The sequence below is a fragment of the Lentzea sp. NPDC102401 genome (genome assembly GCF_044765805.1).
GTDB lineage: Bacteria > Actinomycetota > Actinomycetes > Mycobacteriales > Pseudonocardiaceae > Lentzea > Lentzea sokolovensis.
The window spans coordinates 229451-285763 of sequence record NZ_JBIWKS010000009.1 but is presented as its reverse complement, the minus strand read 5'-3'; the positions used below and the strand labels follow the sequence as shown (position 1 = coordinate 285763).

Below are 56313 nucleotides of genomic sequence, written 5' to 3'. Positions count from 1 at the left end.
GTGCCGGTCGGCTTCGTGATGCTCGACGTGTCGTGGGCGTGGTCGGGAATCCCCGGCGCACTGCTGGTGATCGTTCTCGGATGTCTCGCCGGTGGCAGCGTCGGCCTCGTCATCGGCACGTCGGTGCCCGCGCGCCGGATCAACGTGATGTTCGCGGTGATCCTCACCCCGATCCTGTTCACGGGGTCCGCCCAGTTCCCGTGGCGGTCGCTGAGCGACGATCTGCTGTGGTTCAAGGTGGTCTGCGCGCTCAACCCGCTGACGTACGTGAGCGAGGGCATGCGCGCGGAACTGGTGCCGGCCGTGCCGCACATCCCGTTGCCGATCGTGCTGGCCGTGCTCGTCCTCGCGATCGCCGGCTTCGGCGGACTCGGCCTGCGCGGCTTCATGAAGCGCGCTCTCGACTAGAACCCGGAAGTGAAGAACGGCCCCGCGCAACGAATGCGCGGGGCCGTTCTCGTTCACGGCACTACGAGGCGTAGTCCTCCAGCATCTCGGTGACGAGGGCCGCGATCGGCGAACGCTCCGAGCGGGTCAGCGTGACGTGAGCGAAGAGCGGGTGGCCCTTCAGCTTCTCGATCACCGCCGCCACGCCGTCGTGCCGGCCGACCCGCAGGTTGTCGCGCTGCGCCACGTCGTGCGTCAGCACCACCCGCGAGTTGCTGCCCAGACGCGACAGCACGGTCAGCAACACGTTGCGCTCCAACGACTGCGCCTCGTCCACGATCACGAAGGAGTCGTGCAGCGAGCGGCCGCGGATGTGGGTGAGGGGCAGGACCTCGAGCATTCCGCGGTCCATCACCTCTTCCACCACCGCCTGGCTCACCAGCGCGCCGAGGGTGTCGAACACCGCCTGCGCCCACGGCCCCATCTTCTCGCTCTCGCTACCCGGCAGGTAGCCGAGTTCCTGGCCACCGACCGCGTACAGCGGCCGGAACACCACGACCTTGCGGTGCTGCCTTCGTTCCATCACGGCTTCGAGACCGGCGCACAGCGCCAGTGCCGACTTGCCGGTGCCCGCACGCCCGCCCAGCGAGACGATGCCGACTTCGGAGTCCAGCAGGAGATCCAGTGCGATCCGCTGTTCGGCGGACCTTCCGTGCAGTCCGAACGCCTCCCGATCTCCGCGCACCAGCTTGATCTGCTTGTCCGCGGTCACCCGGCCCAGAGCGCTCGAGGTGCCCGCCAGCAACCGGATTCCGGTGTGGCAGGGCAGTTCCGCGATGTGCTCCAAGTCCTCGAACTGGGTGGGGTCGACGACGTTCTCCTTGAACAGGCTGTCCACCAGGGACTGTGGAACGTCCAGATCGGACATTCCCGTCCAGCCTGACAGGGTGACGTCGTGCGCCCGGTACTCCTCCGCCTGCAGGCCGACCGATCCGGCCTTGACCCGCAGCGGCATGTCCTTCGTCACCAGGGTGACGTTGCGCCCCTCAGCAGCGAGGTTGAGGGAGCACGCGAGGATTCGGGCGTCGTTGGAGTCCGTTCGGAAACCTGATGGCAACACCTCCGGGTCGGAGTGGTTGAGCTCGACGTGCAAGGTGCCTCCCAGATCCCCGATGGGGATCGGCGAATCGAGGCGACCATGCCGCAAGCGCAGGTCGTCGAGGAGGCGCAGGGCTTCCCTCGCGAACCAGCCCAGTTCGGGGTGGTGGCGCTTGCCCTCCAGCTCGCTGATCACCACGAGCGGGAGCACGACCTCGTGCTCCGCGAAACGGGTGGCGGCGAGAGGATCGGACAGCAGTACCGACGTGTCCAGCACATATGTCGTGATGGCTGGGGCGGCGGACTTGCGCCGGGAGGAAGAACTGCGCGATGAGCCTGAGGAACGGCTCGCGGGACGTCGTGCGTTCACGGCAACTCCCTCACGAACGCGGCACCCGCGTCCGCTCCTCGCTGGGCCAGGCACCACCCTGATCGATCGTCTTGCCCTCCGCCGGTGTGGCGTCAGGCAGGTCGACCACGAGGGCCGGGTGCCGGCCCCCTCGCGACGTTGTCTGCCACGATCAGAGCCTCCCTGCGCGGTCCGCAGTGGTCGCGTCCCGCCACATTCGAAGTTACCTGCGAAAGTGCCTCATCTGCACGAAGCCACACAGGTGATTCCTGATTCGTCATCTGCCCGAAAACAACCCGAAACGTGACCGCAGCCGTGTTCTTGCTGGTCAGATGCTGTTTTCGTGGTTGTTGCGCGCCAACCACGACAGACCGTCCCTGACCTGGGATTCGAGTGATTTCGGCACGAGAGGCTCGTCGAGAAGTCTCAGATAGCGGGAGTCGAGCGACTCGCCGGGCGCGCGGACGTCGAGCCAGGCCCGCACGAGACGCACCCCTTCGACGTACGTCGTGGTGTACGCGCGCCACAGCGGATCGGCCAGAAAACGGACCATCTGCCGTGCGCGACGGTCGGGGACTAGCAGCCACCTGCGCAGATGCGCAACCACGTCATCCTGATCCGCACCACGATCGTGTAGCAGCAGAGCCGCGTCCTGCCGCACCGTGAGCAGGCCCGATGCCGCCGCCTCGACCTTTTCGGACAGTTCGCCGTCCATTCGCAACCCGAGGTCGCCGAGGATCCGCTCCGTCCACATTCCCCAGCCCGGCCCGACCGCGGCGTGCAGGCCGAGGTCCGCCATGCCCTCGGCCATCAGGCACTGCGGCGTGTTGATCAGGAAGATCGATTGTTCCGCGTGGCCGCGCTTGGCCACCAGGCCCGCCTCCTTGCGGCAGTGCTCGGTGTGGTGGCCCGGATAGGACTCGTGTGCGACCAGGTGCGGCAGGTTCGACATGCGGTGGCCCATGTCGGCGTTGATCGCGACCCTGCTGCGGTAGCCGCCGAGGTAGTAGTTGAAGCCGCTCCACGGCTTGTTCGTGACGACCTGGTACTCCACGATCTCCTGCTCGGGCAGCGCGTACTTCTGGCGCACCCGGTCCCGCAGAGCGCTCGACAGGGCCTGTACGACGCCCTGGAGCCTGCGTGCGGGCACCTCGTCGGTCTCGCGGAAGTCGGCGAGGCGGTCGGCGAGCGAGCCCGGTCCTTCGAGCACCGCGCTGAGGTTGCGGTGGGCCTGCGCGTACGCGTCCTCGTCGCCGGGGCGGATGCGGACCTGGAAGTACTGCTGGACCTCGTCGACGAACGAGATGTGCTCGCCGTCGAGCTTGCGCGCGGTGCACTCCAGCGCCCTCAGGTGCGCGTCGAGGAACTGTTTGCGCTGGTCGGCGAGGTCGCTGCCGGGAATCTCCCTGCGCAGCAGCCGCGCGTGGTCTCCCAGCGCCCTGGGGTGCAGGCGCGGTTCGTTGTCGACGGCGCGGCTCAGTGCCGGGTCGCCGGTGAACGAGTCGACGAACCCGGACACCAGGCGCCCGAGGCGCAGCCCCAGCACCAGGTAGCCGCGCACCAGCTCGTTGGCGTCCATGAGTCGGAGAGCGTAGAGCGTCTACCACAGCGTCTTACTCGCGACCGAATCGTGAATCGACGACCACCTGATCGGGGAATGTTGTTGATCTTGACGTCACACAATGGGGTCACGCGGGCCGCCATTCGAGATCAATACCTATAGCGTTTCCGCCCGGAGACCCCACCGCTCCGGAGATCCCCGAAGACTCCGGAAATGACGGGGATAACCCGACATGAAGGAGATTGACGTGAAGAAGACTTGTGCCGCGGTCATCGCCGCAGCCGCGCTGTCGCTCGCGTTCGCCCCGGCCGCCATGGCCGGCGAGGGCCACGACCACGGCCACGGCTACGGCCACCACTGGAGCAACGGCCCGCTGCTGGTCCTGCTGAACGGCAACAACCTCAACGGCACCATCGGCGCCTGCGGCAACAACGTCGGTGTCCTGGGTGGCGCCGTGCCGATCAACTCGCCGTCGATCACCGAGACCTGCGCCGCCGGCGGCATCGTCGACGAGGGCTGATCTCCCTTTTAGCTCTACGTCTGGGGGCGTCATTTCTGGCGCCCCCAGACGCGTTTTACTCGTTTAAACCTTCATGAGGAGAAAAATCGTGCTGAAGAAGGCTGCTGCCGCTCTCGGTGTCGCTGCTGCGTTCGTTGCCGTCGGTTCCCCCGCGATGGCCGCTCCCGGCCACCACTGGGTCAACGAGCCGCTGCTGGTCGTCGGTAACGCCAACAACCTCAACCTCACCGGTGGCGTGTGCGGCAACAACGTCGGCGTGCTCGGCGCGGCGGTTCCGGTGAACTCGCCCTCCATCACGGAGACCTGCGCGGCCGGCGGCATCGAGGACGGCTCGGAGTGGGGCCACGACGGCGAGTGATCTCGTCGCCAACGCTCGAAGGGGCGCTCACCTCGCGGTGGGCGCCCCTTCTACGTGTCGTCTCAGCCGCCGTACCTGCGGTGGCGCTTGGCGTACTCGCGCATGGCCCGCAGGAAGTCGGTGCGCCGGAAACCGGGCCAGTAGGCCTCGCAGAACCAGAACTCCGAGTGCGCCGACTGCCAGAGCATGAAACCGGAGAGCCGCTGCTCACCGGACGTGCGGATGATCAGGTCGGGGTCGGGCTGCCCGGACGTGTAGAGGTGCTCCGCGATGTGGTCGACGTCGAGGACCTCTGCCAGTTCCTCGATGGTGCCGCCGCGCTCGGCGTGGGACTGCAGGAGCTTCCGGACGGCGTCCGCGATCTCCTGCCGCCCGCCGTACGCGACGGCGACGTTGACCTGGATGCCCGTGCGGTTCTTGGTCTTGTTCGCGGCGTTGGTGAGACGCTCGGCGTGCTCCCTGGGCAGCATGTCGATCGCGCCGACGTGCCGGACCCGCCACGGCTTGCCGTCCTCGGCCAGCTCGTCGGTGATGTCCGCGATGATGTCGAGCAACGGCGCCAGCTCGTCGATGTCGCGGTTGAGGTTGTCGGTGCTCAGCATCCAGAGGGTGACGACCTCCACTTTGGCGTCACCACACCAGTCGAGCAGCTCGAGGATCTTGCGCGCGCCGGCCCTGTGCCCGTGCGCGACATCGGTGAAGCCGGCTTCCCTGGCCCACCTGCGGTTGCCGTCGAGAACCACGCCGACGTGCTTGGGCACCTGCGTGGTCGCGCTGAGCTCGCGGCGGAGAATCCACTCGTAGAAGTGGATAGCGACGTCTTTCACACGGGTGCGGAGTGCCACGTCCGAACAGCGTACGCCGTGCAACGTTCATCACTGAGACGCGGTAGGAAACCTACGGTCGCGTAACCTAGGACCCTGTGACCACTGCTACCACTCCTCAGCCCGGACTGCGGCCGCGCCTGCGTGGATGGCTGCACCTCTGGTCGTTCGTCGCCTCGGTGGCGACAGGCGCGACGCTGATCGCTCTGGCGGCGTCCACAGTGTCCGCGCGCGCTGCCCTCGCCACGTCCGTCTACGGCCTGACAGTCCTGGGCCTCTTCGGCGTCTCGGCGCTGTACCACCGCGTGACGTGGCAGTCCGAGCGCGTGCGCACGTGGATGAAGCGCCTGGACCACTCGATGATCTTCGTGTTCATCGCGGGCACCTACACGCCGTTCGCGCTGCTGGCGATGAATCCCGACACCGGGCGCATCGTGCTGACCGTGGTGTGGATCGGCGCGATCCTCGGTGTCACGTTGAAGCTGGCCTGGCCACACGCGCCGCGGTGGCTCGGGGTGCCCATCTACATCGCGCTCGGATGGGTCGCGGTGTTCGTGCTGCCCGAGCTGCTGCACCACGCCGGGGTTGCCGCTCTGGTGCTGCTGCTGGTGGGTGGGGCGCTCTACACGGTCGGTGCGGTGTTCTACGCGACCCGGTGGCCCAATCCCTGGCCGCAGGTGTTCGGGTATCACGAGTTCTTCCACGCGGCGACCGTGGTGGCGGCGATCTGCCACTACATCGCGATCTGGCTCGCGATGTACTCCTGACCTGCGATTTCCGTTCTATCTGATCTTGTCAGGCCGTCAGCCCGCTGAAGAGCGCGTTGGCGGCCTTCCTGTTTCTCGGCGCCGCTGGACGGCGTCACGTGGGTGCCGGAACGGGAAGCCGAGGACGTGGCGGCTCCGGCCGCCGAGGCTTGGCCCCCGGCGACCGGAACCGGGGCGTCAGCGGCCGCCGCGGGCCATGTGCAGCACGTCGAGCGCCGCGTCCAGCTGTTCCTCGGTGAGCTTGCCCGGGACGTGGCCGCGCTCCAGCACCACCTCGCGGATGGTCTTGCGCTCCTTCAACGACTGCTTGGCGATCGACGCCGCCTCCTCGTAGCCGATGTAGCGGTTCAGCGGCGTGACGATGGACGGGGACGACTCGGCGTACTCGCGCATCTGCTCGGCCTGCGCTTCGGTGCCGGTCAGGACCTTGTCCGCCAAGAGCCGGGCTACGGCGGCGAGCAGGCGGGACGACTCCAGGACGTTGCGGGCGATGACCGGCAGCATCACGTTCAGCTGGAAGTTGCCCTGCGAGCCGGCGAACGCGACGGTGGCGTCGTTGCCGATGACCTGGGCCACGACCATCATCGTGGCTTCGGAGATCACCGGGTTGACCTTGCCCGGCATGATCGAGCTGCCCGGCTGGAGGTCGGGGAGGGCGAGTTCGCCGAGGCCGGTGCGGGGGCCGGAGCCCAGCCAGCGGAGGTCGTTGGCGATCTTGAACAGGGCCACGGCGGTGGCGCGGAGCTGGCCGGAGATCTCGACCACGCCGTCCTGGGTGGCCTGGGCCTCGAAGTGGTCGCGGGCCTCCACCAGCGGCAGGTCGGTGGCCTTGGCCAGTTCGGTGGCGACGAGAGCGCCGAACTCCGCGGGGGCGTTCAGGCCGCTGCCGACCGCGGTGCCGCCGATCGGCAGTTCCGCCAGGCGCGGGATCGAGGCCTGCAGACGTTCGACGGAGTAGCGGACCTGGGCGGCCCAGGCTCCGGCCTCCTGGCCCAGCGTGATCGGGACGGCGTCCATGAGGTGCGTGCGGCCGGATTTGACGAGGTCGGACCACTCGGCGGCGCGTGACTCCAGCACGCCCCGCAGGTGTTCCAGGGACGGGATCACGTCGGTCACCACGGCCTCGGTGGCGGCCACGCGCAGGGTCGTCGGGAACGTGTCGTTGGACGACTGCGAGGCGTTGACGTGGTCGTTCGGGTGGACGTCGCGACCGAGGGCGCGGGTGGCCAGGGTGGCGATGACCTCGTTGGCGTTCATGTTCGAGGACGTGCCGGAACCTGTCTGGAAGACGTCGACCGGGAAGTGGTCGTCCCACTGACCGGCGGCGACCTCGTCGGCCGCCGTGACGATCGCGGCGGCCAGGTCCTCGTCGAGCACGCCGAGCCTGGCGTTCACTCGGGCCGCCGCCGCCTTGAGCAGGCCCAGCGCTCTGATCTGGGCTCGTTCGAGGCCTCGACCGGAAATCGGGAAGTTCTCGACCGCGCGTTGTGTTTGGGCGCGCCACAATGCGTCGACCGGCACGCGGACCTCACCCATCGTGTCGTGCTCGACGCGGTACTCCTGTTCAGACATACCTCCGAGTCTCTATCGTCGATCACAGCACTGCCACCCACCACTGGCAGAAGGGCACCACTCATGGAGCGTGACGTCGACCTCCTCATCGTGGGAGCTGGTCCCACGGGGTTGTTCGCCGCTTATTACGCCGGCTTCCGGGAAATGAACGTCGCCGTGGTCGATGCGCTGCCCGAACCGGGCGGCCAGGTCACCGCGATGTATCCGGAGAAGATGATTTTCGACGTGGCCGGGTTCCCCGCTGTCAGGGGACGCGACCTCGTCAACGGACTGGTGGAGCAGGCGGCGCAGTTCAAGCCGAACTACCTGCTCGGCCGCCAGGCGCGCACCTGTGAGTCCACTGAGGACGGTCTGCGGGTCGGGCTCGCGGACGGCACCTCGATCAACACCAGGGCCGTGCTGATCACGGCGGGCATGGGCGAGTTCAACCCGCGTCCGCTGCCCGCGGGCGACGGCTGGCTGGGGCGCGGCATGGTCCACTTCGTGCCGGTGCTGGCCGAACACACCGGGCAGCACGTGGTGATCGTGGGTGGTGGCGACTCGGCGTTCGACTGGGCGCTGGCGCTGCACCCGATCGCCGCGAGCGTGAAGATCGTGCACCGCAGGGCCAACTTCCGTGCGCACGCCGCCACCGTGCGGCAGGTGCGGGAACTCGGGGTCGAGATCATCACCGACGCCGAGGTGCTGGCTTTGCGCGGCGAACCACTGTCCGAAGTGGACATCAAGGTCAAGGGCGGTGACGCGCGGACGTTGCCCGCGCAGACCGTCGTCGCGGCGCTCGGGTTCACCGCCGACCTCGGGCCGATCGAGTCGTGGGGTCTCGAACTCGACCATCGCGCCGTGCTCGTCGACTCCACGATGAAGACCAAGCTGGACAGGATCTACGCGGCCGGCGACGTCGCGCAGTACCCCGGCAAGGTCAAGCTCATCGCGACGGGGTTCGGCGAGGCGGCGACCGCGGTCAACAACATCGCGGTGGTGCTCAACCCGTCGGCGCACCTGTTCCCAGGGCACTCCAGCGACGGCAGCTGACACCGGCGCGGAGGCCTGACCGGCAGCGGTCAGGCCTCCGGCAACGGTGCCGGGTCGTGCTTCGCCAGGTGCTGGAAGATGATCGACGTGCGGAAGCCGACGATCTCCTTGCGCTGACTCAGCCTGTCGACCAGGAACGCGTGCAGGTGCTCGTTGTCCTGAGCGCCCACGTGGATCACGAAGTCGTCGCTGCCCGCCATCACGAACACCGCCGTCACCTCGGGCAGGCCGGCGGTGAACGCCTTGAAGGCGTCGATCACGGCCCGGCTCAACGGGCGCACCTGCACCGACACCAGCGCCTGCACGCCCCGGTTCAGCGCGGACGGGGCGATGTCGGCGTGGTAGCCGCGGATCACGCCGCGTTCGCGCAGCAGGCGGGTGCGCTCCAGGCACGTCGACGGCGCCACGCCCACCTTGCGGGCGATGTCGCGGTTCGACTGCCGGGCATCGCGCTGCAGTTCCCGCACGATCGCCGAATCAAGTTCATCCATCACGTTCCTCACGCCACCGTGCCGAATAATGTTCGGTGAAGTGCGTCGCGCACTGGTGTTCACCCTAACTTCGAGGTCATAGCTTGACCGAAGTTCGGGAGGGAACGCAGATGTGGGAGCACGAACAGCTCGTCGTCCGCACGGGGAAGCGGTCGGGGATGACCACCATGGTCGCCCTGCACTCGACCGAGGCGGGACCGGCGGTCGGCGGGTGCCGGATGAAGCCGTACGAACGGATCACCGACGCCGTCACGGACGTGCTGCGGTTGTCCAGGGCCATGACGCTGAAGTGCGCGGCGGCCGGGATTCCCCACGGTGGAGCCAAGAGCGTGATCGTGGTCGACCGGGAGCTCACCCCGGAACTCCGGCGCGCGGTGCTGCTCGACCACGCCGACCTGATCAACGAGTTCGGCGGCGCCTACCGGGCCGGTCCGGACGTCGGAACCGGGCCGGACGACATGCTGGTGCTCCGGGAAGTGACGCCGCACGCCTACTGCCTGCCTGAGGAGCACGGCGGCACGGGCTCGTCCAGCGGGCCCACGGCGCGAGGTGTGCTGGCGGCGTTGAAAGCGGCCTCGCGGCACGTCTTCGGGACGCCGGACCTCACCGGCAGGAAGGTGGTGATCAGCGGGTTCGGTTCGGTGGGGGAGTTGATCGCGAAGGGGCTCGGTGGCGCGGACATCACGGTGTCCGATGTGGACGAAAGCAGGCGCACCGGCGAGTTCGGCTGGGTGCACCCCGATGAGGCGTACGAGGTCAAGGCCGACGTGCTGATCCCCGCGGCGGTGGGCGGGGTGCTGAGCCCGGAAACCGTGCGGCACCTCGACGTCAAGCTGATCGTGGGGCCTGCCAACAACCAGCTCACCGACGACGACGTGACCGATCTGCTGGACGAGCGCGGCATCGTCTGGGTTCCCGACCACGTCGCCAGTGCCGGCGGGGTGATCTACACGCTGGCCAGGGAGGACGACGGGGCCGACCACGAGACCGCGCTGAAGAGGGTCGACGGGATCGAGGCGACGGTCGAGAGGATGCTCCGGGCGCAGGGGTGAAGGCCTGACCGGTGGGCGGCCAGGCCTTCGAAGTGTCATCGCCGGCTAGGGCAGCACCTGCACCTGCTCGCCGACCATCAGGTTGTCGTAGAACACGAGTGACGCATCCATGGGCATCCGGATGCAACCGTGCGACTGGACCGCGGTGTCACCCTGGTGGAACGCGATACCGGTCGTGGTGAAGTACACCGCGTTCGGCATCGGGCCGTTGTAGGGGACGCTCCAGTCGTTCTTCACCTTGCGCAGCACCGAGAACATGCCCACCGGGGTCTCGTACCCCGGCTTGCCGTGGCTGATCGTCACCGGCCCGTAGCTCGTTTTGCCGTTGAAGACCAGCCACGCCTGGTTGGAGTGCTTCTCCAGGCATGCTCCGTTGTGGACGGTGCATCCCGCCTGGGCTTGCGCGGGAATGGCGAAACCGAGGATCAGGAGCACCGTCGCGATCAGAACTCGCATCTCTCATCACCCCTCAGTAGTGGAGTAACCACCACGGGGTGATCTCAATCATCTTCTTATGCACCGGCACAGTTGGTGATCATGAGACCACCTGGACGGTGTCGCCGATCGAAAGGTTGGTGAAGTAGTACTGGGCTGACGGCGGGTCGAGGTGGATGCAACCGTGCGACGGCACGGTCAGCGATCCTTCGTGGAACGCGATGCCGCTCTCGGTGAAATACGTCGACCACGGCATCGGCGCGTTGTACGGCCTGCTCCACTCGTTCTTCACCTTGCGCAGCACCGGGAAGTTGCCCAGCGGCGTCTCGAAACCCTTGCGCCCGTGGGTGATCGGCGTCGGGCCGTAGACGATCTTGTCTCCCCGCACGACCCACGACTGGTTCGTGGAGAGCTGGATGCACGCGCCGTCGCTGATGGTGCACGGCGTCGGCTTCACGACGGGCGGGGGAGGCGGTGGCGGGGGAGGAGCCTCCGACGACGTCGAAGGAGGCGTGGAAGGCGGCGCCTCCGAGGACGGCGCTGAAGATGACGCCGAAGACGACGAAGATGGTGGCGTAGTTGGAGTCTCGGCGTGCACGGCCCCCTGCGCGCACCCCGCGACCGACATCAACGCGACCGCCACGAGCAGCATCCTCATCGCGCACCCCCTGGTTGGACCATCCCTTGCCGAAGTAGACGACCGGAGGAGTGCTCAGGTTGCAACGGCGAGGGCCCGCCTCCCATAACGAATGGGAGACGGGCCCTCGGAATGCGTTTACCGGGTTACAGGCCGCCCACGTTCGAGCTGACCCAGGAGCGGTAGTACGCGACGTCCACGTAGATGGACGGAGCCTGGGCGCAGTTCGCGCCGCCACCGGAGCGGCTGGTCGCGCCGATGAGCTCCCAGCGGCCGCTGACCGACTTCACCTGCGGGCCGCCCGAGTCGCCGTAGCAGGCGCCCTTGTTGCCGTCGGTGTTGTTGGTGCAGATCTCCGACGCGGCACTGATGCCGGAGCACCGGCTGTCCGAGACGATCGACGTGTTGAGCTCCTGCAGGGTCACGGGAGCACCACAGGCGCCGCGGACCGGGCAGGTCTGGCCCCAGCCGATGATGCGGGTCGCGGTGCCGACCGGGCCGGACGCCGTCGAGATGGCGATCGGGGCCTGGCTGACCGAGGTGTTGAGCTGCACCAGCGCCAGGTCGGCGGACGGGTGCGTGATGATCCGCGAGGCGCCGGTCGTGGTGCCGCCGCTGGTGCGGTTCGTGGTGCCGATCCGGGTGCGGATCGACGCCGCGGACGAGCCCTGGACGCAGTGCTTGGCCGTCACGACCCAGTTGGCCTTGACCAGCGACGCGCCGCAGAAGTGGCTACCCGAGGTGCTCTGCAGGGAGACCATGAACGGGTAGACCTGCGAGGCGTTGGTGCCACCGACGATCATCGGCGAGACGTCGCCGTCGGCGGTGGGAGCCGGAGCCGCGGTAGCCGCAGCGGCCGAGGCGAGCAGAGCGCCCGCGGCCACGACGAATGCGGAGAACAACGAACGTGCCCTCATCGTTGAGTTCCTTTCCTGAACCCGGCGCAGGGTTGCCGGGGTCAGGTCGGAAACTAAGGACGAAAGTGACTTGGTCACTAGGGTCACTCGGAGGGTGACCCTCCGTTAACGGTTCACAGATTCACAGTGAACTACGGCAGCGGCTGCTGCGCGGCTTCGGGCAGATCGAAGTCCACCGAGGCGTATTCGCGCAGCTTGTGCAGGCTGTGGAAGCCGTCGATCATGCGCACGGTGCCGGACTTGGAGCGCATGACGATCGACTGGGTCGTGCAGCCGCCCGCCCGGTAGTGAACGCCGCGCAGAAGGTCGCCGTCGGTCACGCCGGTGGCGCAGAAGAAGACGTTGTCGCCCGAGACGAGATCGTTCGTCGTGAGCACGCGGGACAGGTCGTGGCCCGCGCCGATCGCCTTCTCGCGCTCCTCGTCGTCCTTGGGCCACAACCGGCCCTGAATGGCTCCACCGACGCACTTGAGGGCCGCCGCGGCGATGATGCCCTCCGGGGTGCCGCCGATGCCCACGAGCATGTCCACGCCCGACGTGGGGCGTGCGGCGGCGATCGCACCGGCCACGTCGCCGTCGGAGATGAAGTGGATGCGCGCGCCGGCCTGGCGGACCTCCTGCACGATCTGCTCGTGCCGTGGCCGGTCGAGGATGCACACGTTCACGTCGGACACGTCGCTGTGCTTGGCCTTCGCGACGCGGCGGATGTTCTCCGCGAGCGGCGCGGTGATGTCGATGACGTCGGCCGCCTCGGGACCCACGGCGAGCTTTTCCATGTAGAACACGGCGGACGGGTCGAACATCGCCCCGCGCTCGGCCACCGCCAGCACGGCCAGCGCGTTCGGCATGCCCTTGGCCATCAGCGTGGTGCCGTCGATCGGGTCGACCGCGACGTCGCAGTCCGGGCCCTCGCCGTTGCCCACTTCCTCGCCGTTGAACAGCATGGGCGCCTCGTCCTTCTCGCCCTCGCCGATCACCACGACGCCTCGCATCGAGACGGTGTGGATGAGCTTGCGCATCGCGTCGACGGCCGCGCCGTCACCGCCGTTCTTGTCGCCGCGTCCCACCCACCGGCCCGCGGCCATCGCCGCTGCCTCGGTGACGCGCACGAGCTCCAATGCCAGGTTCCGGTCGGGGGCTTCGCGACGTCGTTCCGCGGGGGTGTTCACCATTGCGCGCCTCCATGCGACTACTCAGCGTGCCGGATTTTGTGATCGGCAACTGAATCCTTGCACGGGATCACGCCTGCGAAACGTCCTCCTCGACCACAGCGAGAGCTGCATCGATTCGCTCGCGCGCACCGGCGAGATGCTGCTCACACGTCTTGGCGAGCGCCTCACCGCGTTCCCACAACGCGAGCGAGTCCTCAAGGGACAGCCCGCCGGCCTCCAGCTTGCGAACCACCTCGACCAGTTCGTCGCGGGCGGCCTCGTAACCCGGTGAAGTCTCCTGGCTGGTTTCCGAACTCACGCGGATTGACTCCTCAGACGGCTCAGCACGGTCGCGACGGCCAGGTCGTACCCGACCAGCGCCTCCGCGAACTCCTCGCCGTCACCCTCTCGCACCGCCTCGTCGATGAGCGCCTCGGCCTCCGCGACGCGCCGGTACTGCACCGTGCCGGCGGTGGCCTCGCTCAGGTCGTGCAACGTGAGGATCAGCGTGCGGCGGCTCGTGGTGTCGCAGTCGCCCACCATCTCCGTCCAGCAGTCGGCCGCGGCGCGGTTCGCCGCCTCCGCCTTCGTTCGCAGTCCCGTCGCGCACTCGCCGGCCGCCTCCATGGTCAGGGGCAGGAACACGGCATCACGCATCATCGGTACCTCCCCCTTCCGAGTCGACCTCCGAGCCGGAGACAACCGCTCGCACTGCCCCGTCAACGACGCGTACCCGCAGCTGTGTTCCGCTCGGCGCGTCCGTCACAGAACGCAACACGCCGTCGGGCCCGTCAGGTGTGACGAGTTGCACAACGGCATATCCGCGCGCCAGCGTGGCGGCTGGTCCGAGGGTCGTCAAGCGGGCTTTCGTCCCCGAGAGGTGGACGTCCTCCCGATCGAGTCGTTGCGTCACGGCCCTGCGTCCCTGGTCGCGAAAACGCTTCACTTCCTCGGAACGCCGCTCCAGCGGCCCATAAGGGTCCGAAAGTACTGGTCGGGAGCGCAGGGCGTCGAGCAGTTTGCGCTCTCGATCAACCCAGCCGTGCAACGCGCGCCGACCGCGATCGCGCATCTGGCGGACGCGTTCACTCTCTTCAGCGACATCGGGAACCACCCGTTTGCCTGCGTCGGTCGGCGTCGAACAACGCACGTCAGCGACGTGGTCCAGCAGCGGGGTGTCCGGTTCGTGGCCGATCGCCGACAGCACCGGCGTGCGGCACGAGGAGACCGCGCGGCACAACGCCTCGTCGGAGAACGGCAGCAGGTCCTCCACGCTGCCGCCGCCGCGGGCGATGATGATCACGTCGCACTCGGGGTCTCGCTCCAAAGTGGACAGTGCGGTCATCACCTGGGTGACGGCGGTCGGGCCCTGCACGGCGACGTTGATGACGCGGAAGTGCGCGCCGGGCCAACGGTTTCGCGCGTTCGTGAGCACGTCGCGTTCCGCGGCCGACGCGCGGCCGGTGATCAGGCCGATCTTGTTCGGCAGGAACGGCGGCCTGCGCTTGCGGCGCGGATCGAACAGGCCTTCGGCGTGCAGCAGCTTGCGCAGTCTTTCCATGCGCGCCAGCAACTCGCCGATGCCGACCGCGCGGATGTCGTCCGCCCGCAACGACAGCGTGCCCCGGTTCGGGTAGAAGCTGATCTTCCCGTGCGCGATCACCCTGCTGCCCTCGGTGAGCTGCAGCTCGCGGATCATCGAGGCGTTGCAGGTGATCGACATCGACATGTCCACGCTCGGGTCGCGCAGCGTCAGGAACGCCGTCGAGCTGCGCGCGTTGAGCTGCGTGACCTGACCTTCGACCCACACGTCGCCGAGCCGGTTGATCCAGTCGAGCAGCTTGCGGGCGACCGTCCGGACGGGCCAGGGGTTCTCCAGCGTGGATTTGGCTTCACTCACGATTGGGCTTTGACCGTCGCGATCCGGCGGTTGAGCATCCCCACGAACTCGGGCCGCGACTCGTGCGCCTTCTCATAGCGCAGCAGTTCTTCGAGCTGCTCGACGTCGAGGTTGCGCAGGCGGGCGCGCAGCTGGGCGATCGACAGCTCGTCGTAGGCCGGGAGGAACTCGGGAACCTCGGCGATCGCGCGTTCCTCCTCCTCCCAGGGGTCGTCGACGGGAGTTTCCTGAGAAGTCGTGACGGGCGTCTCGTCCTCGTCGAACGTCGCCCACTCCGGTTCTTCCTCGGCCGGGCGCAGTCCAGAGAGGACGTCGTCGCCCTTGATGGCGAGTTCGGTCACATGCTGCTGCACCCGCATGGACAACTGCATTGCCTCGCTGACCACCGTCAACGGGAGTCCGGCGAGCTGCTGCGGCAGCTTGCGGGCCTGTTCGAGGGCGGTCACCGCCAGCCCAGCGGCGATGCGGACACCCAGTGGCAGTGGCTTCATGCGTACTAGCCTGCCGCAACCGCGTCTGAAATGCCTAGGACCGGGCCTGGGTACCCTGGGGTCATGCCCAAGCGAGTCCTGTTGGCGAAGCCGCGTGGTTACTGCGCGGGCGTTGATCGTGCCGTCGAGACGGTCGAGCTCGCCCTCGAGAAGTACGGCGCGCCCGTGTACGTGCGCAAGGAGATCGTCCACAACAAGTACGTCGTGGAGACGCTGTCCGACCGCGGCGCCATCTTCGTCAACGAGACCGACGAGGTTCCTGAGGGCGCACTCGTGGTGTTCTCAGCGCACGGCGTGTCGCCCGCCGTCCACGAGGAGGCGGCGCAGCGGTCGTTGCGCACCATCGACGCCACCTGCCCGCTCGTGACGAAGGTCCACAAAGAAGCGGTGCGGTTCGCCAAGGAGGACTACGACATCCTCCTGATCGGCCACGAGGGTCACGAGGAGGTCGAGGGCACCGCCGGTGAGGCGCCGGACCACGTCAAGCTCGTCGACACGGCCGAGGACGCGGCCAAGGTCGAGGTCCGCGACCCCAGCAAGGTGATCTGGCTGTCGCAGACCACGCTCTCGGTCGACGAGACCATGGTGCGGGTCCGGCAGCTCAAGGACCGCTTCCCCGATCTGCAGGACCCGCCCTCGGACGACATCTGCTACGCCACCTCGAACCGCCAGACCGCGGTGAAGACGATGGCGCCGTCGTGCGACCTGGTGCTCGTCGTGGGCTCGAAGAACTCCTCCAACTCGGTCCGGCTGGTCGAGGTCGCGCTGCAGCACGGCGCCAAGGCCTCCTACCTGATCGACTACGCCAAGGAGGTCGACCCGGCGTGGCTCGAAGGCGTCGAGACCGTCGGCGTCACGTCGGGCGCGTCGGTGCCGGACCTGCTGGTGATGGAACTGCTGAAGTACCTGGAGACGCAGGGCTACGGCGAGGTCGAGGAGATCACCACGGCGAACGAGCGCATCACGTTCTCGTTGCCGCGTGAGCTCCGCAAGGACCTCGTCCGCTAGCGGTGTGACCCGCTAGTTCTCGACCACGCGGAGGGCGTGAGCGAGGTCCAGGCCCCACACCTGGATCGCGTCCGCGCCCGCGGACACCAGTTGCGAGCCGTCGGGGCGCCACGCCACGTGCGTGACGCCCCGACTGTGCCCGCGCAGGGTCGCCCACGCGGTTCGTTCGCGCACGTCCCACACGATCACCGAACGGTCGGAGCTCCCGCTCGCCAGCCGGCTGCCGTCCGGGCTGAACTCCAGGGCCTTGACCGCGTCGGCGTGCCCGCGCAGCTCGCCGATCTTCTGCCAGCTGGTGGTGTCCCACAACGCGATCAGGCCGTCGTCGCCACCCGTCGCGAGGATCCCGCGGTCGGGGGAGAGCGCGAGCGTCCGCACCGCCGCGGAGTGGGTGTGGGGTAGAGCCATGTTCTGGAACTGCAGGCCGAAGTCGCGGATCAGCACCTCGCCGTCCTCGCGGGCGAAGACGAGCTGTCCGTCGTTCCTGCCGAACGAGATGGCGCTGCGCGGGCCGCTGGAGTCACCGCCGATGAAGTTCGGCTTGCTCTCCTTGTCCAGCGGCCACAACGCGTCGGGTTCCGCGGAGTTCACGACGGCGATCTGCTTCTCGCCGAACGCGATGCCCGTGATCGAGCTTCCGGCGCGCACCGCCGGTGCGCTGACCTTCTCCCCGGTCCTGGCGTCGAGCACCTGGAGGTCGTCGTTCAGGACGACCAGGTCGTGGTTCGGGCTGAAGCGGCCGGAACGGCTTTGCGGCACACCGGTTTCGATGCGTTTGAGCGTGCGCAGCGTGCTGTCTCTGCGTTCGATCACGCCGGCCTCGTCGAGGGTGACGATCGTGCCGTCGTCGTCGACCGTGAGCGCGCGGACGGTGTAGCCGGCGGTCCGCGGGACGCTGCCGGGAGGCCAGAACCGCAGGGCCCGCGGGGTGAGCACGGCCAGTCCACCGTCCGGTGAGAACTGGGCGCTCCTGGCCGGTTCGTTGATCACGATCGTCGTGATGGCGTTGCCGTGCGCGACGTCCCAGATGTGCACCCGGCCGTCCTCGCCTCCGGAGACCAGCATGCTGCCGTCGGTGCTGAGCGTCAGGCTGTTGACGACGCCGGTGTGCGCCGGGGGCGTGGCGACCACGGCGCCGGTCGCGAGGTCCCGGATCTGCACCTGCCCCTCGGTGGTGGCGAGCGCGGCCAGCCTGCCGCCGGGCAGCAACCGCACCCTGGTGATCTCGCCGGACTGCACCTGCAGGCCCCCGGTTCGTTGCTTCGTCTGCAGGTCCCACAACGAGATGGAGCCGGCGGTCACCAGAGCCAGCACCCGGTCGTCCGCGATGTCGAACGGGCCGTTGACCGGCCCGACCGGCAGCGAGAACCGCATCTTGCGGGTGGCGAGGTCCCAGACGTCGCCACCGACGACGAGGGAGCGGCCGTCCGCGGTGAAGGCGACGCCACCGCGCGTGCCCACGCGCTGGAGCACGACCTGGTCGTCCTCCGGGCCTGTCCACAGCACGATCCGGCCGTCGTGCAGGCACACCGCGATCGTGCGCCCGTCCGGCGCGACGGCCCAGGAGTAGACGACTCCGGTCATGCTCGGGCGCCAGCGGGCCTTCAGCGACAGGGTGGCCGTGTCGTGCACGACCAGTCCCTCCGGTCCCATCAGACCGACGAAGTCCTTGCCGAACGCGAAGCTCCACCCGCCCAGGTGGTCGAGCTTGCGCCCGCGGGCCGACGCCGACGCGCTCAGGACGCGACTGCGCGCCTCGGGCGTGGGATAGGCGCGGTAGGCCTCGCCTGCCTTGCGGGCGGACTGCTGGGGATCGCTGACGGCGAGTGCCTCCGACGCGGACGCCAGCCGCTGGGACTGCGAGATCAGGCCGAGCCGTTCGACCTCGCGGCGCTGCTGGACGGCCACGGCGGCGCTCGCGGCGGTGGCCACCAGCATCACCGCCAGTCCGGCCGCGGTCCAGCGCAGACGGCGGGTGCGGCGCCGTTCCCGTGCCTTCGAGGCGCCGATGAACTCGCGTTCGGTACCGGTCAGCTCCGGCCTGGCGCGGGTGACCCACTCGGTCGTCTCGGCGAGCCTGGTGCTGCGGTAGAGCGAGTCGTCGTCCTGGCCCAGCTCCTGCCACGTCCTGGCGGCGTCGGTGAGCCTGCGGTGCGTCCTGAGGCCCTCGTGGTCCTCGTCCAGCCACGCCCGGAGCCTCGGCCAGGCCTGGAACAGCGCCTCGTGGGTCACCTCGACGGTGTGCTCGTCCACGGTGATGAGCCGGGTGTCGGCAAGCACGTCGAGCACTTCCTCGCCCACGACCTCATGCCGTGGCACGGGCCGCTTGGTGCCGTCGGCGCTCAGCCGGAGCAGCAGTTGCTTGGCCAGGTGCTGCTCGGACTCGTCCAGCGTGGCGAACGCGGCCTCGGCGCTCTGCGCGAGCGCTCCCTGGATGCCGCCGGCGGACTGGTAGCCGCCGAGCGTGAGGGTGTTGCCGCGCTTGCGGTGCCACGTTTCGAGCAACGCGTGCGACACGAGGGGGAGCACGCCGCTGCGTCCCGCCGCCTCGGCGACGAGGGTGGTCAGCAGGGCTGTTTCGACGGTGCAGCCGACGGTCGCGGCGGGCTGGGTGATGGCGCGGCGCAGCTCGTCCGGTGTCATGGTGCCGAGGAGCACCTGGGCGTCCGTGAGCGCTTCCGCGAGCTTCGGGTACTGGGCGCAGTGCGGGTAGAAGTCGGATCGGACGGCGATGACGCGGCGGCACTCCGCGGCCAGCAGTGCGTCCAGGAACGCCTGGCGCTGCACCTCGTCCTCGCAGAGCGTGAAGAGCTCCTCGAACTGGTCGACGACCAGCAGGTCCGGGTGGAGCGCGAGCGCGTCGGCGAGGGCCGCGTCCGGATCCGGGCCGGGCGTGCACACCACCACGTGCGGGAACTTCGCCGCGATGCCCGCCCTGAGCAGCGACGACTTCCCCTCGCCGGACGCGCCGAACACGGCGAGGAACGGCTGGCGGTCGAGTCTGTCGAGCAATGTGTGCGTGAGCGCCTCACGGCCGAAGAAGCGGTCGGCGTCTTCTCGCGTGAACGGGTTCAGGCCCACGTACGGCGACGGTCCGTCGTTCGTCCTGCTCTGCGCCATCGCGACGGCGAGGTCGTGCCAGCGCCGTTCCCACGCGGACTCGTCGCCGTGGCACGCGCGGACGTACGCGAGCGCGACGTCGAGGCCCGGCAGCTTCCGGCCGCCCGCCGCGTCGGACAGCGTGCTCGCCGAGAAGTGCGCGCGCCGGGACAGTTCCCGATAGCTCGGCGTCCCCGCGTCGGCACGCAACTGGCGCAGGTCCGCGGCGAACGGCAACAGCGGGCTGTCGCCCTCGTCCAGTGGACGTTCTCCCCTAGGCATCGAACTCATGCTCGCAGAGTGCGTGCTGGTCAGGGGGTTGTTGTCCGTGATCCGTTGTACGACGTTCTACGGGGCGATCGCGAACAACGAGCTAGCGGTCCTCGCGCGGCGGGCGGGGCCTGCGCTGGCCTGCGGGGCGTTCGCCACGGGCGGCGCCTTCCGGGCGGGGACGGCGGGCGGGAGTGCCCTCGGGACGCGGGCGGCGGGCCGGGGTGCCCTCGGCGCGTTCCGCACGGGGGCGGCGCGGACGCTCTTCCTCCTCGGGCTCCTCGCGGGGCCTGCGGACGGGCTTGGAGCGTTCCTTGATCTCCGCCTTGGCCTCGCGCACCTCGTCCTTGGACGGGCGGTTCGGGTCCTTCTGCAGCACGATCCGCAGGATGCCCAGCCCGACCGTGACGGCGGTGGTGACGGCCATGACCGGGAAGCTGTCGATCAGCGGCCTGCCGAGGCCCAGGGCCATGGAGGTCAGGCCGCCCTTCGCGATGCCGCCGGTGAACAGCACGAGCAAGGGCACCGTGATGGCGAGGATCAACGGCGGCTGCACCATCGGCCCGAACAGGCTGCGGCGCTGCACCAGCAGGATCGCGGCCAGCGCGCCCAGGAAGAACACCGCGTTGAACGTCCAGCCGACGGTCTTGCTGGAGTTGATGTCGATGAACGCGCCGATGAACGCCGGGACCAGGGCAGCGAGAATCGCCGCCCACCACGGGATGCCCTTGAACTCGCCGAAGATCGCTCGGTAGTTCCACGGGACCGCGTCGTAGTCTTCGACATCGTCATCATCGAAAGCTGCTGAACGCTCGCGCAACGCACTCACGACGCACACGGTAGCCGTTCGGCCATTCGGTGTTCGTCAGTCCGCGGCTTTCTCACCCAGAAGCAACCCGCGGGCACACTGCGTGCGTTTTAAGCGGACTGTTCGTCCGCCCTTCGGACCAGTGGGAGGGGCGTAGGAGTGGCGGAGGCGTCCGTCAGCGGCTCCACGCTCGCCCGGAAGCCCTCCAGGGCGTCGAGCTCCCTGCGCCTCGCCGAGAGGAAGCGCTGCAGGTGGGTGGTGGAGAGGTTGACGGCGTCGATGGCGCTGTCCGCGGCCCGGTTGGCCCGGCCCGCCTGCAGCCTGACCTGCTCGACGTCGTCGGCCAGCGCGCGTTCGGTGACCGCGAACATGGCGCTCGACGCGATCACGGCGAACCCGGTCGGGCCGCACAGGAAGACGCGGCGGTCGAGCAGCCAGCGCAGCAGTTCGGGGTCGGTGTCCAGGGCCGCGACGACCGCGCCGTCGTTGGGGACGAACATGATCGTGCCGTAGATGGCGTCGGCCCAGCGCTGGTAGCCCTTGCCGGCCAGTTCGGCGGCGCGCGAGCGGATGTTGCGGACGTGCACCCGCAGCGCGTCCTGGCGTTCCTGCGGATCGTCCGTCTCGACGGCCTCGGCCCACGTCGCCATGGACATCTTCGAGTCGACCGGGACCGCGCGGCCGCCGCCGACGTTCAGCACCATGTCGGGCCGGACCGCGCCGCCGCCCGCCACGTCCGTCTGGAGCGTGTAGTGGAGGTTCTCCCTCAGGCCGAGTGCGCGCGCTGTCTCGACGAGCACCTGTTCGCCCAGCTCACCGCGTCCGCTGACGCTGGAGAACGCCACTTCGTAGCGTTGCAGGGCAACCTGTTGCGCGTCGTAGCGCGCGCGTTCGCTGCCGATGGCCTGGAGCGCTTCGTCCGTGCGCCGGACGCTGTCCTGGTAGAGCCGGTAGACGAACACCAGCGCCCCGGCGCAGACGAGCGCCAGGACGAGAGAGGCGGTGATGATCACTGCGGTCACGGCACGATGATGCTCCCTCAAAGATGTTGAACTCGATTGGGTGACACGCCGGGAACCCTCCCGGAGATTTGTCAGACCCCGTCTCTACGGTTGGGGCCATGCGGATCCTGCACACCTCCGACTGGCACGTGGGGCGCACCTTCCACGGCCGCGATCTGCTCGTGGAGCAGGAGTCGGTGCTGAGCGGCCTCGCTGACCTGGTGTCTTCCGAGAAGGTCGACGTCGTGGTCATCTCGGGCGACCTGTACGACCGGGCGGTGCCCTCGGCCGACGCGGTGGCGTTGTGCGCGCGGGTGCTGATGCGGATCCGTGCGGCCGGGGCGCGGATCGTGATCACGCCCGGCAACCACGACTCGGCGGCGCGGATCGGGGTGTTCGGCGAGTTCGCGGCGGCGGGCGGGCTGTACCTGCGCACGCAGATCTCGTTGCTGGACAAGCCCGTCGAACTGGAGGACGAGCACGGGCCCGTCGCGGTGTACGGGATCCCGTTCCTGGAGCCGGAGCCCGCGCGGCACGTGCTCGGGGTGGCGGACAAGGGGCACGCGCCCGTGCTCGGTGAGGCGATGCGGCGGATTCGCGCCGACCTGGCATCACGCGAGGCGCGCTCGGTGGTGCTGGCGCACGCTTTCGTGACCGGTGGGGCGCCGTCGGAGTCCGAGCGCACCATCGCGGTGGGCGGTGTGCAGGACGTGTCGATGCAGGTGTTCGCGGGCGTCGACTACGTGGCTCTCGGGCACCTGCACGGGCCGCAGACGCTCGCGGAGAATTTGCGGTACTCGGGCAGTCCGCTCGCGTACTCGTTCTCCGAGGCGCGGCACCGCAAGTCGGTGTGGCTGGTCGAGCTGGACGCGGGCGGGCTCGTCGGGGTGGAACGGCGGGATCTGCCGGTGCCGCGACAGCTGGCCGTGGTGAGCGGCACCCTGGCGGAGGTGCTGGAGGATCCGGCGCACAAGCCGCTGGAAGACCACTTCCTGTCGGTCGTGCTCACGGACCAGGTGCGGCCGATGGACGCGTTGCGGCAGCTGCAGAAGCGGTTCGAGCACGCGGTGCACGTGGAGTGGCGGCCGGAACAGGGCCAGCAGCACACCATGACCTACGCGGACCGGGTGCGCGGCCGTTCCGACGAGGAAGTGGCCTGCTGCTTCGTGTCGGACGCGCGTGGCTCCGAGCCCTCCACGGCCGAGATGGCGTTGTTGCGCGAGGCGTTCGCGTCGGTGGCGAGAGAGCAGGAGCAATGAGACTGCACCGCCTGGAGCTCACCGCGTTCGGTCCCTACCCGAAGCCCGAGGTCGTCGACTTCGACGAACTGGGCGCGGACGGGCTGTTCCTGCTGCACGGCGACACGGGCGCCGGCAAGACGACGTTGCTCGACGCGGTGGCGTTCGCGCTGTTCGGCCGGGTGCCGGGCGCACGTGGCGATGTGAAGAAGCTGCGCTGCGAGTACGCCGATCCCGAGGTGCCGACGGAGGTGTCGCTGGAGCTCACCGTGCAGTCGCGGCGGTTCCGGATCGTGCGCTCGCCGGAGTTCGACCGGCCGAAGAAGCGCGGCGGCGGCTTCACCACCCAGCCCGCGAAGTGCTCGCTGACCTGGCTCGAAGGCTGGGACGGCGAGGGCATCACCCGCATCGACGACGTGGCGCGCGCGGTCGAGGACATGCTGGGCATGTCGTACGAGCAGTTCTTCCAGGTCGTGCTGCTGCCGCAGGGCGAGTTCGCGCGGTTCCTGAGGTCGGACACGGCCGAACGCGAGGTGTTGCTGGAGAAGCTCTTCGGCACCGAGCGGTTCCTCGACGTGGAGAAGTGGTTCCGGGACAAGCGAGTCGTCGCCGGCCGCGTGCTGGAGGACCGCCGCCAGGGCGCCACCGAACTGATGCACCGGGTGGCCGAGGCCGCGGGCGAGGAGCCGTCGTTCGAGCCGGGCTGGCTGGAATCCGTGCTGGAGCGGCTGACCTCCGCCGTCTCCGCGGCCGGGGCGCTGGCGGAGGAGACGGCGGGCCTGGCCGACGGGGCGGACGCGTTGCTGGCCCAGGCCCGTGTGCAGGCCGACCAGATCCGTCGCGTGCGTGAAGCCCGCGAGTTGCTGGCCCGCGTGGAGGCAGCGGACTCCGCGGCGTGGTTCGCCGAACGGGACGCGGCTCGCCGTGCCATTCCGGTCGTACCGGCGTTCGGGGAGATCGCGAAGCTTCAGCAGTCCTACGAGTTCGCCGTCCGCGACGAGGCCCGCGCTCTCGAATCGTTGGAGCGCTTGGGTTACAAGGGCTCGGAGTTGCGAGAGGACGCGGAGCGCTACCGCGAGGAGGCAGGTGGCCTGGGCGAGCTGGCCGCCGAGGCCGAACGCCAGCAGGCCGACGTGCGCCGGTTGTCGGTGCTGAAGAACTCCTCGTACCAGGTCGAACGCCGGCTGCTGGCCCTGAACGCCGAGCTGGAGGTGCTGCCGGAACGGGTGGCGCAGTGCCGCCTCCAGCTGGACGCGGCCGCGGAGGCTTCGGCACGCCTGGACTCCCTGAAGTCCCGAGCCGACGCCGCCCTGGCGCTGCCGGACGCCGGGAAAGCGTTGGAGCGCACCAAGAAGGAGCTGCACGAGGCGATCGACGTCCACCAGAAGGCCAAGGACGTCCTCCAGCAGGTCCGCCACCAGCGCCTGGAGAACATGGCCATCGAACTGGCCGCGGCGTTGAAGCGCGGCAAGCCCTGCGCCGTCTGCGGCTCGCCGTCGCACCCCGCGCCCGCGCAACCGATGCTCGGCGGCGTCGACGCGACCGCCGAGGAGGACGCGGCCGCCGAAGAACAGCTCGCCCTGGACCGCCGCAACGAGGCCGAGCGCGCCGCCCACGCCGCCGAACTGCGCATCCAGGCCTGCTGGGAGGCCCTGGGCTCCGCCGAGCCCGCTGCCGCGATCGCCGAGTACCGCAAGGCCCACGACCTGGCCCGCACCCGTTCGCAGCGGCAGAACGAGTTCGTCGGCCTCGAAGCCAAGACCCGCGAGCTCGGCGCGGAGAAGGCCCAGGTGGAACAGGACCTGGTGGGCCTGCACACCGAACACAAATCCCTGGTGGGGGTGGTGGAGGAACGCGGTGCCCGCCTGGACAAGGCCCGCGGCGAGCACGACGACGTCCTGACCCGCCGCGACCACCTGCTCCGGCTCTCGAAGGCGTTGGTGGAACTGGCCGACCGCCGCGCGGCCCGTGACGCCGCCTTCGCCCGCGTGGAAGAACAGCAGGCCCTGGTGGCGGCCATGGCCGCCGACGCGGGCTTCCCCGACGTCGACGCGGTCCTGGCCGCGGCCCGTCCGGCGATCAAACTGCAGGCCCTGGACGACCGGATCGCAGCCTGGGAACGCGCCCGTGCCTCGGCCTCGGCGACGGTGGAGGAGCTGGCCGAGATCGACCCGGCCCACGAGGTGGACCTCGGCCAGGTGACGGCCGCGGCGTCGTCGGCCCGTGCCGCCGCGTCCTCCGCCGCCACCGGTCTCGCGCGTGCTCAGGCGGCGTTGGAGCGAGTCGGTGAGCTGGCCGCGCGGTTGCGTGCCGAGTGGAAGTCGCTGGAGCCGCTGGAGGCCACGTACGCCGAGCTGGACGCGTTGACCGACGTGATCAACGGCCGCGGGCAGAACTCCAAGAAGATGACCTTGCGGTCGTACGTGCTCGCCGCGCGCCTGGAGGAGGTCGCGGTCGCCGCGTCCGCCCGGCTGCACCGGATGAGCCAGGGCCGGTACAGCTTCGTGCACTCCGACTCGGCCGGTGCGCGCGGCACCCGAGGCGGGCTGAACCTCGACGTGCTGGACGACTACTCGGGACGGGCCCGGCCGGCCAAGACGCTGTCCGGCGGGGAGTCGTTCCTGGCCTCGCTGTCGCTCGCGCTCGGGCTGGCCGACGTGGTCGCCAACGAGACCGGCGGCGCGCTGCTCGACACCCTCTTCGTCGACGAGGGGTTCGGGACCCTGGACTCGGACACGCTGGACATCGTCATGAACACGCTGGACGAACTGCGGGCCGGTGGGCGGGTCGTGGGGCTGGTGTCGCACGTGGAGGAGCTGCGGCAGCGGATTCCCACGCGGCTGCGGGTGCGGAAGGCCAGGACCGGGTCGACGCTGGAGATGTCGCTGGCGTGAGTTGGCTCTAATCTCGGCCCGTGCTGTCCCATGTGGAAGTCACCGCGCGTGTCACCGTGACCCCGGCCGCCCACTTCGTCTGGTCGAACCGGCTCGACTTCACCCACGACTGCCTCGTCTGCCTGCGCGTCGGACGTGTCGTGCAGCTGCAGCACGGCATGCCACACGGGCTCTGCACCGGCAACGAGCACCCGGCCCCGATGCGCGTCAGCGCGTTCGACGCCACCGACCAGGGGGAGGAACGCAGGCTGCGGTGCCGGATCACGTCGTGGTGGGCACCGTTCAACGACCTGATGGAGCCCGAAGTCCGGGCCTCGGAACTGACGGCGGAACCGTGGGTGCGGCTGAACTACCGCGTCGGTTGCCACACCTGCCGGGACAACGGCGTCGGCGAGTGGCTGGGCATCGAGGGGCAGCTGATCTCCGGCGCGGCGCCGGTGACTAGCTCGTGCCCAGGGTGCGGCACCGAACTGATCACCGGTGCCGCTCCGGAGATCACTCTCGTGGGTTAGTTCTCGTGGGCCAGCAGCCAGCGCTTGACGTCCAGGCCCCAGCGGAAGCCGCCGAGGTTGCCGCCGATCCGGATCACCCGGTGGCAGGGCACGAACAGCGCCGCCGAGTTGCGGGCGCAGGCCGAGGCCGCCGCCCGGATCGCGGCCGGGCGGCCGGAGAGCTCGGCGTACTCGGAGTAGGTGACGGGCTCGCCCGCCTTGACCGTGCGCAGGACGTCCCACGCGTGCTGCAGGAACGGGCCGGACCTCTGGCGCACCTCGATGGTGTCGATCGAGGTCAGGTCGCCCTCGTGGTAGGCGACGACGGCCTTGGTGACGTCGCCCAGATCGGGCCGCGAGGTGATCTCGGACGGCATCAGGGAGGCGTGGATCTGGGGCGTCAGCAGGGCGAGGTCGGCGGTCCAGCCGCTGGCCAGCACTGCCCCGTCCGGCGCGACGATCGCGGTGAACGGCCCCGCCGGGGTGTCCACGGTGGACGTGTGCGCGACGCTCATGATGTTGCTGCCTTCCTCGTCAGGTGTGCTCCGGCGTAGGAGCGCCACGGCCGCCAGTTCGGGCCGTGGGAAGCCAGGTGTCGCGAGGCCTCGGGGAGCACCAGCACGTCCGGTGCGCCCAGCACTCGCATGGCCACCTCGTCGGCCACGGAGGCGCCGACCAGGGGAGTGAGTTCTTCGGTCAGGTCCTCGATCGAGCGGCCCACGTCGACGACGAGTCTGCCGTTCGCCAGCGCCTCGGTGACGGGGTGGTCCCCGGCCGCGTAGAGGTGGGTCAGGGCGCCGTCCGGGATCTGCAGCGGGACGCAGGTGTTCGGGGCCACCAGACGCAGCAGGGTCTCGGCGCCGTCGACGCTGCCCGCCACGCGGATGCCGGGCACCTCGCGGACCAGCGGGCCGATCAGCGGGTCGGCCCCCAGGAACGAGTCGACGGCCGTCGGATCGGCGTCGAGGTCCAGGAGACGGCGGACGCGGGCCACGGCCGCACCCAGGTCCCGCACGTCGGCGAGGCGCAGCGAGCACAGGACGTGGTCGGTGGGAAACGTCAGGCGGACCGTCGCCTCGCCGTGCGGCAAGGAGAGGGTGCGTGCGTAGGAGTCGGCGGTCACCTCCTCGACGCCGGGCAACGCGTGCGCCCGGAAGTGGGCCAGCAGGCCCGTGGCGTCGAACGGCGGGCGGTACGGCAGGCGCAGGACGATGCGGCCCGGCGTGCCCACCGGTGCCTTGCCCCGGCCGCGCATGTCGGACGGGGTCGAGGCGAACACCATGCGGATCGTGTCGTTGAACTGGCGGACCGACGCGAAGCCCGCGGCGAACGCGATGTCGGCGAACGGCAGTTCGGTCGTCTCGATCAGCAGACGGGCCGCGTGGGCGCGGTGGGCGCGGGCCAGGGCCAGCGGACCGGCGCCGAGCTCGGCGGTCAGCACGCGGGTGAGGTGGCGTTCCGAGTAGCCGAGCCGGGAGGCCAGGCCCGTCACGCCGTCGCGTTCCACGATGCCGTCGCTGATCAGCCGCATCGCCCGGCCAGCCAGATCCGCGCGGAGGTTCCACTCGGGGGAGCCCGGCACGGCGTCCGGCAGGCAGCGGCGGCAGGCCCGGAAGCCCGCGGACTGCGCGGCGGCGGCCGTCAGGAAGAACTGGCTGTTGCGGCGCTTCGGGGTCACCGCGGGGCACGACGGCCGGCAGTAGATGCCGGTCGTGCGGACCGCGTGGATGAAGCACCCGTCGAAACGGGCGTCACGTGCGGAGCACACCCGGTACGCGTGTTCTTCGTCAATGACCATGCCATCGATCCTGCCAGCGGGAACGCCCAATGGCTCGCGGGAATCGGACACGACCGTCGGCTGCCGTAGACTCGCTCACCGTGAGTTTGACCCTCGGTATCGTCGGCCTGCCCAACGTTGGCAAGTCCACCCTGTTCAACGCGCTCACGCGCAACGACGTGCTCGCCGCGAACTACCCGTTCGCGACCATCGAGCCGAACGTGGGCGTGGTGCCGCTGCCGGACGCCCGCCTCACGACCCTCGCCAAGATCTTCGGCTCCGAGCGCGAGGTGCCCGCCGTCGTGTCGTTCGTCGACATCGCGGGCATCGTCAAGGGCGCGTCGGAGGGTGAGGGACTCGGCAACAAGTTCCTCGCGAACATCCGTGAGGCGAACGCGATCTGCCAGGTCATCCGCGTGTTCGACGACCCGGACGTCGTGCACGTCGACGGCCGCGTCGATCCGTCGAGCGACATCGAGACGATCAACACCGAGCTGATCCTCGCCGACCTGCAGACCCTCGAGAAGGCCATCCCGAGGATCGAGAAGGAGGCGCGGATGCAGAAGGACCGCCGCGCCGTCCTCGAGAACGCGAAGAAGGCCAAGGACATCCTCGACGCGGGCCGCACGCTGTTCGCAGCGCAGTCCGAAGTGGACGGTGAGCTGCTGCGTGAGCTCTCCCTGCTCACCACCAAGCCGTTCCTCTACGTCTTCAACGCCGACGAGGGCGTGCTGACCGACGAGGCCCGCGTGAAGGAACTGCGCGAGCTCGTCGCCCCGGCCGACGCCGTCTTCCTCGACGCCAAGGTCGAGTCGGAGCTGATCGAACTCGACGACGAGTCGGCCCTCGAACTGCTGGAGTCGATCGGCCAGACCGAGCCGGGCCTGCACGCCCTGGCCCGCGCCGGCTTCCACACCCTCGGCCTGCAGACCTACCTCACGGCCGGCCCGAAGGAATCGCGCGCCTGGACGATCCCGAAGGGCGCCACGGCCCCGCAGGCGGCCGGCGTGATCCACACGGACTTCGAGCGCGGCTTCATCAAGGCCGAGGTCGTGTCGTTCGACGACCTGGTGGCCTCCGGTTCGAAGGCCGACGCGAAGGCGGCGGGCAAGGTCCGCATGGAGGGCAAGGACTACGTCATGGCCGACGGCGACGTGGTGGAGTTCCGCTTCAACGTCTGATCAGCTCAGAGCGATGGCCTCTTCCCCCAGCGGGAAGAGGCCATCGTCGTGTTCAGCGGCTGACGCGGAAGAGGCTTTCGAGGTCGATGGTGATCGGGAACGGCACCGATGACGTGAGCTGTCCGCGGAAGATTCCGGTCGAGACGTAGGCCTTGGTCGGCTCGTCCAGTTCGTAGACGTGGGCGACGGGCTGGTTGGCGTCGTCCTCGACCAGCCAGTAGTGCATGATCCCCGCCTCCGCGTATTTGCGCAGCTTGACGGTGGTGTTGCGGTGCTCAGACTCAGGCGAGAGCACCTCGACGACGAGCAGGACGTCCTCGGGGGCGAACCAGGTGCGGTCGGGATCGACCGACGCGGTGGTCACCAGAAGATCGGGCTCTGGGCGGTTGCGCCGGTCGAGCCGGATGGTCATTTCTCGCTCGACTTCGATGCCATCCGGAACGGAACCTGGCCCATGAGTTGGACGGTGAGGCCGGTGACGACGCGACCCTGCCACGACCGCTGCGGTGACATCCTGAAAACGAGAGCTCCGTCGATCAACTCGGTGTGCCGAGGCGCCTCGGGGAGGCGGTCCAGATCCTCCGCGAACCACCCTTCCGCGCGGGGAGGGCGCATCCAGTCAGGCAGAGCGGTCATGAAACAAAGATAGCGGCTGCTCAGCGTGCCGGGCCAGACGAGCTCGGGACGGCCGTTCGACGTCGAGCGCGCGTCTCGGTGACGCACCTAGACTTCCGCGGTGTGAGAGCTGAGTACCGGTTGCTGGGACCGCTGGAGGTAGTGCTCGACGGTGAGCCCGTGCCGGTTCCCGCCGGCCGCGGCCGGGTGCTGCTCGCCACGCTGTTGTTGCGCGCCAATCGGTTCACGTCCGTGGACGAGCTGGTCGAACGGTTGTGGGAGGGCGCGCCGCCGGACCTGGACCGGGCGCACAAGACGTTGCAGACCGTCGTGATGCGGCTGCGGCAGGCGCTCGGCGAGGCGAACTGCGTGCGGCACGAGCCCGGTGGGTACCTGGCCGAGATCGAGCCGGAGCAGCTCGACCTGCTGAGGTTCCGCGCGCTGGTCGCCCGGCAGCAGTTCGGGCCCGCCCTCGCCCTGTGGCGGGGACCGGTACTGGGCAACGTCGCGTCGGAGTCGCTGCACCGCGACGAGGTGCCGTCGCTGGTGGAGGAACAGCTCGCCGCGCTGGAGCAGCGGATCGAGGCGGACCTCACGGCCGGGCGGTCGGTGGACCTGGTGCCGGAACTGCAGGACCTCACCCGCAGGCATCCGTTGCGCGACCGCTTCTGGGGCCACCTGATGCTCGCCCTGTACCGGTCGGGGCAGCAGGCCGGTGCGCTCGCGACGTATCGGCAGGTCAGCGAGATGCTCGCGGAAGAACTGGGGATCGACCCGGCGCCCGCGCTGCGCGAGTTGCACGAGCAGATCCTGCGTGGAGAGGTCGCGCCACCGAAGGAGAAGCGCGTCACGCCCAAGCAGTTGCCGCCGGATCTCGCCACCTTCGCCGGGCGTGAGCACGATGTGGCACGGCTCGCGGCCAGCGACGCGAAGGTGCTGGCCATCGCGGGCACAGGTGGGGTCGGCAAGACCTCCCTGGCCGTGCACTGGGCCCATCGGATCAGCGAGCGGTTCACGGACGGGCAGATCTTCGTGCACCTGCGCGGTCAGGATCCTGTGCGGGCCATGCCGCCGCAGGAAGCGCTGACCCTCGTTCTCAAGGCGCTGGGCGCCGACCACGTGCCTGCTGGACTGGACGAACAGGTGGCGCTCTACCGGTCGCTCGTCGCGGACCGGAAGTTGCTGCTGGTGCTGGACAACGCCGCGAACGCCGAGCAGGTGCGGCCGCTGCTGCCCGCGTCCGCCGGCGCCCTGACGATCGTCACGAGCCGAGGCGACCTGCGCGGACTCGCCCTGCACGACGCCGACCTGCTTCGGCTCCCGGTGCTGAGCGATGACGGCGGAACGCGTGTGCTGGAGCGGGCGCTCGGCGCGGACCGGGTGCGGGCCGAGGCGGAGGCCGCCGCCGCGCTGGTGCGGTTGTGCGGCGGGCTGCCGCTCGCGTTGCGCATCGCGGCCGCGGACCTGTCCTCCCAGGACGCGATGACCATCGCGGACAAGGTCGCGCAACTCGGCGACGACCGCCTCGGCGAGCTCGCGGTGCCCGGTGATCCCGCCGCAGCCGTCAGCGTCGTCCTGGACGAGAGCTACTCCTCGTTGCCGGAGGAGACACGAATGGTGTTGCGCAGGCTGGGATTGTTGCCCGGCGCGGACTTCACCGCGAACGACGCCGCCGTGATCGCCGGCCTGCCCAACGTCCGCCGCCACCTCAACCACCTGGTCGGTGTGCACCTCGTCGAACAGCGCGGCACCCGCTTCGCCCTGCACGACCTGCTGCGCGTGTACGCGAGGGAGAGGTGCACGAGCGAGGAGACCAACGAGGCCGTCGGGTGGCTGTACGACTTCTACCGCCGCATGGCTGACGACGCGGCCGAGTTGCTGTTCCCGGACCAGCGGAGGCACCCGCTCGCGACGACCACGACCCAACTGCCCGACGTGGTGCTGAAGAGCACGGACGAGGCGTTCGCGTGGCTGAACGCCGAGCACGTGAACCTGATCGCGACGATGCTCGTCGCGACCGGGCGGGGCGATCACCGGCTGGTGGCCGAGCTCGGAGCCGTGCTCAACGGCTTCTACTACGACGTTCGTGAAGACGCGAACTGGTCGGTGCTGTGCGAGATCCGGGATCGCTCCAGCCGTGCGTCCGGCGAGGACCTGCTCGTCGCCAGCTCGAACCTGGGCGCCTCCATCTACCGCTTCTGCCAGGGAGACTTCGCGGGGGCGACGCAACTCGGGCTGGAAGCTCTCGACATCGGTGTCAGGGAGAGCGACCTGCCGGTCCAGGCGAGTGCACACAACACCGTGGGGGTGGTGGCCCGGATCGCGGGCGACTTGGGCACCGCCGTCGAACACCTGCAACGGGCGCTCGCGATCAGGGAGCGGATGGGTTCGACCGAGGGACAGGCGTCGATCCTGCAAAACCTCGCCGGCGTCTGGTTCGAGATGTCGGACTACCCGGCCACCGAGCAGGCGCTGCTGCGAGTGCGGGACCTGGCCGGCTCACCTGGTACTCGCGCGGCCGCCCACAACGGCCTGATCACCGTCTGCCTGGAACTGGGCAGGCTCGCGGATGTCAGAGCGCACTACGAGAAGTACCTCGAGTTGCTGGACGCGCTTGGCAACCCCCTTCGCATCTCCATCGGCACCGCCTCCGTCGTCAGTGCCGATCTGGCGCTCGGAAAGGTCGACGTGGCCTTCGACCTCATGCTCGACATTCTCGAAGAGGCGCGGCACAGGGTCGGCATGGAAGAGGAGTTCCACGTCTGGCAGGCGTTGGAGGAGGTGATGAACCATTGCGGTGCGCACGAGGACGCGCTGGCCGCCGCCCTGGTGCGCCTGCGGCTCGTGGGTGACGACTCCACGGTCCTCTCATACCGCCTCACCGCGCATTGGGCGGCGGCGCGGGCCTACCGGAAACTCGGTGAACTCGAGCTGGCGGGGGATCATCTGAGCGAGGCTCGCGCAATCCGGACCGATGCCGGCTACGCGGTCGAAGGAGAAGGGGCGCTGTTCAGGGAGAGCGCGTTGCTTCATCTCGCGACGGGCGAGATGGACGAAGCCCTGCGGTGTGCGGAGGAGGCAGTCGCCACGCACCGGCGCTATCACCAGCGGTACCAGGAGGGGCAGTCGCTCCAAGCGCTCGCCGCCGTGCATCGCGCCACAGGTGATGCGGAAGGCGCGAAGGCCGCGGAAGCGTTGGCCGCCAATGCCTATCGGGACTGCGGCGTGCCGGTAGGTTCGTCCGGGTGACTGCCGAGTACCGCGTTCTGGGGCCGTTGGAAGTGCTGCTCGACGGCGAGCCTGTCGCTGTTCCCGCAGGTCGCGGGCGCGTGCTGCTGGCCACGCTGTTGTTGCGCGCCAACGAGTTCGTGTCGGTGGACGAACTGGTGGAACGTGTGTGGGACGGCGAGCCGCCCGCCCCCGACCGCGCGCACAAGACGTTGCAGACCGTCGTGCTGCGGTTGCGGCAGTCGCTCGGCGCGGCCAACTGCGTCCGCACGTCGTCGCGCGGCTACTCGGCCGAGGTCGGCCCCGGCCAGCTCGACCTGGCCCAGTTCCGCCGCCTCGCCGCGGAGGGTGAGTACCGCGCGGCGCTGGAGCTGTGGCGCGGCCCGGTGCTCGGCAACGTCACGTCGGAGTCGCTGCACCGCGAGGACGTGCCGCCGCTGGTGGAGGAGCAGGTCGTCGCGCTGGAACGCCGGATCGACGTCGACCTCGCCGGTGCCACCGACGTGCTGGTGCCGGAACTGCGGTCGCTGGTGCGGCAGCACCCGTGGCGCGAGACCTTCTGGGCCCAGCTGATGCTCGCCCTGCACCGCGCCGGTCAGCAGGCGGAGGCGCTCGCGGTCTACCAGGAGGTCCGCGGGCACCTGGCCGACGAGCTCGGCGTGGATCCCGGGCAACGGCTGTGCGAGGCGCACGAGCAGGTGCTCAGCGGTGACGTGCCCGTCTCGTCGGCGGTGCCCCGGCAACTCCCGGCCGTCCCCCCGCACTTCGTCGGTCGCGAGGACGAGCTGGCGCTGCTGACCGAGATGGCGGAGTCCCGGCCCGGCAAGCCCGTGCTGATCTCGGTCATCAGCGGCATTGGCGGCGTCGGCAAGACGGCGCTCGCGGTGCAGTGGGCGCATCAGGTGGCCGACCGCTTCCCGGACGGCCAGCTCCACGTCAACCTGCGCGGGTTCGACCTCCACGCCGAGCCGCTCGACCCGGTCGCGGTGGTCCGCGACTTCCTCGTGTCGCTCGGTCTGCCCTCGTCGACGCTGCGCAACTGGTCCGACGACGCGGTGATCGCCGAGTACAGGTCGATGCTGGCGGGGCGGCGGGTGCTGCTGGTGCTGGACAACGCCAGGGACGTGGACCAGGTGCGGCCGTTGCTGCCCGGCGGAGCCGGCAACCTGGTGCTGGTCACCAGCCGCAACCGCCTGAGCGGGCTTGTCGTGCGGGAAGGTGCTCAGCCCATCGCGCTGGACGTCATGGACGAGCAGGCCGCGACCGATCTGCTGATCGAACGGATCGGCGCGAGGCGGGTCGAGGCCGAGCCGGACGCGGTGTCGCGGCTGGTCGAGCGGTGTGCGGGCTTGCCGCTGGCACTGGGCATCGTGGCCGCCCGCGCGGCCTACGGTGACCCGCTCGGCGTGCTCGCGGACGAGTTGGAGCGGGAACGACTCGATGCGCTCGACATCGATGACCCCGCCACCGGTGTCCGCCCTGTCTTCTCCTGGTCGCTGAGGTTCCTCAGCGATCCGGCGGCCGAACTGTTCGTGCTGCTGGGGCTGCATCCGGGCCCGGACTTCGCGGTGGAGGCCGCCGCGAGCCTCACCGCGCTACCGGTGGACCAGGCGCGGCAGGCCGTGCTCGAACTGGTTGCGGGCAGCCTCGTCACCGCGACGGACGCCGGGCGGTTCTTGCTGCACGACCTGTTGCGGGACTACGCCGCCGAACGCGTGGGTGAGCTGCCGGACGAACGGAGGGGCGCGGCAGTGCGCCGGATGCTCGACCACTACCTGCACACCGCACACGCGTGTTGGCAGCAACTGCAGTTCAACTCCCCGCCGATCGTCACGGAACCGCCCGCGAGAGGTGTGGTCCTCGACCCGATCCCGGACGTGGACACGGCGTGGACCACGTTCGCCGCCGAGCACCGGGTGATGCTCGCCGCCGCCGAACGAGCGGGAGAACTGGGGGCGGACGACTTCACCTGGAAGGTGATGTTCGTGATGCACGGGTACCTCTCCAGAGAGGGGTACCTCAACGACATCGCGGCTGGGCACCGCCTCGGGCTGGCGGCGGCGGAGCGGCTCGGCGACTTCCACGGGCAGAGCCTCATGCACCGCAGGCTCGCCGCCACGCTGATCAGCTTCAACGACTTCGACGCCGGTGAGTTCCACCTGCGGGAGGCGATCCGGTGCGCACAGCCCGCTGGCGACGTCCTCGCGGAGGCGCACCTGCGGCGCGGCCTCGCGTTCACCTACGAGAAGCAGGGTCGCCTCGCGGAGGCGCTCGACGTGCTGGCGGAGGTCCACCCGCGGATGGAGGGCCACAGCGACAGCTACGAGGTGGGGCGTCACCTCGCCGCACTCGGCAGAGCCCACCACAACATGGGTGAGGGCGCCCGTGCGGTCGAGCTCTGCCTGGGCGCGGCCGGGAAGTTCGCTGAAACCGAGTACAACGGCCAGGACGAGGGGCCGGCCGGGAACCTCGAGACGCTGGGTGACATCTACCTCGGTCTCGGCCGTCATGCCGAGGCCGTCGACAGTTACGAGCGAGCGTTGGAGGTGTGGCGCTCGATGCGTGGAGGGACCAACGTCGCCGACTGCCTCATCAGGCTCGGGAAGGCTCTCATCGCCGCAGGGGATCACGGCCGCGCGCGGGACGTCCTCACCGAGGCGCTGGAGGTCGTCGACGCCACCCGGGACGCGGAGCATTTCAGCAGCGAGGGAGTGCAGCAGGCACGGGAGCTGATTGCATCGGTGACGAATGTATGAAGCGAGGTTTGTACCGACCCCCGCGGGGTAATCCAGAAAAGGATTCCCCACCTGGAGGTGTCATGATCGTCCTCGGTCTTATTCTGCTCGTCGTCGGGTGGCTGATGGGTATCAGCATCCTGACGACTCTGGGAGTGGTGCTCCTGGTGATCGGCGCGATCCTCGCCGTGTTGGGCGCGGTCGGCAAGCCGATCGGCGGACGGGCGCACTACTTCTAAACGCGCACCAGATCACCGTTCCTCCCCTCGGAAACGGTGAAGGGGGAGCCTCCTTTGTGGAGGCTCCCCCTTCTGCTTGTCTTACAAGCTCTTACACGTTGTTCTTAGCGCGTGCGGCAGCGGCGAACACTCCGAACGCGACCCCCAGCATGGCCAGAGCGGCGACAGCGGCAACTACAAGATCAACAGACATGATCAGAAAACTCCCTCTTGCGATCTCTCCCGTCCTATTGACGCCGGGGTACCCCGTTTCGTTGCCTCGGGTAACGTTTTCGGGGTGAAACTCCGTGCTGTGGAAGCGCGTGTGCTCTCCGTAGCACCGTGGCTGCTCGCGTTGTCGGTCGCCGGGCACCTGTTCATGGTCGCGTTCCAGGCGAAGATGACCATGATCGACCTGCTGGTGTACCGCAACGGGTCGCCGCACCTGTTCTCCGGCGACCTCTACGAGTGGCGGCTCGACCAGTACGCGGACGTGTTCCCGCTGCCGTTCACCTACCCGCCCTTCGCGGCCGCGATCTTCACGCCGATGAGCTGGGTGCCGTGGGAGGCCTCGCGCTGGATCTGGCAGCTGCTCTGCCTGGCCTGCCTCTACTACATCGTGCGCACCAGCCTGAAGTTGCTGAAGCTGCAGGACCCGCGCCGCGCCATGATGTGGACCGCGCTGACGCTGTGGATCGAGCCGGTCCGCACCACGCTCAACTACGGCCAGATCAACCTGGTGCTCGTCGCGATCCTGATCGGCACGCTCGCCAGCGCGCGCAACTGGGTCGGCGGCGCCGGGGTCGGTTTCGCCGCGGGCATCAAGCTCACGCCCGCGATTTCCGGGCTGTACTTCCTCATTCAGCGCCGGTGGATGGCCGCTGTGTGGTCGTTCGTCGCTTTTGTCGTGGTGTACGGCATCGGCTGGGCCATCTCACCGTCCCAGTCGGACAAGTTCTGGTTCCAGCTGCTCGGTGACGCGAGTCGCGTCGGGCCGGTCGGCAGCGCGATCAACCAGTCGCTGCGCGGCGCCCTGAGTCGCACGGTCGGTTACGACGTGAAGACCGGGCCGATCTACATCGTCGCCGTGCTCGTCGCGGCCGCGCTCACGTGGTTCGCGGTCAGCAGGACCAAGGACGCGCTGGCGTTGATCGTCAGCGTCCAGATGCTCGGCCTGCTGGTCTCGCCGATCTCGTGGAGCCACCACTGGGTGTGGATGGTGCCCGCCCTGCTGTGGCTGATCTACACCGGCGGGCACCTCCTGTGCAAGATCACCGCCGGCCTGTGGGTGCTGCTGACCGGCGGCTACCTGATCTCGTTCCTGCTGCTCGCCCAGCCGAACATCTGGGACTTCCCGCGGCCCTGGGTCTTCGTGGCGCTCGGCTGGGGCTATCCGGCCGCGGGCCTGCTCACGCTCGTCGCGATCGGCCTAGCAACCCGGCGTGAGAGGGACGAGCTGCTGCCCCGCGATGAGGAAGCTGCCCACGGCGAACCCACCGGTGTCACCGGCTGACGCGGGCTTCCACGAGTTGCGGGCCGCGACCCAGCCCAGCGTTCCGTCGGCGTCCAGCGCGGTCAGGAGGGCCTGCCAGCCCTTCTGGACGTGCGGCAGGTAGGTCTCCCGGTCGAGCACGCCCGCGTTGATGCCGGCGGCGATCGCATAAGTGATCATCGCGGTGGCCGCGGAGTCCTTGCCGGTGCTGCCCCAGAAGCCGTCGTGGCGCTGCAGGAACTTGAGCGTCTGCACGCTCTTGCGCAACGTCTTGGCGTACTCGGCGCGGTACGGGTGGTCGGCCGGCAGCGCGAGCATCGCCTTGGCCAGACCCTGCACGGCCCAGCCGTTCGTCTGCACGTTCAGGCTCCACAGGCCCGTGAACTCGTTGAACGTCCGGGCCTTGAGGCTGCGGTACGACCTGAACGAGTAGTCGAGCATGGCCTGGTCGTCGTCGGCCACGGCGACGCGGGTGAACGACGGCAGCGCCATGTTCAGCGCGTCCGGCGACTTCCAGTAGTGCGTCTTCCCGTCCTTCACCTGGGCGCGCAGGTTGTTGCGCAACGGCTGCAGCACCTCGGGCTCCGGGTGGAAGTACGCCACGTCGAGGTACGGCTCACCGGTCGACTGGGCATCCGGGGCGAAGGGGTTCGCCGGGTCCAGCGGCAGCAGGTAGGAGTTCGCCTGCACCCAGGGCCACGTCTTGTGGTTGCTGATCCCGGTGGTTCGCACCTGGGCGAGGTTGCCGACGTGGAAGTTCGCGTTGGACCAGTTGTTCGCCGCGAGATCGGAACCCTTGGTGACCCAGGTGGCGCTGGCCTTGATCATCGTGTCCGTCACGGCACACGGCACGGCGTTCGCACCGGCCGGAAACGCGGTCAATGTCCCGGTGAGAACCAGGCAGAAAAATGATGTGCGCAACCGCATGAGGGTGTTCCCTCTCCTGTCCGCGGGCGGCGGCAGCGCACATCTTGACCGAATCAGCTCATCGCGTCCAGGACTCCGTCGATTTCCTCGGCGAGGGACACGTCGAGCGCGGTGATTCCTCCCTTGTAGTGGGTGCTCAGGCGGAATGTCAGCGTCTTGTAGCGGATGTCGATGTCCGGGTGGTGGTTGTCGTTCTCGGCGATCTCCGCGATCCGGTTCACGACCATGATCGCTTGGGAGAAGCTCGCCAGCTCCACGGTCCGGACCAGCGCCGCGTCCTGGGCGCCCCAGTCGGGCAGCTTGGGCAGCACGTCGTTCAACTGATCGTCGCTCAACAGCTCGGCCATGTCCTGATCGTCCCACCACGTCACGTAGGCTGCGCGTTGCCACGGGAGTCCGGTGAAGCGCCGGGCTGAGAGGAGGGCTCGCAAGCCCTCGACCGTCCACCTGATCCGGGTCATACCGGCGTAGGGAGAGATTTGACGTGAGAAAGATTTTTGCTGTTTGCGCTGCTCTGGTGCTGACCGGTTGTTCGGCCGGTACTTCGACCGCGCCACAGACGCACGAGGTCACATTGGTGACGCACGACTCGTTCGTCGTGAAGCCCGAGGTTCTGGACGAGTTCCAGAAGTCCTCGGGAATCACCGTGAAGCAGATCGCGAGCGGTGACGCGGGCGAACTGACGAACAAGCTGGTGCTCACCAAGGCGAACCCGATCGGCGACGTCGCGTTCGGCGTCGACTCGACGTTCGCCTCGCGGGCTTTGAACGAGGGCGTGTTCGCCGAGTACGCATCGCCGGAGGCCTCGAAGGGCGCTCAGCGGTACAAGGCGGACGAGTCGAACCGCCTGCAGGCCGTCGACGTCGGTGACGTGTGCCTGAACATCGACCCGGCCAAGCTCGGCGGCGTCGAGCCGAAGTCGTACGACGACCTGGCCGACCCGAAGTTCAAGGACAAGCTGGTCGTCGAGAACCCGGCCACGTCCTCGCCCGGTCTCGCGTTCCTGCTCGGCACGATCGCCAAGTACGGCGAGAACGGCTGGCAGGACTACTGGACGAAGCTCAAGGCCAACGGCGTCAAGGTCGTGAGTGGCTGGGAAGAGGCCTACAACCAGGAGTTCTCCGCCACCAAGGGCGACCGGCCGATCGTCGTGTCCTACGCGTCGTCGCCGTCGGCTGAAGGCGGCAAGACCAAGGCCGTGCTGGACACCTGCTACCGCCAGGTCGAGTACGCGGGTGTGCTGTCCGGGGCCAAGAACACCGAGGACGCCAAGAAGGTCCTCGACTTCCTGCTGGGCGAGAAGTTCCAGGCCCAGGTGGCCGAGCAGATGTACGTCTACCCGTCGCGTGAGGGTGTCGCGCTGCCCGAGTCGTGGGCCAAGGACGCGCCGTTGCCGTCCTCACCGCAGTCGCTTCCCGCGGACAAGGTGAAGGACAACCGCGAAGCGTGGGTCGAGCAGTGGCGCAAGCTCGTGCAGGGCTGAGTTCCCGCACGGGGTGGTCGGCGGCGGCGCTGCTGCCGCTGGCCTTCCTGGGTTTGTTCTTCGCGTGGCCCGTGCTGGCGATCGTGTCGCTCGGGCTGAGCGAAGGCGGCGTGACCGCGGCGCTCGTCGACGGCGACACCTGGGAACTCGTCGGGTTCACGCTGGGACAGGCCCTGGCGTCGACGGTAGTGGCAGTCGTCGCCGGGATGCCGCTGGCGTTCGTGCTGGCACGCTGCCGGATCCGCGGTCTCGGCGTGATCCGGGCCGCGGTGATGGTGCCGTTCGTGCTGCCGACCGTGGTGGTGGGTCTGGCTTTCCGGACGTTCTGGCCGGACGGCGGTGTGTTGCCGATCGTGCTGGCGAACGCGTTCTTCAACGTGGCCGTGGTCGCGCGGACAGTGGGCGGGCTGTGGGCGCACACGGATCGACGAGCTGAGGACGCGGCGCGGGCGCTTGGGGCTTCCCGTCCGCGAGCGTTCGTGTCGGTCGTGCTGCCGGCGTTGGCGCCGGCGATCGGGTCGGCTGCGGCGGTCGTGTTCCTCTTCTGTGCCACGAGTTTCGGCGTCGTGCTGGTGCTGGGCGGGTCGCGGTACCGGACGCTGGAGACCGAGATCTACCTGCGGACGGTCGAACTGTTCGACCTGTCCGGGGCGGCGGCTCTGTCGTTGTTGCAGTTCCTCGCCGTGCTCGCGGTGCTGGTGCTGGGCGCTCTGGCGCGGCGGCGCCGGGAGACCGCGCTGGCGTTGCGGGGCAGGGAAGAGCTGGCGCGACGGCCGTCCGGCGGCGAGTGGTACGTGGTCTTTGCTGCCTTTGCCGTGGTGGTGGCGTTGCTGACGCCCGTGGTCGGGCTGGTGACGCGGTCACTGTCCACTCGGGACGGCTGGAGCTTCGCCGGCTACGTGGCGCTGAACTCCCGTGGCGACCGCGGGACGCTGGCGGTGACGGGGATCGACGCCGCGGTGAACTCGCTGCGGACGGCCTTCGACGCGACGCTCGTGGCGTTGGTGGTCGGGGTGTTCTCGGCGGTGGTGCTGGTCGGGTTGCGGCGGTCGGGGAGTCGCGTCTCCGAGGTGCTCGACACCGCGCTGATGCTGCCGCTCGGGGTGTCCGCGGTGACGGTCGGTTTCGGCTACCTGATCACGATGGACGCGTTGCCCGGCGACTTCCGCACGTCGCCGATGCTGGTGCCGCTGGCGCAGGCGCTGGTGGTCACGCCGTTGATCGTGCGGATGGTGCTGCCGGTCCTGCGGGCGGTCGACGAACGGCTGCGGCAGGCGGCGGCGACGCTGGGTGCCTCACCGCTGCGGGTGTGGCGTGAGGTGGACCTGCCGCTGGTCGGGCGGTCGTTGGTGGCGGCGGCCGGGTTCGGGTTCGTGGTGGCGCTGGGGGAGTTCGGCGCGACGAGCTTCCTGGCCCGCCCGGACGCGCCGACGCTGCCGGTGGTGATCGCGCGGCTGATGTCGCGGCCGGGGGAGTTGAACAGCCAGATGGCCTATGCGGCGTGCGCGTTGCTGATGGTCGTGACGGTCGGGTGCGTGCTGCTGATCGAGCGGTTGCGCGTGCCGAGCAGCGGGGAGTTCTGATGGCGCTGGAACTGGACTCGATCACCGTCCGTTATGGACAGACGGCCGCGGTGTCGGACGTGTCGCTGTCGGTGGCGGACGGCGAGGTCGTGGCGTTGCTCGGGCCGTCGGGGTGCGGGAAGTCGACGTTGCTGCGCACCGTGGCGGGGCTGGAGAAGCCGTCTGCCGGCGCGGTGCGGTGGGATTCCTCGGACCTGGCCAGCGTTCCGGTGCACCGGCGCGAGTTCGGGCTGGTCTTCCAGGACGGGCAGCTGTTCCCGCACCGGACGGTCGCCGGGAACGTGGCCTTCGGCCTGCGGATGAAGAAGGTCGAGCGCGAGACGCGGGACAAGCGCGTGCTGTCGCTGCTGGAACTCGTCGGGCTCGAAGGCTATGCCGACCGCCGGGTGACGCAGCTGTCCGGCGGCGAGCAGCAGCGGGTCGCGCTGGCACGGGCGTTGGCGCCGTCACCGCGGTTGTTGCTGCTGGACGAGCCCTTGTCGGCGCTGGACCGGGCGTTGCGCGAACAGCTCGCGGTCGACCTGGCGCGACTGCTGCGGGAGGCCGCGACGACGGCCCTCGTCGTGACGCACGACCACGACGAGGCGTTCACGCTGGCCGACCGAGTGGCGATCATGTCGCGTGGCCGGATCGTCCAGGTCGGGCCGCCTGCCGAGGTGTGGTCGTCGCCGGTGGACGTGGAGACCGCGAAGTTCCTGGGCTGCAACAAGTTCGTGCCCGGATCGTTCGTCGGGCTGGACGTGGAACGGGTCGGGCTGCGGGCCACGGCGCTGCGGGTCGACTCCGACGGCCTGCTGGAGGGCACCGTGCTGGAACGGGTGCACCGGCGCGATCACGTACGGCTGCTCGTGGAGATCGGCGGCGAGGAGTACGAGGCCGTGGGGCCGGTGTCCGTGGGGGACCGCGTGCGGCTCGCAATTGACTTGGACGGCGTCGCGCGCGTCGGGTAGTAGAGCCCTATGGGACTTCATGGGGGACGCGTCGCGCTCGTCACGGGCGTGAGCAGGCGGCAGGGAATCGGCTACGCGATCGCAGCGCGGCTTCGCGGGCTGGGTTTCGATCTGTTCGTGCAGCACCACGTCGCGCACGACGCCTCACAGCCGTGGGGCGCGGACTCGGTGGATGAGGTGCTGGCGGACCTCGGTGCTCAAGGGCTGGGAGCGGACCTGGCCCGGCCGGACGCGCCGGACGAGCTGATGGCCGCGGCTGTCGAGGCTTGCGGACGCGTCGACGTGCTGGTGTGCAACCACGCGCGGTCCGGCGGCGACGGGCCGTTGGGTTCGCTGGACGCCACGATGCTGGACGAGCACTACGCGGTGAACACGCGGTCGTCGATCCTGTTGGCGCAAGCGTTTGCCCGCCAGTGGAGCAGCACCGACGGTGGCCGGATCGTGTTCCTGACGTCCGGGCAGAACCTCGGCCCGATGCCCGGTGAGGTGGCCTATGCGGCGTCGAAGGGGGCCTTGGTCGCGATCGTCGCCACGTTGTCGCGCGAGCTGGCGGACCGGGGCATCACGGTCAACGTGGTGAACCCCGGCCCGACCGACACCGGCTGGGCCGGTCCGGAGCTGATCGACTTCGTGAACGAGCGGATGCCGGCGAAGCGCTGGGGCCGGCCGGACGACGCCGCCCGGCTGATCTCCTGGCTGTGCACCGACGACGCCGCGTGGATCACCGGACAGGTGATCAACAGCGAGGGCGGGTTCCGGCGATGATCAGCCACGCGCCGGACGGGTACGAGTGCCCGTTCTGCTTCCTGCTCGCCGGCGGGGAGACCGAGATCGACAGCCAGAGCGACGTCGTGCTGCGCACCGAGCGGGCCACGGCGTTCGTCGCGTCCGGGTGGTGGGCGAACAACCGTGGCCACGTCATCGTCATCCCCAACGCGCACCACGAGAACATTTACGACCTGCCCGCCGAGTACGGCCACGCGGTGCACGACGTCGTTCGCGAGATCGCCATCGCCATGCGGGAGGCGTACGGCTGCGAGGGGATCTCCACCCGTCAGCACAACGAGCCCGCCGGTGGCCAGGACGCGTGGCACTTCCACGTCCACGTCATCCCCCGGTACCACGGCGACGACCTCCACGGGTCGAAGCCGCTACCGGGATTCGCCACCGGCGAGCAACGCCGGCCTTGCGCGGACAAGCTGCTAGCTGTCCTTCGTGACCAGGCGGATGGCCGCCAGGCCGGTGCCGATCAGCAGGTAGCACCCGGCGAGCAACGTGCTGTCGCCGATCTGCCCCAACGGGATCGGGTCGCGCATCACGTCGATCAGCCCGGGGAAGCCCGTGGTGATCAGGAACGGGTGCAGCCAGTCCAGTGAGCTGAACTGCCCCAGCACCTGGAACACGATGATCGTCACCATGGTCGCCGCCTGCACCACCAGCGGGTGCTCGGTGGCGGACGAGACGGCGAGGGCGACCGCACCGATCGACACCATCTGGAACGTCACCAGCAGGATGAACAGGCCAATGCGCAGCAGGCCCTCTCCGGTCGAGAGGGTGGTGCCGGACAGCGTCGCCATGCCGTCGGAACCGAGGAACGCGGTACCGGCGATGATGCCGACGACGGCCATCAGCGTGACGGCGAGCAACGACATCGCGGTGAGCCCGAACAGCTTCACGAACAGCAGCCGCACACGGGACACCGGCGCGACCAGCAGGCCGCGCAACGTGCCGTGCTGGGCCTCGCCCGCGAGGCCGTCCGCCGCCCAGATCGACGCCACCAGCGGCAGCAACAGGTTGAGCGACAGGAACAACGTGAAGATCGGCACGACCATGCCGTTGCCCTCGATGATCGCGGCGAGGCCGGGGCCGCCGCCACCGTCGTCGCCGGCCGTCCAGATGCCGAAGCTGATGATGATCGGCACGAGGATCAGGCCGAACAACCCGATGAGGGTCCGCGGCCTGCGCAGCATCCAGCGCACCTCGGAACCGAACTGACGCGCGATCATCGCCGTCCCCCGTCCAGAGTGTCCACAGCGGACATTCCGCGCTCGGCCTCCTCGGCCTCGGTGAGCCGGGCGAACAGCTCCTCCAGACCGGTCTTCCAGCGCGTCGCCTCGTAGACCTGGGCTCCTCCGTGCACGAGCGTCTCGATCACCTGCGGCGCGCTCGTCCCCGCGAGCTCGACGCGCAGGCCGTCACCGAGCGGCCGGGCGGAGATCTTGGCCTGCCGCAACGCGCCCAGCGCCTTCTCCACGTCCGGTGTGATCACCTGGAGCGCCGATCCGCCCGCCTGCAGCAGTTCGGTCAGCTCTCCTTGCGCCACAACGGTTCCGCGGTGCAGCACGGCGACGTGCGTGCAGGTGGCCTCGACCTCGCTCAGCAGGTGACTCGACACCATGACCGTGCTCCCGGCCGCGTGCAGGTCCGCGATGACCTTGCGGATCTCCCTGGTGCCGGCCGGGTCCAGGCCGTTGGTCGGCTCGTCGAGCACGACCAGCTTGCGCGGCACGAGCAACGCCGCGGCCAGGCCGAGACGTTGCTTCATGCCGAGCGAGTACCCCCGGAACCTGCGGTGGGCCGCCTGCGCGAGCCCGACGCGTTCGATCGCGTCCTCGACCGCCTGCTTGATCTGCTTCTTGGGCAGCAAGGGCTCGAACGCGGCACACCTGACGAGGTTCTCCCGCCCGCTCAGGAACGGGTGGAACCCCGGACCCTCGACCAGCGCGCCGACGTGCGGCAGCACCTGCTCGGCTCCGTCGGGAAGACGTTGACCGAGCAGTTCGATCTCCCCCTGAGTGGGGCGGACCAACCCGAGCAGCATCCGGATCGTGGTCGTCTTGCCGGACCCGTTGGGCCCGAGCATGCCGAGCACGGCACCTTCCGGCAGCTCGAGGTCGACGCGGTCCACGGCGACCGTGCTCCCGTACTCCTTGCGCAGACCCTTGGTCCGCGCGGCGACAGCGTGTTTCGACGGCGCTGTCACCGGCGCGCTGGTCGAGGTGGTCACTTCACCTGTCCGATCGTGTCGAACAGCACCTGCTCGGGCACGGCGCCCGCGACAACACGGCCGTCGTCCGCGATCAGGATCGTGGCGACCTTCGTGTTGAAGATCTTGCCGCTACCCCAGGCACCGCTCACCTTCTTGGTGAACTTGTCGACCATGCCCTGCGCCTCGGCGGGCACCTGGGTCATGGCCTGCGCCGGAATCCTCGCGCCGACGACGGTGTCCCAGCCGGTGCCGAAGATCTGCGGGTGCTCACCCTGCAGCGCCTGCTCGATGCCCATCTCGGGCATGCGGTCGCGGCCCTTCTCCTCCTTGGCCTCCGGCGTGGTGACCTTGGCGTTGGCGGGCGGCGTGAACTCGAACAGCTTCGAGTCCTGCGGGCCGACGTTGATCTCGCTGAAACCGACCAGGCCGACCGGCTCGCTCGTGCCGTTGGTCAGAACGGCGACGCGCAGCGGCATCTTGAGCTCGGAGTCGACCGCGATCCGCACCTCGCGGATCAGGGTCTTCTCGCTGGCCTTCGGGGTCAGCACGAGCTCGTAGGCGGCACGGTTCGCGACCCGCGCGGTGCCGTCGACGCTGATGTCGCTGAACTCCTTGGTCAGCCCGACGACCTGCTTGGCCGCCGCGGCCGGGTCCATGGTCTCGGCCTTCTCGGTGTCCGGCTTCGGCTGGTCTGCCTTGTGCTCGGACTTGGTGACCTCGTTGTCCGCGGAGTTCCACGACCACGTGGTCGTGCCGTCGTTGACGATGGTCTGCTCGGACTGGCCGTTCGGCAGGGCGGCGCGGAACTTGCCGTTGCCGTCCGTCCAGATCCGCGCGCTGTGCTTGCCGTCGGCGAGCTGCGGGATCTCGGCGATCGACGGGAGACCGAGCTTGTTGTCGACCTCCACGGTTCCGCCGAACGCACTCGGGTTGCTCGTCAGCACCTGCTCGACGAGCGTCTCCGCGGAGACGTCCGGCAGGGACGGCGGCTGGCCCGCACCCGCCGGCATGGCGAGCAGGCTCAGGCCTGTCGCACCGGTGATCACTCCGGCCGCCGCAGCGGCCAGGGTCACCTTTCGCTTGTTCATCAGTGGTCCCCTCCTCCAAGGGCTTGTACTCACAGCTTGGTGGTGGGTTGCTGAGATGGTGCTGAGACTACTCCGACCTGCGGTTTTGTGCCTGCCGCTGCACGCTTTCTGAGAGTCGGCTGAGATCTTGCGCGCGGCTGGGAGTCGCGCGCGGCATGCTGTGACCCGTGAAGCCTCGGGTGCTGGTCGTGGACGACGAAGTCGGCGTGCGTCGGGCGTTGGAACGCGGGTTGTCGGCGGAGGGCATGGAGGTCGTCACCGCCTCCGACGGGCCCACGGCGTTGCGGGTGGCGTTGACCGGGGCCTTCGACGTGGTGCTGCTCGACATCATGCTGCCCGGCCTGTCCGGGTACCGGATCCTGCAGCGCATGCGGGCAGACGGGGTGCGCACGCCGGTGCTGATGGTGTCGGCGAAGGACGGCGAGGTCGACCAGGCGGACGGGCTGGATCTCGGCGCCGACGGGTACCTGGTCAAGCCGTTCAGCTTCGTCGTGCTGGTCGCGCAGGTCAGGGCGTTGCTGCGACGCGGTGGCGGGGCCCGCCGGAGGTTGACGCTGGGGCACCTGGTGATCGACCGCGGGCTGCGCGAGGTCACCTGGGCCGGGCAGGACGTGTCGCTGTCGCCGCGCGAGTACGCGGTGCTCGACGTGCTGGCGTCGCGGGCGGGGTCCGTGGTGACCAAGGACGAGCTGCTGCGGACCGTCTGGGGAGACGAGCAGGCCGCCACCCGCAACGCGGTCGAGGTCTACGTGGGGTACCTCCGGCGCAAGCTGGACGCCGTGGGGGCCGGTGAGGTCGTGCGGACCATTCGCGGGCACGGGTACATCGCGTCGACCCCGGATCTGGACAACGCGTTGGGGAACAAGTGAACCCTCGCCGCTGGTGGTTGCGGCGCACGTTGCGCTTCCGCATCACCGTGGTGGCCACGGGGGTGGCGTTGCTGTGCCTGCTGGCGTTCACCGGGCTGGCGCCGGCGTTGATCGGGCTGATCCAGATCACCGCGGTGGACCAGGAACTGGAGAAGTCGCCGCCGCGGGTGCTCGACGTGTCCGGGACGCCGGTGGACGGCCAGCCACCGCTTCCGTTGACAGCACAGGACATCCGGGCCCTGCGGTCCGGCGAGCCGGTGCTGCGGATGGACGGGGAGTCCGCGCTCAGGTTCCGGGGACAGGTGGTGTTCTCCGGGGACGGGACGCCTCGCCTGGAGGTCTACGCGAGCACGTTGCTCGGCTACGGGAAGGCCAACACGCTCGGCACGCGCTGGCTGGCCGTCGCGGCGGTGCTGGTGGCGGTGCTGGTGGGGATCGCGACCTGGCTGTCGGTGCGGTCGTCGTTGCGGCCGGTCGAACGGATGCGGGTCGCGGCGGCGGAGTTGCCGCACGGGGAACGGTTGCCGGTGCCGCTCGCGCGGGACGAGCTGCAGGCGCTGGCGGAGGCGTTGAACGCGTTGCTGGCCAGGCGCGACGAGGCGTCGGACCGGCTGCGGCGGTTCACTGGCGACGCGGCGCACGAACTGAGGTCGCCGGTCGCGTCGGTGCGGGCGCAGGCCGAGGTCGCCGTGGCGCATCCGGATCCGGACTTCTCGATCGAGGTGCTGGAGTCGGTGGTCGAGGAGTCGATCCGGCTCAGCGCGCTGGTGGAGTCGTTGCTGATCCTGGCGCGGGCGGACACCGGGGCGCCGCCGCGGGCAGAAGCGGTGGACCTCGTGCTGGAGGCCGAGTCGGCGATCTCCCGGCTGGACACGGACCTGCTGGTCCGGCTGACCGCGCCGCCGTCGGCGTGCCTGGTGTCGGCCACGCGGTCCGAGGTCGAGCTGGTGCTGGACAACCTGCTGCGCAACGCCGCCCGGTACGCGTACTCGACGATCACGTTGACGCTGGTGCCGGTCGGCCGGGACGTGCGGTTGCTCGTGGACGACGACGGGCACGGGATTCCCGCCGAGCATCGGACGAAGGTGTTCGACCGGTTCTACCGGGTCGAGGAGGACCGCGGGCGACGCTCCGGCGGATTCGGTCTCGGGCTCGCGCTGGTGGCGCATCTCGTCGGGCGGCGGCGTGGATCCGTCCGTGCCGCGGAGTCACCTGCCGGTGGTGCGCGTTTGGAGATCCGCTGGCCGTCCTGGTAGCAAGCTCTGGTGCCAGAGTTGCGAGCGTCGGCGCTGGTCGACGCGCCTGTTGCCGCTGTTGCGGGTGCCCTGTTGGACACGTCGCTGATCACGGGGTTCGGGGTGAAGGTCCCGGGTCCGTTGCTGTGCCTGGGAGATGTGCTCGTCGGGCCGTTCGGGGTCCGGCTGACGGTCACCCGTGCTGATCTGTCCGGTGTGTCGGCCGCGGGCGATTTTCTCGAGTTGCACACGGATCTCGTGGCCACCGGGGCCGGGACGATGGTGGTCGACCGGGTGAGCTGGACCTCCGTGCTCGGCGTCGTCGGGCGGTTCGCGGACATGACGGTCGGGCGCGGAATGGCGTTGCGGGTGCTGGAGAAGCGCTCGGCGTCGCTCGCGCGGCGGTGCGAGGAACTGCGTGCGGCGCGGGTCGTGGTGGGGGCCGCGATCGTCCGGGATGGACGGTTGCTGGCGCAGCAGCGGTCCTACCCGGAAAGCCATGCGGGACAGTGGGAACTGCCCGGCGGGCGGGTCGAGCCCGGCGAGAAGCCCGCGGACGCGTTGGTGCGCGAATGCGTGGAAGAACTGGGCGTGACGATCATCGTCGGTGAGCACGTCGGGCCGGACGTGCCGTTGAAGAAGGACATGGTGCTGCGGATCTTCGCGGCCGAGCTCGCCGACGGTGAGCCGGAGGCGTTGGAGCACAACGCTGTCCGGTGGCTCACCGCCGGCGAGCTGGCCGGCCTGGACTGGCTGCCGGCGGACCGGGTGCTGGTGCCGGCCCTTCAGCGGCTCCTCAACTGAGTCCGGACAGGCGCAGGGCCGCGTTCAGCCGGTGCTGGGCGCGGTCGCGGGCCCGTTCCGCGCCGGCCTCCCTGATCCTGTCCAGTTCGGCGGGGTCGGCGAGGAGCTCCAGCGTGCGGTCGCGCACGGGCTTAAGTTCTTCGATCACCGCTTCGGCCACGACGTCCTTGAGGTCGGAGAACCTGCTCGTGTAGTCCTCGGGCTCCTTCCCGGTGCAGGAGCTGAGGATCTCGGTCAGGTTCGCGATGCCGTCGGTGGACGAGACGGCCCTGCGGACCTTGCGCCGCACCAGGTCCGGCTCGTCGAGCACGAAGACGACGCCCGCGGAGTTCTGCGCCGACTTGTCCATCTTGCGCGCCGGGTCCGAGAGGTCCTTGATGCGCGCCCCCACCTTCGGCACCACCGCGGTCGGCACGATGAACGCGTCGCCGTAGGCGTGGTTGAAGCGCCGGGCGAGCGCACGGGCCAGTTCGACGTGCTGGAGCTGGTCCTCGCCGACCGGGACCTCCGCGGTGCCCTGCAACAGGATGTCCGCGGCCATCAGCACCGGATAGGTCAGCAGGCTCAGCCGCACCGACTCCCGTCCCAGTGACTTCTCCTTGAACTGGATCATGCGCGCCGCCTCGCCGTAGGTGCAGGTGCACTCCAGCACCCAGTTCAGCGCCCCCAGCTCGCGGATCAGATCGCTCTGCACGCACACGCTCGCCGGATCGATGCCGGACGCGATGAGAACGGCGAGCTGTTCGCGCGTCAGGGATCGCAGACGTTGCGGATTGTGCGACGACGTCATCGCGTGCAGGTCACTGATGAAGTACACGTCCTCGTGGGTGCCCTCACGAGCCCACGTGCGCAGCGCACCCAGGTAGTTGCCCAAGGTGGGCTGGCCCGACGGGGTGATGGCGGAGAGACGGATCATTCTGCTGGTCCTTCCGTTCGAAGGACCGCCCCGGACGAACGCATCAAAAAAGCCGCCCGTGGGGGCGGCCCGTGTACGCGTCAGAGGTGATGTCCGCGCGCAGCTACTCCGGCCGCCTGAAGGCGGCCCACCAGAAGGCGTTCAGAGTGCGCACGTCGCCCAGTATAGGGCTACCGTCGAAGGATGTTCATCGTGCTGCTGAAGTACGCCGCGCCACTGGAACAGATCGACTACGCACTCCCCGACCACCGAGCCTGGGTCGAGAAGCAGTACGAGCGGGGCCTGTTCCTCGCCTCGGGGCGTCAGGTGCCGAGGACGGGCGGCGTGATCATCACGCGGCCCATGCCCCGGGGCAGACTCGAGGCGCTGCTCGCCACGGACCCGTGGGCCGAGCAGAAACTGGTGAAGTACGAGATCTGCGAGTTCGAGGCGACTCGGACGGCACCGGAACTCGTGAAGCTGAACGAGGCCGTGCTCCAGCACTAGGCCTGCTGGGCGAGCCAGGCGATCGCGGTGTCGAGCACGCGATCGCGGGTGTCGTCTGGGTTCGTCGCGTGCTCGTGCGGGGCGATCGGCTCGTTGCCATACGTCCGGCCGGTGCGGTCGGCCATGTACGCGGTCGTGATCGCGAGCCGCGCGCCGTCTCCGAGCTTGAACGTCTGGTTCGCCGTCGCGTAGCCGGCCGTCGGTTCGCCGAAGGTCCGGGTGTTGCGCGCGCCCAGGAACGAGATCAGCACCGCCTCTCCCGAGCTCGCGGTGTGGCGGTCGGTGAGCACCGCCACCGGTTCGGTCCGTGCGGCCGGGATCCTTCGCCACCGGAACGCCGTCTTGCCGCCGTTGTAGACGTGTCCGCGGCGGACGCCCCAGCTCGTCGGGTTGCCGTCCGGGCCGATGAACCTGCCCCTCTCGCCCTCGCCGAGCAGCGGGGCGACCACCGTGAGCATCGGGTGCATGTCGCCGCCCCGGTTGCCGCGCAGGTCCACCACCCAGCCGGTCGGTCGGCCCGCGATCAGGCCACGCAGGACGGCCAGGCCGGCGGTGACGTACGCCCTGCCGTTGCGGGAGTCGGTCTCGGGCAGAACCAACCATCCGGTCGGCCCAGGTAACTGGACGGTTGGATCGAGCAACCGACCAGGTGGTCCAGGTGACCGACCAGTTGGTTCAGATAACTGACTGGTTGGTCCGGTTGATCGACCAGTTGACCCGAGCAACCGCCTGGTTGTCTCGACTGACTGACCGGTTGGCCCAAGTAACTGACTGGTTGGTTCGACCGGTCGCTCGGCTGGTCCCGGTAACCGGCTGGTTGGCCCGACTAACCAACCGGTTGGCCCGACTAACCGACCGGTTGGCCCGACTAACCGACCGGTTGGCCCGACTAACCGACCGGTTGGCCCGACTAACCGACCGGTTGGTTCGACTAACCGACCGGTTGGCCCAGGTAGCTGCCTGGTTGTCCCGACTGGCCGACCGGTTGATCCAGGTAACTGGCTGGTTGGTTCAGGTGACCGACCGGTCGGCCGAAGTAACTGATCGGTTGGCTCAGGTGACCGACCGGTCGGCTCGATCAACCGACCGGTCGGAACGGTCCTCCGCGCAGGCGATGCCGCGCGCTGGGCCGTGATCAGGTGGGTGTGCGGGTTGCCGAGGGTGGCGATCACGTGACGGATCGCTTCACAGGTGTCCTCGGGCCCGTTCGCCGAGGCGATGGCGACGTGAGCTTCGGCACGCAGGGCAGGCCAGTCGGCCTCCGCGCTCTCGATCGAGTGACGCTGGAGAAGTTCTAGTGCCCTGTCCAGATACTCGCGGGCCTCGGCGTGGCTCAAGCGGCCTTCTTCAACGCCTTCTTGGCGGCCTTCGCGGCCTTCTTGGCAGCCTTCTTGCGGGCCTTGTCACGCTCCTTGAGCAGGAACGGGACCGGGCAGCGCTTGCACTGGGGCTTCGACCGGCAGCACTTCTTCTTGAGCTTCTTACCCACTGGTTGCACTCCACTCCGACACGTTTGGTTAGAGTAGGTGAGGCTCACTTCACTGGCAGTCTTGTGTGGTAATGGCGACGCAGCCGGTAGTATCGGAAACGGCTGTGCGCATCGACGTGTCTGGCGCGAGCCCCTCCAACGCCTTCGAAGCTCTAGGAGTTCCGCGTGCCCACGGCCACCGCGTCTGCCCTTCAGACGCGAACTGACCTGCGAAACGTCGCGATCGTCGCGCACGTCGACCACGGTAAGACCACCCTGGTTGATGCCATGCTGCGCCAGTCCGGCGCCTTCTCCGCGCGTGCCGAACTCGTCGACCGGGTCATGGACTCCGGCGAGCTCGAGCGCGAAAAAGGCATCACGATCCTCGCCAAGAACACGGCTGTGCGCAGGCACACGCCGGACGGCGACGTGATCATCAACGTGGTCGACACCCCCGGCCACGCCGACTTCGGCGGTGAGGTCGAGCGCGCGCTGTCGATGGTCGACGGTGTCGTCCTGCTGGTCGACGCGTCCGAGGGCCCGCTGCCCCAGACGCGCTTCGTGCTGCGCAAGACGCTCGCGGCCGGCCTGCCGGTGATCCTGCTGGTCAACAAGGTCGACCGCCCCGACGCCCGGATCTCCGAGGTCGTCGAGGAAGCCCACGACCTGCTGCTCGACCTCGCGACCGAGGTGGGTGCCGACGAGTCCGTGCTGGACCTGCCGGTCGTCTTCGCCTCGGCGCGCGCCGGTCGTGCGTCGCTGAACCAGCCCGAGGACGGCGGCCAGCCGGACGAGGAGAACCTGGACGTCCTGTTCCAGGTGCTGCTCGACCACATCCCCGCGCCGCACGTCGACGTGAACGGGCCGCTGCAGGCGCTGGTCACGAACCTCGACGCCTCGACGTTCCTCGGCCGCATCGCGCTGTGCCGCATCCACCGGGGCACGATGCGCAAGGGCGAGACCGTCGCCTGGTGCCGCGAGGACGGCGAGCCGGTCAAGGTCCGCATCACCGAGCTGCTCATCGCCGAGGCGCTGGACCGCGTCCCGGCCGAGTTCGCCCGTGCGGGTGACCTGGTCGCCATCGCCGGCATCTCGGACATCACCATCGGTGACACGCTGGCCGACGCCGAGACCCCCGAGGCGCTGCCCCGGATCACGGTCGACCAGCCGGCCATCTCGATGACCGTCGGTGTGAACACCTCGCCGCTGGCCGGTCGCAACGGCGGCACGAAGCTCACCGCCCGCGTGCTCAAGGCGCGTCTCGACGCCGAACTCGTCGGCAACGTGTCCGTGAAGGTGCTCCCGACCGAGCGCCCGGACACCTGGGAGGTGCAGGGCCGCGGCGAGCTGGCGCTGGCCATCCTGGTCGAGCAGATGCGCCGCGAGGGCTTCGAGCTCACCGTGGGCAAGCCGCAGGTGGTCACGCACACGGTCGACGGCAAGATCCACGAGCCGTTCGAGCGCCTGTCGGTCGACTGCCCCGAGGAGCACCTCGGCGCCGTCACGCAGCTGCTGGCCAACCGCAAGGGCCGCATGGAGAACATGTCGGGCCACGGCACGGGCCGCATCAAGCTCGACTACGTCGTTCCGTCGCGTGGCCTCATCGGCTTCCGCACGGAGTTCCTCACCGAGACCCGCGGCACCGGCATCGCGAACGCCGTCTCCGAGGGCTACGCCCCGTGGGCCGGCGAGATCCGCACCCGCCACAACGGTTCCCTGGTCGCCGACCGCACCGGCTCCATCACCGCCTACGCGATGATCCAGCTGGCCGACCGCGGCACCTTCTTCGTGGAGCCGGGCGCCGACGCGTACGAGGGCATGGTCGTGGGCGAGAACCCGCGCGCCGAGGACCTCGACGTCAACATCACCCGTGAGAAGAAGCTCACGAACATGCGCTCCTCCACGGCCGACGTGATGGAGACCCTGGCCCGCCCCCGCAAGCTCTCGCTGGAGGAGGCGCTGGAGTTCTGCGCGTCCGACGAGTGCGTGGAGGTGGCCCCGGAGGTCATCCGCGTCCGCAAGGTCACGCTGGACGCGAACCTGCGCGGCCGCGAGCGCTCGCGTCTCAAGGCGCGCGGCTGAGCACGACGCTGACGTAACGCCCGACAGGGGCGGCTGGGCCACGATGGCCTGGCCGCCCTTCGTCGTGTGTGAGGCCCTGTGGGTGCCCGCGTGAGTGTGTTGGCGCTCGCGCCGGGGTTCCTGACCGAAGCCCCGCGAGTAGTCGTCCGCCAACGCCGCGTCACACCGGCGCTGGAAGGGTTTCACCGCCTCAACCGCACGGTGTCCGGGTCGAACCACCCGACCAGGTGAGCCGTAGTACCCACCGGGCGAGCAACCCCGCGACCGCGCGCCACGTCCCTTCAGTGGCACGGGTGACAAATCCTGGGTTGCCCGAACGCCACCACCCACCTTCTGGCAATGTGAGGACCATGAGGCGACTCGGGGGAGTGCTTGCCGCTGCCGTTCTGTGCGGCACAGCCGCGGCGTGCACGAACGCGCCTCCGCCGCCCCTGGTCGCGAAGTCCGAGGCGCCCGTCATCACGACCACCGGGCCCAAGGTCACCGAGATCGTGGTGGGCGTGGACGACGTGGCCGGCGGTTACAACCCGCACGCCCTCGCGGCGCAGAGTCCCATCACGACCGCGCTGAGTTCGTTGTTGCTGCCCAGTCCGTTCCGGCCCGGCAACGACGGCGCTCCGCAGCTCGACCGGAACCTCATGGTGAGCGCGAAGGTCACCAAGGCAGAGCCGTTCACGGTCACCTACACGATTCGCAAGGACGCCAGCTGGTCGGACAGCGCTCCCATCGCCGCCGAGGACTTCTACTACCTCTGGCAGCGTATGCGGACGGAACCCGGTGTTGTGGATCCGGCGGGTTACCGGCTCATCAACAACATCAGCGCGCGTGAGGGCGGCAAGGTCGTCGAGGTCGCGTTCGGCAAGCCGTTCCCGGGATGGCGAAGCCTCTTCTCGAACCTGTTGCCCGCGCACCTGCTCAAGGACGCGCCCGGTACGTGGTCGAACGTGCTGTCCACCGGCTTTCCCGCCACCGCAGGGCCTTTCCAGATGCGCAGCCTCGACGAGCCGCGCGGTGAGGTCGTGCTCGAACGCAGCGACCGGTACTGGGAGACGCCGACGACGCTCGACCGGGTCGTCATCCGCAGGGCCACCCACAGCGCGATGGCCGAGTCACTGTCCAAAGGCGACAACCAGGCGGCGCTTCTGAGGGCCGACGCGGCGGACGTGAACCTGTTCCAGGCGATCAAGGACGTCGCCACGAAACCCGTGCCGCGCAACGAGGTCGTGCAGGTGCTGCTGCGGCCCGCGAGCGAGCAGCTCAAGGACGTGAAGACGCGCAAGGCGATCGTGGCCTCGCTCGATCGTGAGGCGCTCATCGCGTCCGGGACGCAGAGCGGGCCGAGCACGCCGTTCCGGGCCGACTCGTACGTGGTGCCGCCCAGCCGCGCGGGGTACGTGAAGACGATCACCGCGAACACGCTCGACGTGGCGGCGAGCGACCAGCTGCTGACCGAAGCCGGGTACGTGAAGGCCGGCACCGAGTGGCAGAAGTCCGGCAAGGCGCTCAAGCTCCGGATCGCGGCGCCGGAGAAGGTCGAGCCGTACGCCGGCATCGCGAACCGGATCAAGGCTCAGCTGAAGGACCGGGGCATCGACTCCGAGGTCGTCACGCCCGCCGCCGAGGACCTCTTCAGCAAGCAGCTGACCGAGAAGGACATCGACATCGCCGTCGTCCCGCGGGTGGACGCCGGCGACACGGCGGCGGCGCTCGCGAGCGAGTACGGGTGTGCCGGTGACGCTCCGGACGGGTCGACGCCCAGCCCGCAGAACATCGCCGGCTTCTGCGACCCGGCGATCCAGCCCGACATCGACGCCGCGCTCAACGGCAAGACGTTGG

At 69.2% G+C, this 56313-nt stretch carries 54 protein-coding genes, 1 pseudogene and 1 riboswitch (2 of these 56 only partly in view); of the genes and pseudogenes, 27 read left to right on the top strand and 28 right to left on the bottom strand.

Going from position 1 to position 56313, the window contains the following annotated elements:
• Positions 1 to 408, top strand: the 3' portion of a protein-coding gene (locus ACIRG5_RS29790; protein ID WP_402910521.1) for an ABC transporter permease. Its footprint begins 363 nt before the window's first position; 408 of the gene's 771 nt are visible here — the last part of the coding sequence; its start codon lies off the left edge, out of view; it ends in the stop codon at positions 406 to 408.
• A gap of 61 nt (positions 409 to 469) precedes the next feature.
• On the opposite strand, the gene ACIRG5_RS29785 is transcribed toward ACIRG5_RS29790, so the two are convergent.
• Positions 470 to 1774, bottom strand: coding sequence for a PhoH family protein (locus tag ACIRG5_RS29785; RefSeq protein ID WP_402910872.1), 1305 nt, complete (start codon positions 1772 to 1774; stop codon positions 470 to 472).
• Between the two features lie 388 nt (positions 1775 to 2162).
• On the bottom strand, positions 2163 to 3413 hold the full coding sequence (locus ACIRG5_RS29780) for a DUF885 domain-containing protein (protein ID WP_402910519.1): 1251 nt from the start codon (positions 3411 to 3413) through the stop codon (positions 2163 to 2165).
• 229 nt (positions 3414 to 3642) lie between these two features.
• Between ACIRG5_RS29780 and ACIRG5_RS29775 the strand changes: the two genes are divergently transcribed.
• On the top strand, positions 3643 to 3915 hold the full coding sequence (locus ACIRG5_RS29775; RefSeq protein ID WP_402910517.1) for a hypothetical protein: 273 nt from the start codon (positions 3643 to 3645) through the stop codon (positions 3913 to 3915).
• Positions 3916 to 4003: 88 nt separating this feature from the next.
• Entirely contained in the window at positions 4004 to 4273 is a 270-nt protein-coding gene (locus ACIRG5_RS29770) for a hypothetical protein (RefSeq protein ID WP_402910515.1), read from the top strand.
• A gap of 62 nt (positions 4274 to 4335) precedes the next feature.
• Here ACIRG5_RS29770 and ACIRG5_RS29765 read toward each other — a convergent pair whose 3' ends face one another.
• The gene (locus ACIRG5_RS29765; RefSeq protein WP_319980281.1) at positions 4336 to 5118 is read right to left on the bottom strand and encodes an isoprenyl transferase; all 783 of its coding nucleotides are present in this window, start codon (positions 5116 to 5118) and stop codon (positions 4336 to 4338) included.
• Positions 5119 to 5195: 77 nt separating this feature from the next.
• On the opposite strand from ACIRG5_RS29765, the gene ACIRG5_RS29760 reads away from it, so the two are divergent.
• Entirely contained in the window at positions 5196 to 5864 is a 669-nt protein-coding gene (locus tag ACIRG5_RS29760) for a hemolysin III family protein (RefSeq protein WP_402910512.1), read from the top strand.
• A 177-nt stretch (positions 5865 to 6041) separates the two neighbouring features.
• On the opposite strand, the gene ACIRG5_RS29755 is transcribed toward ACIRG5_RS29760, so the two are convergent.
• Positions 6042 to 7436: a class II fumarate hydratase gene (locus ACIRG5_RS29755; protein WP_402910509.1), complete on the bottom strand. Its 1395-nt coding sequence runs from the start codon at positions 7434 to 7436 to the stop codon at positions 6042 to 6044.
• Positions 7437 to 7499: 63 nt separating this feature from the next.
• Here ACIRG5_RS29755 and ACIRG5_RS29750 point away from each other — a divergent pair, with 63 nt between their 5' ends.
• Positions 7500 to 8468, top strand: a complete 969-nt coding sequence (locus tag ACIRG5_RS29750) for an NAD(P)/FAD-dependent oxidoreductase (RefSeq protein WP_402910506.1) — start codon at positions 7500 to 7502, stop codon at positions 8466 to 8468.
• 29 nt (positions 8469 to 8497) lie between these two features.
• On the opposite strand, the gene ACIRG5_RS29745 is transcribed toward ACIRG5_RS29750, so the two are convergent.
• Positions 8498 to 8959, bottom strand: a complete 462-nt coding sequence (locus ACIRG5_RS29745) for an Lrp/AsnC family transcriptional regulator (RefSeq protein ID WP_402910503.1) — start codon at positions 8957 to 8959, stop codon at positions 8498 to 8500.
• 83 nt (positions 8960 to 9042) lie between these two features.
• On the opposite strand from ACIRG5_RS29745, the gene ACIRG5_RS29740 reads away from it, so the two are divergent.
• Positions 9043 to 10011 carry a Glu/Leu/Phe/Val dehydrogenase dimerization domain-containing protein gene (locus tag ACIRG5_RS29740; RefSeq protein WP_402910501.1) on the top strand — a complete coding sequence of 323 codons (969 nt, stop codon included), beginning with the start codon at positions 9043 to 9045 and terminating at the stop codon, positions 10009 to 10011.
• Between the two features lie 45 nt (positions 10012 to 10056).
• On the opposite strand, the gene ACIRG5_RS29735 is transcribed toward ACIRG5_RS29740, so the two are convergent.
• The 8 genes from ACIRG5_RS29735 to ACIRG5_RS29700 all read right to left on the bottom strand — a co-directional run bounded on the left by ACIRG5_RS29735 (position 10057) and on the right by ACIRG5_RS29700 (position 15542).
• Positions 10057 to 10467 (bottom strand): L,D-transpeptidase, encoded by a 411-nt coding sequence (locus ACIRG5_RS29735; RefSeq protein ID WP_402910498.1) that lies wholly within the window; start codon positions 10465 to 10467, stop codon positions 10057 to 10059.
• Positions 10468 to 10546: 79 nt separating this feature from the next.
• Positions 10547 to 11104 carry a L,D-transpeptidase gene (locus tag ACIRG5_RS29730; RefSeq protein WP_402910495.1) on the bottom strand — a complete coding sequence of 186 codons (558 nt, stop codon included), beginning with the start codon at positions 11102 to 11104 and terminating at the stop codon, positions 10547 to 10549.
• Between the two features lie 125 nt (positions 11105 to 11229).
• A complete protein-coding gene (locus tag ACIRG5_RS29725; protein ID WP_402910492.1) occupies positions 11230 to 12000 on the bottom strand; it encodes a S1 family peptidase in 771 nt (256 codons plus the stop codon).
• A gap of 131 nt (positions 12001 to 12131) precedes the next feature.
• Positions 12132 to 13172, bottom strand: a complete 1041-nt coding sequence (gene glpX / locus ACIRG5_RS29720; RefSeq protein WP_319980272.1) for a class II fructose-bisphosphatase — start codon at positions 13170 to 13172, stop codon at positions 12132 to 12134.
• Between the two features lie 67 nt (positions 13173 to 13239).
• Positions 13240 to 13470 carry an exodeoxyribonuclease VII small subunit gene (locus tag ACIRG5_RS29715; RefSeq protein WP_319980271.1) on the bottom strand — a complete coding sequence of 77 codons (231 nt, stop codon included), beginning with the start codon at positions 13468 to 13470 and terminating at the stop codon, positions 13240 to 13242.
• The gene (locus ACIRG5_RS29710) at positions 13467 to 13811 is read right to left on the bottom strand and encodes a sugar ABC transporter substrate-binding protein (RefSeq protein ID WP_402910488.1); all 345 of its coding nucleotides are present in this window, start codon (positions 13809 to 13811) and stop codon (positions 13467 to 13469) included. Before ACIRG5_RS29710 ends, ACIRG5_RS29715 begins: the two co-directional genes overlap by 4 nt.
• Positions 13801 to 15051 carry an exodeoxyribonuclease VII large subunit gene (gene xseA / locus ACIRG5_RS29705; protein ID WP_402910485.1) on the bottom strand — a complete coding sequence of 417 codons (1251 nt, stop codon included), beginning with the start codon at positions 15049 to 15051 and terminating at the stop codon, positions 13801 to 13803. The genes ACIRG5_RS29710 and xseA overlap by 11 nt, the downstream gene beginning before the upstream one ends.
• Entirely contained in the window at positions 15048 to 15542 is a 495-nt protein-coding gene (locus tag ACIRG5_RS29700) for a lipid droplet-associated protein (RefSeq protein ID WP_402910482.1), read from the bottom strand. Before ACIRG5_RS29700 ends, xseA begins: the two co-directional genes overlap by 4 nt.
• 63 nt (positions 15543 to 15605) lie before the next feature.
• Between ACIRG5_RS29700 and ACIRG5_RS29695 the strand changes: the two genes are divergently transcribed.
• A complete protein-coding gene (locus tag ACIRG5_RS29695; protein WP_402910479.1) occupies positions 15606 to 16550 on the top strand; it encodes a 4-hydroxy-3-methylbut-2-enyl diphosphate reductase in 945 nt (314 codons plus the stop codon).
• 12 nt (positions 16551 to 16562) lie between these two features.
• Here ACIRG5_RS29695 and ACIRG5_RS29690 read toward each other — a convergent pair whose 3' ends face one another.
• The 3 genes from ACIRG5_RS29690 to ACIRG5_RS29680 form a co-directional block, all read right to left on the bottom strand.
• Complete coding sequence (locus tag ACIRG5_RS29690) at positions 16563 to 19940, bottom strand: XRE family transcriptional regulator (protein WP_402910476.1); 3378 nt, start codon at positions 19938 to 19940, stop codon at positions 16563 to 16565.
• Positions 19941 to 20022: 82 nt separating this feature from the next.
• The gene (locus ACIRG5_RS29685) at positions 20023 to 20748 is read right to left on the bottom strand and encodes a DUF6542 domain-containing protein (RefSeq protein WP_402910473.1); all 726 of its coding nucleotides are present in this window, start codon (positions 20746 to 20748) and stop codon (positions 20023 to 20025) included.
• Positions 20749 to 20837: 89 nt separating this feature from the next.
• Positions 20838 to 21749, bottom strand: coding sequence for a DNA recombination protein RmuC (locus tag ACIRG5_RS29680; protein WP_402910471.1), 912 nt, complete (start codon positions 21747 to 21749; stop codon positions 20838 to 20840).
• 98 nt (positions 21750 to 21847) lie between these two features.
• On the opposite strand from ACIRG5_RS29680, the gene ACIRG5_RS29675 reads away from it, so the two are divergent.
• Genes ACIRG5_RS29675 through ACIRG5_RS29665 form a run of 3 tightly spaced genes read left to right on the top strand, consistent with a single transcriptional unit; the run spans position 21848 to position 26372 of the window.
• Positions 21848 to 22987, top strand: coding sequence for an exonuclease SbcCD subunit D (locus ACIRG5_RS29675; RefSeq protein WP_402910468.1), 1140 nt, complete (start codon positions 21848 to 21850; stop codon positions 22985 to 22987).
• Positions 22984 to 25860: an AAA family ATPase gene (locus ACIRG5_RS29670; protein ID WP_402910466.1), complete on the top strand. Its 2877-nt coding sequence runs from the start codon at positions 22984 to 22986 to the stop codon at positions 25858 to 25860. Before ACIRG5_RS29675 ends, ACIRG5_RS29670 begins: the two co-directional genes overlap by 4 nt.
• Before the next feature lie 20 nt (positions 25861 to 25880).
• Complete coding sequence (locus tag ACIRG5_RS29665) at positions 25881 to 26372, top strand: hypothetical protein (RefSeq protein ID WP_402910463.1); 492 nt, start codon at positions 25881 to 25883, stop codon at positions 26370 to 26372.
• On the opposite strand, the gene ACIRG5_RS29660 is transcribed toward ACIRG5_RS29665, so the two are convergent.
• Together ACIRG5_RS29660 and ACIRG5_RS29655 are read right to left on the bottom strand one after the other, a co-directional pair.
• Positions 26369 to 26866 carry a methylated-DNA--[protein]-cysteine S-methyltransferase gene (locus ACIRG5_RS29660; protein WP_402910461.1) on the bottom strand — a complete coding sequence of 166 codons (498 nt, stop codon included), beginning with the start codon at positions 26864 to 26866 and terminating at the stop codon, positions 26369 to 26371. The two genes, ACIRG5_RS29665 and ACIRG5_RS29660, sit on opposite strands and share 4 nt — an antisense overlap.
• Positions 26863 to 28149, bottom strand: a complete 1287-nt coding sequence (locus ACIRG5_RS29655; RefSeq protein ID WP_402910458.1) for a bifunctional transcriptional activator/DNA repair enzyme AdaA — start codon at positions 28147 to 28149, stop codon at positions 26863 to 26865. Before ACIRG5_RS29655 ends, ACIRG5_RS29660 begins: the two co-directional genes overlap by 4 nt.
• An 80-nt stretch (positions 28150 to 28229) precedes the next feature.
• Between ACIRG5_RS29655 and ychF the strand changes: the two genes are divergently transcribed.
• Positions 28230 to 29309, top strand: a complete 1080-nt coding sequence (gene ychF / locus ACIRG5_RS29650) for a redox-regulated ATPase YchF (protein WP_402910456.1) — start codon at positions 28230 to 28232, stop codon at positions 29307 to 29309.
• A gap of 52 nt (positions 29310 to 29361) precedes the next feature.
• On the opposite strand, the gene ACIRG5_RS29645 is transcribed toward ychF, so the two are convergent.
• Together ACIRG5_RS29645 and ACIRG5_RS29640 are read right to left on the bottom strand one after the other, a co-directional pair.
• Entirely contained in the window at positions 29362 to 29721 is a 360-nt protein-coding gene (locus ACIRG5_RS29645) for a Uma2 family endonuclease (RefSeq protein ID WP_402910454.1), read from the bottom strand.
• Positions 29718 to 29945: a hypothetical protein gene (locus tag ACIRG5_RS29640; RefSeq protein WP_402910451.1), complete on the bottom strand. Its 228-nt coding sequence runs from the start codon at positions 29943 to 29945 to the stop codon at positions 29718 to 29720. The genes ACIRG5_RS29645 and ACIRG5_RS29640 overlap by 4 nt, the downstream gene beginning before the upstream one ends.
• A gap of 102 nt (positions 29946 to 30047) precedes the next feature.
• On the opposite strand from ACIRG5_RS29640, the gene ACIRG5_RS29635 reads away from it, so the two are divergent.
• From ACIRG5_RS29635 to ACIRG5_RS29620, 4 genes are all read left to right on the top strand, one after another.
• The gene (locus tag ACIRG5_RS29635; RefSeq protein WP_402910449.1) at positions 30048 to 33173 is read left to right on the top strand and encodes a BTAD domain-containing putative transcriptional regulator; all 3126 of its coding nucleotides are present in this window, start codon (positions 30048 to 30050) and stop codon (positions 33171 to 33173) included.
• Entirely contained in the window at positions 33170 to 35908 is a 2739-nt protein-coding gene (locus tag ACIRG5_RS29630) for a BTAD domain-containing putative transcriptional regulator (protein ID WP_402910447.1), read from the top strand. Before ACIRG5_RS29635 ends, ACIRG5_RS29630 begins: the two co-directional genes overlap by 4 nt.
• Positions 35909 to 35970: 62 nt before the next feature.
• Entirely contained in the window at positions 35971 to 36126 is a 156-nt protein-coding gene (locus ACIRG5_RS29625; protein ID WP_089909616.1) for a DUF6131 family protein, read from the top strand.
• Positions 36127 to 36403: 277 nt separating this feature from the next.
• Positions 36404 to 37618: a mannosyltransferase gene (locus ACIRG5_RS29620; RefSeq protein WP_402910445.1), complete on the top strand. Its 1215-nt coding sequence runs from the start codon at positions 36404 to 36406 to the stop codon at positions 37616 to 37618.
• Here ACIRG5_RS29620 and ACIRG5_RS29615 read toward each other — a convergent pair.
• Together ACIRG5_RS29615 and ACIRG5_RS29610 are read right to left on the bottom strand one after the other, a co-directional pair.
• Positions 37535 to 38518, bottom strand: a complete 984-nt coding sequence (locus ACIRG5_RS29615; protein ID WP_402910443.1) for a glycoside hydrolase family 88 protein — start codon at positions 38516 to 38518, stop codon at positions 37535 to 37537. The two genes, ACIRG5_RS29620 and ACIRG5_RS29615, sit on opposite strands and share 84 nt — an antisense overlap.
• A gap of 59 nt (positions 38519 to 38577) precedes the next feature.
• Positions 38578 to 38871, bottom strand: coding sequence for a 4a-hydroxytetrahydrobiopterin dehydratase (locus ACIRG5_RS29610; RefSeq protein ID WP_402910441.1), 294 nt, complete (start codon positions 38869 to 38871; stop codon positions 38578 to 38580).
• A gap of 31 nt (positions 38872 to 38902) precedes the next feature.
• Positions 38903 to 39015, top strand: a riboswitch (TPP riboswitch).
• Between ACIRG5_RS29610 and ACIRG5_RS29605 the strand changes: the two genes are divergently transcribed.
• From ACIRG5_RS29605 to ACIRG5_RS29585, 5 genes and pseudogenes are all read left to right on the top strand, one after another.
• The gene (locus tag ACIRG5_RS29605) at positions 39009 to 40007 is read left to right on the top strand and encodes a thiamine ABC transporter substrate binding subunit (RefSeq protein ID WP_402910438.1); all 999 of its coding nucleotides are present in this window, start codon (positions 39009 to 39011) and stop codon (positions 40005 to 40007) included. Its footprint overlaps the riboswitch before it by 7 nt.
• Positions 39983 to 41590, top strand: coding sequence for an ABC transporter permease (locus tag ACIRG5_RS29600; RefSeq protein ID WP_402910869.1), 1608 nt, complete (start codon positions 39983 to 39985; stop codon positions 41588 to 41590). Before ACIRG5_RS29605 ends, ACIRG5_RS29600 begins: the two co-directional genes overlap by 25 nt.
• Positions 41590 to 42540 (top strand): ABC transporter ATP-binding protein, encoded by a 951-nt coding sequence (locus ACIRG5_RS29595; protein ID WP_402910436.1) that lies wholly within the window; start codon positions 41590 to 41592, stop codon positions 42538 to 42540. Before ACIRG5_RS29600 ends, ACIRG5_RS29595 begins: the two co-directional genes overlap by 1 nt.
• A 9-nt stretch (positions 42541 to 42549) precedes the next feature.
• Positions 42550 to 43305: an SDR family oxidoreductase gene (locus ACIRG5_RS29590; protein ID WP_402910434.1), complete on the top strand. Its 756-nt coding sequence runs from the start codon at positions 42550 to 42552 to the stop codon at positions 43303 to 43305.
• A pseudogene (locus tag ACIRG5_RS29585) lies at positions 43302 to 43652 on the top strand (HIT family protein); the annotation flags it as partial. The gene ACIRG5_RS29590 and the pseudogene ACIRG5_RS29585, both read left to right, overlap by 4 nt.
• A 90-nt stretch (positions 43653 to 43742) precedes the next feature.
• On the opposite strand, the gene ACIRG5_RS29580 reads toward ACIRG5_RS29585, so the two are convergent.
• The 3 genes from ACIRG5_RS29580 to ACIRG5_RS29570 are packed head-to-tail and all read right to left on the bottom strand — an operon-like array spanning position 43743 to position 46617.
• A complete protein-coding gene (locus ACIRG5_RS29580) occupies positions 43743 to 44546 on the bottom strand; it encodes an ABC transporter permease (RefSeq protein WP_402910431.1) in 804 nt (267 codons plus the stop codon).
• The gene (locus ACIRG5_RS29575; RefSeq protein ID WP_402910429.1) at positions 44543 to 45547 is read right to left on the bottom strand and encodes an ABC transporter ATP-binding protein; all 1005 of its coding nucleotides are present in this window, start codon (positions 45545 to 45547) and stop codon (positions 44543 to 44545) included. The genes ACIRG5_RS29580 and ACIRG5_RS29575 overlap by 4 nt, the downstream gene beginning before the upstream one ends.
• Positions 45544 to 46617, bottom strand: a complete 1074-nt coding sequence (locus ACIRG5_RS29570) for an outer membrane lipoprotein carrier protein LolA (RefSeq protein WP_402910426.1) — start codon at positions 46615 to 46617, stop codon at positions 45544 to 45546. Before ACIRG5_RS29570 ends, ACIRG5_RS29575 begins: the two co-directional genes overlap by 4 nt.
• Positions 46618 to 46784: 167 nt before the next feature.
• On the opposite strand from ACIRG5_RS29570, the gene ACIRG5_RS29565 reads away from it, so the two are divergent.
• The 3 genes from ACIRG5_RS29565 to ACIRG5_RS29555 are packed head-to-tail and all read left to right on the top strand — an operon-like array spanning position 46785 to position 49525.
• The gene (locus tag ACIRG5_RS29565; protein ID WP_245822304.1) at positions 46785 to 47486 is read left to right on the top strand and encodes a response regulator transcription factor; all 702 of its coding nucleotides are present in this window, start codon (positions 46785 to 46787) and stop codon (positions 47484 to 47486) included.
• Positions 47483 to 48742, top strand: a complete 1260-nt coding sequence (locus ACIRG5_RS29560; protein WP_402910423.1) for a sensor histidine kinase — start codon at positions 47483 to 47485, stop codon at positions 48740 to 48742. Before ACIRG5_RS29565 ends, ACIRG5_RS29560 begins: the two co-directional genes overlap by 4 nt.
• A 9-nt stretch (positions 48743 to 48751) precedes the next feature.
• A complete protein-coding gene (locus tag ACIRG5_RS29555) occupies positions 48752 to 49525 on the top strand; it encodes a (deoxy)nucleoside triphosphate pyrophosphohydrolase (RefSeq protein WP_402910421.1) in 774 nt (257 codons plus the stop codon).
• Here the strand turns inward: ACIRG5_RS29555 and trpS are convergent.
• Positions 49518 to 50441, bottom strand: coding sequence for a tryptophan--tRNA ligase (trpS, locus tag ACIRG5_RS29550; protein ID WP_402910418.1), 924 nt, complete (start codon positions 50439 to 50441; stop codon positions 49518 to 49520). The genes ACIRG5_RS29555 and trpS overlap by 8 nt on opposite strands.
• Positions 50442 to 50624: 183 nt before the next feature.
• Here trpS and ACIRG5_RS29545 point away from each other — a divergent pair, with 183 nt between their 5' ends.
• Positions 50625 to 50927 (top strand): YciI family protein, encoded by a 303-nt coding sequence (locus ACIRG5_RS29545; RefSeq protein ID WP_093602488.1) that lies wholly within the window; start codon positions 50625 to 50627, stop codon positions 50925 to 50927.
• Here ACIRG5_RS29545 and ACIRG5_RS29540 read toward each other — a convergent pair.
• Together ACIRG5_RS29540 and ACIRG5_RS29535 are read right to left on the bottom strand one after the other, a co-directional pair.
• Positions 50924 to 51526, bottom strand: a complete 603-nt coding sequence (locus ACIRG5_RS29540) for a S41 family peptidase (protein WP_402910414.1) — start codon at positions 51524 to 51526, stop codon at positions 50924 to 50926. The genes ACIRG5_RS29545 and ACIRG5_RS29540 overlap by 4 nt on opposite strands.
• 734 nt (positions 51527 to 52260) lie before the next feature.
• Positions 52261 to 52416, bottom strand: a complete 156-nt coding sequence (locus ACIRG5_RS29535; RefSeq protein WP_162185756.1) for a hypothetical protein — start codon at positions 52414 to 52416, stop codon at positions 52261 to 52263.
• 165 nt (positions 52417 to 52581) lie between these two features.
• Here ACIRG5_RS29535 and typA point away from each other — a divergent pair, with 165 nt between their 5' ends.
• The 3 genes from typA to ACIRG5_RS29520 all read left to right on the top strand — a co-directional run.
• On the top strand, positions 52582 to 54477 hold the full coding sequence (gene typA / locus ACIRG5_RS29530; RefSeq protein WP_319980239.1) for a translational GTPase TypA: 1896 nt from the start codon (positions 52582 to 52584) through the stop codon (positions 54475 to 54477).
• Positions 54478 to 54567: 90 nt separating this feature from the next.
• Positions 54568 to 54708 (top strand): hypothetical protein, encoded by a 141-nt coding sequence (locus tag ACIRG5_RS29525; protein WP_402910411.1) that lies wholly within the window; start codon positions 54568 to 54570, stop codon positions 54706 to 54708.
• Between the two features lie 119 nt (positions 54709 to 54827).
• On the top strand, positions 54828 to 56313 hold the 5' portion of the coding sequence (locus ACIRG5_RS29520) for an ABC transporter family substrate-binding protein (protein WP_402910408.1). Its footprint extends 179 nt past the window's final position; 1486 of the gene's 1665 nt are visible here — the first part of the coding sequence; it begins with the start codon at positions 54828 to 54830; its stop codon lies off the right edge, out of view.

Bases quoted from the DNA above. Each gene is read 5' to 3' on its own strand.
- ACIRG5_RS29780 (WP_402910519.1), bottom strand. From the start codon at position 3,413: ATGGACGCCAACGAGCTGGTGCGCGGCTACCTGGTGCTGGGGCTGCGC.
- ACIRG5_RS29755 (WP_402910509.1), bottom strand. From the start codon at position 7,436: ATGTCTGAACAGGAGTACCGCGTCGAGCACGACACGATGGGTGAGGTC.
- ACIRG5_RS29750 (WP_402910506.1), top strand. From the start codon at position 7,500: ATGGAGCGTGACGTCGACCTCCTCATCGTGGGAGCTGGTCCCACGGGG.
- ACIRG5_RS29745 (WP_402910503.1), bottom strand. From the start codon at position 8,959: ATGGATGAACTTGATTCGGCGATCGTGCGGGAACTGCAGCGCGATGCC.
- ACIRG5_RS29735 (WP_402910498.1), bottom strand. From the start codon at position 10,467: ATGCGAGTTCTGATCGCGACGGTGCTCCTGATCCTCGGTTTCGCCATT.
- ACIRG5_RS29730 (WP_402910495.1), bottom strand. From the start codon at position 11,104: ATGAGGATGCTGCTCGTGGCGGTCGCGTTGATGTCGGTCGCGGGGTGC.
- ACIRG5_RS29725 (WP_402910492.1), bottom strand. From the start codon at position 12,000: ATGAGGGCACGTTCGTTGTTCTCCGCATTCGTCGTGGCCGCGGGCGCT.
- glpX (WP_319980272.1), bottom strand. From the start codon at position 13,172: ATGGTGAACACCCCCGCGGAACGACGTCGCGAAGCCCCCGACCGGAAC.
- ACIRG5_RS29710 (WP_402910488.1), bottom strand. From the start codon at position 13,811: ATGATGCGTGATGCCGTGTTCCTGCCCCTGACCATGGAGGCGGCCGGC.
- ACIRG5_RS29700 (WP_402910482.1), bottom strand. From the start codon at position 15,542: ATGAAGCCACTGCCACTGGGTGTCCGCATCGCCGCTGGGCTGGCGGTG.
- ACIRG5_RS29695 (WP_402910479.1), top strand. From the start codon at position 15,606: ATGCCCAAGCGAGTCCTGTTGGCGAAGCCGCGTGGTTACTGCGCGGGC.
- ACIRG5_RS29690 (WP_402910476.1), bottom strand. From the start codon at position 19,940: ATGAGTTCGATGCCTAGGGGAGAACGTCCACTGGACGAGGGCGACAGC.
- ACIRG5_RS29675 (WP_402910468.1), top strand. From the start codon at position 21,848: ATGCGGATCCTGCACACCTCCGACTGGCACGTGGGGCGCACCTTCCAC.
- ACIRG5_RS29670 (WP_402910466.1), top strand. From the start codon at position 22,984: ATGAGACTGCACCGCCTGGAGCTCACCGCGTTCGGTCCCTACCCGAAG.
- ACIRG5_RS29660 (WP_402910461.1), bottom strand. From the start codon at position 26,866: ATGAGCGTCGCGCACACGTCCACCGTGGACACCCCGGCGGGGCCGTTC.
- ACIRG5_RS29655 (WP_402910458.1), bottom strand. From the start codon at position 28,149: ATGGTCATTGACGAAGAACACGCGTACCGGGTGTGCTCCGCACGTGAC.
- ACIRG5_RS29645 (WP_402910454.1), bottom strand. From the start codon at position 29,721: ATGACCATCCGGCTCGACCGGCGCAACCGCCCAGAGCCCGATCTTCTG.
- ACIRG5_RS29640 (WP_402910451.1), bottom strand. From the start codon at position 29,945: ATGACCGCTCTGCCTGACTGGATGCGCCCTCCCCGCGCGGAAGGGTGG.
- ACIRG5_RS29625 (WP_089909616.1), top strand. From the start codon at position 35,971: ATGATCGTCCTCGGTCTTATTCTGCTCGTCGTCGGGTGGCTGATGGGT.
- ACIRG5_RS29610 (WP_402910441.1), bottom strand. From the start codon at position 38,871: ATGGCCGAGCTGTTGAGCGACGATCAGTTGAACGACGTGCTGCCCAAG.
- ACIRG5_RS29595 (WP_402910436.1), top strand. From the start codon at position 41,590: ATGGCGCTGGAACTGGACTCGATCACCGTCCGTTATGGACAGACGGCC.
- ACIRG5_RS29590 (WP_402910434.1), top strand. From the start codon at position 42,550: ATGGGACTTCATGGGGGACGCGTCGCGCTCGTCACGGGCGTGAGCAGG.
- ACIRG5_RS29580 (WP_402910431.1), bottom strand. From the start codon at position 44,546: ATGATCGCGCGTCAGTTCGGTTCCGAGGTGCGCTGGATGCTGCGCAGG.
- ACIRG5_RS29570 (WP_402910426.1), bottom strand. From the start codon at position 46,617: ATGAACAAGCGAAAGGTGACCCTGGCCGCTGCGGCGGCCGGAGTGATC.
- trpS (WP_402910418.1), bottom strand. From the start codon at position 50,441: ATGATCCGTCTCTCCGCCATCACCCCGTCGGGCCAGCCCACCTTGGGC.
- ACIRG5_RS29545 (WP_093602488.1), top strand. From the start codon at position 50,625: ATGTTCATCGTGCTGCTGAAGTACGCCGCGCCACTGGAACAGATCGAC.